Source organism: Sphingobium sp. TomMM15, assembly GCF_055397045.1.
This window is the reverse complement of sequence record NZ_AP027315.1, coordinates 818,134-875,804: the sequence shown is the minus strand read 5'-3', so window position 1 is coordinate 875,804 and position 57,671 is coordinate 818,134. Positions and strand designations below refer to the sequence as shown.

Sequence of the window (57,671 nt, the reverse complement as noted above, 5' to 3'; positions counted from 1 at the left end):
CAAGGGCGGGGGCGGATAGGAGTATGACAATGCTGGCGGCTTCCCTCCTCTTGCTCGCCTCTTCGGCTGCGGTTCCTGCAACCGACGTAGCCGGTCTATGGGTGACGGACGATGGCAAGGGCCTTGTCAGGATCGAGCCGTGCGGCGCGAAACTGTGCGGTCGTATCGTGCGAGTGCTCGATACGGGTGCCGATGTCCCCAAGACAGACGTGCACAACCCGAACCCTCGCCTTCGCGCGCGGCCTCTGGCGGGCCTTCTTACCCTCTGGGATTTCAACCGATCCGGTTCCACATGGACGGGCGGGCGGGCCTATGATCCGAAAAGCGGCAAGAGCTATCGCTCGTCACTGGCGCGCAACCCTGACGGATCGCTGAAGCTCACCGGCTGCGTGCTATTCATCTGTGAATCGCGACGCTGGACCCACGGCGGCTAGACCGCTTCCCACTGGAATATCCCATACCGCATCGCCCCTGTGCGTAGCGCAAGGATGAGGCGCGGAAGGCTCAATACGAAATCGCGGCTCATCGTGGCGCGGCCAATCGCAAGCCGACGGATGTCCCGGTCGCTCAACACGCTCTTCGCCAAACGACCAAGGCATATCGACCAAGTCCGGCGCACCTCCCGGCTGATGTCCCGATAATCCACCAGGCGAAATCCAGCGTCAGAGGCCAATGTCAGATAATCTTCCCGGCTTCCCATGCTGGGCAACCTGCCCTCCTTGCATATCGGCAGGAGCAAATGCCGCACCTCCCAAGCGGACGCCCCCTCCCCCTCCAGCCAGGCGCACACGACCAGACGGCCGCCCGGCCGCAATATGCGTCTTGCCTCGGTGAAGAAGCGCGGCTTATCCGTCATATGCTCGGAACTTTCGATCGCATAAGCGCGGTCGAACGACGCCGTTTCCAGGCCGTTGTCCAACCAATCCCGCACCAGACAGGTAAAGCGTGGCGAACGCTCTTGCGCAATTGCGTGCTGGGCCGCCGATAGCGTCAGGCCGACGATCGACACATCATGGCGTGTCAGGATATCGGCCGCTGCCGCCCCATATCCGCAACCAATGTCGCAAATACGGTGCCCAGCCTCTATGCCAAGCCTTTGCTCCACCGCAGCCACCAACTCGGCAGCGGCCCGCTCAGGCGTTTCGGTCCCGGTGCGCCAATATCCGTGGTGAACATGATCGCCCCAGATGCGACGATAGGCGAGGTCAAGCTCATCATAGTGAAGTGCAACGCTTCGTGAATCCGGCGCTTGATCGGGAACAATCATGCGGCTCAAGGCACCGGCCGATCCGCGTGCGTCGCGGTCAGGAAAGACGGATACATCATCGTGACGGAAGCCGCAGCGATGATGACGAGGGCCGCGATTAACGCGGCTCCGCTACTCAACCTCCCCCGATTACGCGCATAAAGCACCAGGCCGAGCAGGGCCGCAGCGATCAGGATGATGATGGCAGTAAGTCCGGTTAGCGACATCGATCAAACTCCTGAAAATGAGGAAGATCGGTCCCTCGTGCAGGGATCGCAAAGATTGCAATTACCGATGCGGCGATTCGTTCCGGGTGTCGTCCCCAACTGGTGCTGCGGTTGCAGAGGCCGGGACCGCCACATCTGACCTTCGCGATGCCGGATCGGGTGCACGCAGGCTGGTATAAGCTATCAGCGCGGCCAGAGCCAGACCCGCAGCAACGATCGCCCACAGCCATCGCTTGGCATTTCGCCGCTGCCGCCGCTCTTCATCCTTGGGCATCAGCTCACCTTTCTCCGCGCTTTAATTAATCGAACGGCGGTTGAACCAGTTCCGGCAGATAAGGACGACTATTATGAATGATCGCAATGCACATCTCGCAACTGCATGTGCGCTTAGCCGGGCGGTGGCGCGATCCGGTCGAAGCCCCCTTGCGTTCCCCCCGCGATAGGCAGAACATCGCTCCGTCAGAAGAACCGTCTTCGCCACGAAAGACGGGATGAGGAGAGCAAGGATGAGCGGCACGCAATCGCGCTCCATTGCGCTGATCGGCCCCGCCGGAGCGGGTAAAACCAGCCTCGCGGAAGCTATCATGCACATCAGCGGGGCTGTTTCGCGACAGGGATCGGTCGAAGCTGGCACCAGCGTCGGCGATGCAAGTCCGGAAGCGCGAGAGCGGGGAAGCTCCACCGAACTCAACCTCATGCAGTTCGAATGGATGGGAGATCATTTCTCCCTCGTCGATATTCCGGGCTCGCCCAGCTTTGCCGATGACGCGGCCATCGCTCTCAATGCGGTCGACCTCGCCATCGTCGTGATCGATCCCGACCCGGCCCGCGCCCCTCTGGCAGAACCCACGCTGCGCAAGCTCGAACGCGCAGGCGTTCCGCACGCCCTGTTCGTCAACAAGATCGAGCAGGCGCGTGGCAGCATCCAGAATCTGCTTACGGCCCTCGCCCCGATGAGCGCCGCCGCGCTTGTCGCCCGGCAGATTCCGATCCGGTCGGGCGATCGGGTCGACGGCTTCGTCGATCTCGCGCTGGAACGTGCCTATCATTATGAAATGGGCAAGCAATCGCAGCAAATCGCGCTCGCCGAAGAGTTGAAGGCTGATGAGAGCCAGGCGCGCTTCCATATGCTGGAACAACTGGCCGATCATGACGACGTCTTGCTTGAACAGCTCCTGTCGGACGAACAGCCAAGCCTTCAAACCATCTTCGCCGATCTCGCACAGGAAACCGCGAGTGGCCTCATCGTGCCGGTGCTGTTCGGCTCCGCCGCCAATGGCTTTGGTATCCGGCGTCTGCTCAAGATGCTGCGGCACGACACACCTGACCCCGCGAAGACGGCGGAGCGGCTAGGCATCACCGGAGCAGCGGCACAGGTGCTGAAGATTTCTCATGCGGCGACAGTAGGCCGCCTAGCGATCGCGCGGCTGTTCGGCGGCAATTTGCAGGACGGCGCCGACCTTCAGGATAATGGCGGACAATCCCTGCGCGCGGGCGGGATATTTGCGCTTCAGGGTCTTGCCACCACCAAGATTCCCTCCGCCGAACCGGGCGCGATCGTCGGCATCGCCAAGATCGACACGGTAAAGGCAGGTGACCTGATCGGCATCGCGGCCAAACCCGGCGGCACCGGGCTGCTCGCTGACCGACCGGCAACCAATTGCGCGGTAGCGATCGCCGCGAAGGATCATAAAGACGAGGTGCGCCTGTCCACCGCTCTCAATCGACTGGCGGAGGAAGATCACGCGCTCCACTGGAGCCAGGACGAAGCTTCACGAGAGACCTTGCTGCACGGCGTGAGTGACGAGCATCTGAACGTTGCGCTGGCCCGCCTGAAGCGCCGCTATGGCGTGACCGTATCGGTACAGCCGCCGACGATCGCCTACAGGGAATCGATCCGAAAGGCGGTCACGCAACGCGGGCGGCACAAAAAACAATCCGGCGGCCATGGTCAGTTCGGCGATGTCGTGCTGGAAGTGCGCCCTCTGGAACGGGGAGAGGGCCTTCGTTTCGAGGAACGGATCACGGGCGGCGCGATACCCAAGCAGTGGATTCCGGCGGTTGAAAAAGGCGTGCATGACGCCCAGGCAAAAGGTCCGCTCGGCTTTCCCGTCGTCGATGTTGCGGCGACTTTGGTCGACGGCTCCTTTCACAGCGTCGATAGCTCCGAACTCGCTTTCCGCACCGCCGGACGGATTGCGATGAGCGACGCACTGGCCGCCGCGTCCCCCTATCTGTTGGAGCCGGTCGCGCATGTGACGATCATGACGCCCGGCACCGCCTCATCCCGCATCACCTCCGCCATCGCCTCCCGCCGTGGCCAAATGCTGCGGATGACGAGCCGCGAAGGTTGGTCGGCCTGGGATGTGATTGAAGTCCTGCTACCGGAGGCGGGGCTGCAAGGGCTGGAAGCGGAAATCCGTTCGATGAGCCAGGGCATGGCTCATTTCGAAGCGCATTTCGATCATCTCGCAGAGGTTGCGCCGAAACTCGCCAACAGCATCGTCCAGCGTGTCAAGGAGCCCGCCTGATCACGCAGGCAGATGCTGCCGCGCCCAACTGACGATCGCGGCCATCGGCATGGCGCCCGCATTGCGCGCAATTTCCCGTCCCTTGTGGACGATCACCAGCGAAGGAATGCTGCGTATCGCATAGCGGGCGGCGAGATCGGCTTCCGCTTCCGTATCAATCTTCCCCAGCCGGGCATGTGGTTCCAGCTGCGCGGCGGCGGCTTCGAAGGCTGGCGCCATCTGGCGGCAGGGACCGCACCAGCTCGCCCAGAAATCGATGATGAGCGGGACGTCGCTGCTCACCGCATGCTGCGAAAAATTGGCGCTGGTCAGCGTCACCGGCCGACCCTGGAACAATGCCTGCTTGCACCGCCCGCAACGCCCCTCGCCCAACCGTTCCTTCGGCACACGGTTCAGCGTAGCGCAGGCCGGGCAACTGATCACAAGGGGTCCGTCCATGCTGTAATGGCCTTCTGTTTAGGCCGCCAGCCCGCGTGATCGAAGCAAGGCATCGACTTCTGGCGCGCGTCCGGCGAAAGCCCGAAAATTCTCGGCTGCGGAACGGCTGGCGCCCGCCGCCAATATCTCGCGGCGGAAGGCGGTGGCGCCTCCCCCCGGCAGATCGGCATGAGAGAATATCTCGAAAGCGTCGGCCGACAGAAGTTCGGCCCAAAGGTAGGAATAATAGCCCGCCGCATATCCGCCCGCAAAAATATGGCTGAACGCATGGGCAAAGCGGTTCCATTCGGGCGGATGAACAACAGCCACCGCCGCCCGCACCTGTTCCAGCGTCTGCAACACCCGCGCGCCCTGCGCCGGATCATAGTCGCGATGAAGCAGGAGGTCGAAGGTCGCAAACTCGATCTGACGCAACAATGCCAGCCCCGCCTGAAACTGCCGCGCAGCAAGCAGCCGGTCAAATAGAGGCTCAGGCAACGGCTCGCCCGTATCCACATGCCCGGACAGGCCGATCAGCGTGTCCTTTTCCCAGGCGAAATTCTCCATGAACTGGCTGGGCAACTCGACCGCATCCCATTCGACGCCGGAAATGCCGCCGACCGACGGCAGATCGACCTCCGTCAGCAGATGGTGCAGCACATGGCCAAATTCATGGAACAGCGTCACCACATCATTATGCGTCACCAACGAGGGACGATCGCCCGCAGGCGGTGCGAAGTTGGTGGTCAGATAGGCAATCGGCCGGTGAAAGGCATCGGCATCCCGGAACCGCGCCCGGCACACATCCATCCACGCCCCGCCGCGCTTACCAGCCCGCGCGAACAGGTCGAGATAGACCCCCGCCACAATCTCGCCGCTCGCATCCAGCACGTCATAGAACAGGACATCGGGATGCCAGGTGGAAACAGCTTCCCGTTCGATCAGGCGCACATCGAAAAGCCGCTCGATCAGCTTCTGCGTACCCGCCAGCACACGCGGCAAGGGGAAATAGGCTTTCAGCGCTTCCTGATCGACCCCATGCAACGTCCGCCGCATCGCTTCGGCGACGTAGGACAGGTCCCACGGATAAAGTTCGTTCAAACCAAAATGCTCAGCGGCAAAGGCTCGCGCCTCCTCCAGTTCCTTCTCGCCGACCGGCCGAGCGCGCTTGGCGAGGTCAGCCAGAAAGACCAGCGCCTCGTCTGCATCCGCCGCCATCTTGGTTTCAAGCGAGTGCGCGGCGGAATCGTTGAAGCCCAATATCTGCGCTGCTTCATGCCGCAGCGCCATGATCTGGTCGATCCGCTCGCTATTATCATGGCTGCGGTCATCCGACTGATCGGACGCGCGCGTATTGTGGGCGCGATAAACCCGCTCCCGCAGCGCCCGATCGTCGGCGTGAAGCAGGATCGCCAGCACACTTGGCTGGCGCAAGGTGATGAGCCAGCCCGGCAGTCCCTTTTCCTGCGCATAGGCGGCAAGAATGGCCTTGTCGCTTTCCGGCACCCCGGCCAGCGCCGCCTCGTCGGTCACATGCTCGCTCCACGCCTCCGTCGCGTCCAGCACGGCGTTGCCGAAGCGAGTGCTAAGGTCGCTCAGCGCCACGCCAATGTCGAGGAAGCGCTGGCGGGCCTCCCCCTCCAAAGCTACACCCGCCAGACGGAAGGCACGCAGCGCCAATTCGACGGCCCGCTTCTGCGCAGGACGCAAATCGGCAAAATCGGGCCGGTCGGCCACGCGCGCGACCGCATCATGATGCGCCCGGTTCTGCCCCGCCTCCATCAGATAAGCCGTCATCAAGGCCTGTGCCGAAGCGTGTGCTTCCCGCAATTCCGGGGTGTCGGCTACCCCTGCAAGATGACCGATGGGCGACCATGTGCGCGACAGGAGAAAGTCCGCCCGCTCCGCCGCCAATATGACGCTGCCGAAGTCATCGGCTTGCCCAGCCGTAATCTGCTCGATCGCCGCGCGGTGCTGGTCAATCGCTTCCTCTATGGCGGGAACCACATGTGCTGCCTCGATGGCGGCGAAATCGGGCAGATCGGTATCGGCGAGGAGGGGGTTAAGCGAAGTCATGGCTACTCTTGGCTGGGGCAGCCCAAACGGGCTAGGGAAGCCCCTTAATTGGGCCATGACACGCCGCTCTTCAAGCTCCCTGTCGCCACCTCGCCCGCACAATCTTAACGAGCGTCCACCCCGTTGATCGCCAGGACCGACATGACAAGAGCCGTCGTCCCGCTGGGGATAGCCGGACGCACTGGCAGACATGGAAGCCACGCCCTGCTCAAAGGCTGCCTTTAAAACGGGGGCGATCCGCGCGACCAGCGTTGGATCATTAAGGGTGCCCTTCGGCGGTTCCTGATCTGCTCCATGCAGCGTCCGGCACCCCGCCTCCGCGACGTAGGGACCCCATGGAACGGGCGGATAGCTTATGGGCTGACGGCGCGGCCATGTCCCGCGCCGCCTTTTCTTTTACTTGGCCAGCAATTCCACAACCTCGATCAGATGCCCCTCGGGATCGGTCACGAAGGCAACCTTCACACCATGAGCTTCCCTGACTTCAATCGGCTGCACAACGTTGCCGCCAGCCTTTTGAACCCGCCCGACAAATGCCTCAAGGTCGCTCGTCTGGAATCCCAGAATTACCTCATCCTGTGCAGGGGCATCCCGATCGAGAAACTTGAACAAAACGAAGGTAGCGCCGCCTTCGCCCGTAGCATTGAACAGGATTTCATCGATCTGCCGATCGCCGACCGTATCCTGAATCCGCGCCATTTCAACCAGGCCCGCGACATCCTTGTAGAAGGCGGCGGTGCCCTCCAGGTCTTGCACCACAAGCTTTGTAAAACCAAAATGCGAGGTCATTCATCCTACTCCACGAAAGATACAAGAAAAGGGCCAGTGGATAGTCTCCACTGGCCCTCTGTGATCCTAAACGAACGACAGGATCAAGATTAGAACCGGAACATTCCGGTCAGGCCGAATTCGCGCGGATTGGTCACGTTCACGATGCGATAACCGGACTCATAGGGGATACCAGCAGCCGTGTTGATCTGGGCGGTGCCCAGGCTGATGTTGGTGATCCGCTTCTGGTTCAGCAAATTCTTCGCGAAAGCGGTCAGCTCGAACCGATCGTCTTCCGTGCGGAAGCCCGCAAAAACGTTCAGCAGGGTGCGCGAACGGTAGTCATAATCGACCTGGTCGGCATAGAAGCCCGGACGATAGTTGACGAGCGCCCGCACGAACGGGGTGAATTCACCCATCGGGAAACGGATTTCCGTATTCGCGGTGAGGGTGAAGTCCGGCGTTTGGGACAGGCGACCGTTGGTCACGCAATAGCTGACATTGCCCGGGCCAGTGATGACGGGTGAAGGAGCGTCCTGGTTGGGAACGCCCGTACCTGCGTAGTCATTGCAAGGTACGCGAGCATCTTCGAAACGCGCACGAACATAGGATGCGCTAATGCCCAAGTTCCAATTATCGTTGATGCGACCATCGATGGAAGCTTCCACGCCCTTGATCTTGGCATCGCCATTATAATTGAAGTCGAAGCCGCCGTTGGTCGGTTCTCCAGGGGCGATCGCCGTTCCATTGACACTGCAGGCCCCGTTCAATTCAGGGCAGTTATACTGGATGCCCGTGAACCGGCTCAGATAATTTTCAAGCGTCTGGTAAAACGCCGATACTGTGAAATTCACCCGATTGTCGAACAGCTTGCCCTTCAGACCGGCTTCGAAAGAATCGGTCTTTTCGGGTTGTGTACGGATCAGGTCCCGGCTCACCCCCGCGGGAACAGCGACCCCCGTGCTACCGGCCCGATAGGAGTGGCCATAGGCCAGATACACGTTGAGGCGCGGATTGAACTCATAGGAAACCGTCAGGCCGCCTGTCAGAGGCTTGTTCGTAAACCGCTGCAGATCAGCAGGAACGCCTTCCTCAAATCGTTCAAAAGCAGGTATGCCGAAACCGGCATAACCCGGAGAAGTCAGGAAGATGTCCGTCGTTTGCACATTCTTGATAATGGAATAGCGCAAACCGCCTTCGATCGAGAAGCCGTTGGAACGGTAACGCAAATTGCCGTTGAACGACCATGTCTGCGCATTCACCGGAGTGAACACCTCTGTATCGATCGGCAGATACACGCCAAACGCGACAGGAAGCGGAGTAAAGAACTGGTCTGCTAGCTGATTGGTCACAACGGTGCCAGTCTGCTTCGTGTAGAACGCACCTACACCCCAGCCGAAACCTTCCTTGTTGTTGGACGCCAGGCGCAGTTCCGCCGAGTCCACCTTATAGGGCGTGTCAATGGTAGACGTTTGCACATAATCGGGGATCGCGTTGCCCGTGTCGAGATCGCGTTCCGCCTTCAGCCTGCTGTACTGGTGAGCGCCTGCGAAGGACAAGGTGGCCGGACCAAGATCATAATCGAAGGCCAGATTGACGATGTGGCTCTCATTCTGGTTGCGGAACCGGCCGTCCGACACCGCAGCGTAATCCGCCTCAGAAAGAGCCGGCCCCGACGGGTTAAAGCCGTCCGGCACATTGCCAGCACCGACAACCTGCTGAAACTGGCTGTTGTCCGCAAACAGATACTGGTAGCTCAGGTAGGCAGTGAAGTCGCTGCTCGGCCGCCAGCCCAGCGTTACGCGCGCGCTTTCGGTGCGGCTGCGTGAGCGCTCGCCCGTCGTGATGTTGCGGACGTTGTTCAGGCGGTTGCCATCGACCAGGCCAGCGACGCGGATCGCAAGCGTGTCGTTGAAAGGCAGGGAAACGCCAGCCTGCACGTTGTAGCCATCGCGCGAGGTAGCGGTCGCCTGCGCGTAGCCCTCGATTTCGTCGAAGTTCGGGCGGCGGGTCGCGATGGTGATGGAACCAGCCGGCGAAGACAGACCGCGCAGCAAGCCCTGCGGACCACGCAGCACTTCGATCTGCTGAATGTCATAAAGAGCGGTATAGACGGTCTGCGCGTCGGTCGGGATTTCGTTGTAATAGACCTGAACCGCCGGGCTGGTGCCCTGATCGGGATCGAAGGTCACGCCACGCAGGGTGGTTGTGTTGTTGCGGCCCGAGGTGTTGGTCAGTTCAAGACCAGGTGCAAGCTGCTGCACGTCCTTCGCGTCGAAAATGTTGAACTTCTGGAGCTGTTCGCCGGTCGCGACGTTGACGGCCATTGGCACCGACTGGAGCGATCTTGATTCGCGCGTCGCAGTGACGACGATTTCAGCCGTTCCATCCGCTTCGCCGCTGGCGACATCCTGCGCCCAGGCAGCGACGGGGACGATCAGCGCTGCGCCGCACAACAACGCAGAGATTCCATTCACCTTCTTCATGACGTCCTTTCCTTGATTAGCAGGGACTTGGTCCCAACGATGTTGAGGGCCGCTAACGGTCGTGCGGCCACCCCGCAATCCGGTGAGTCATGTTTTGTAAATTTTCGCACGAACCCGTGCTTTATGGGCAACAGTGAGGTTAGGCCATTTCCCTAATTTACGTCTAAAATCTGACCTATGCATACGCATACAGATGAACCGATTTTCATCTTATAGCTTTCTTCGTTGACACGATGGCTGTTAACCTGTCCCCGTCAGGAAGAGCATATCAACTACATCCTTGTTATTGGTACGGCAAAGTGCGATTACAGCGGTCTTGTTCGAGGGAGCCGTATGACTGACAGCCGCAAGACAATTTTCCTGACCGGGGCCACCGGCAATATGGGCCGCGAAACGGTGAAGCGCATTGCGGAAAAGGCGGACACGCTGCGCCTGCGAATATTGGTAAGGCCAGAGGAAAAGTCCCACCCCGTCGTCAAGGACGTTCAGCGCCGTGGCTTGGCTGAGGTGATATGGGGCGACCTCACCGACCCTATGTCGATCCGTAAGGGGGTCGAGGGCGCCGATGTCGTGCTCCATGTCGGCGCTCTGGTGTCGCCACTGGCGGACCGCCTTCCGGCCGAGCTTGTGACCCGTGTCAACGTCGGCGGCGCGCAGAATATCGTCGATGCGATCCACGCAGTGGGCGATCCCAAGCAGACGCGGCTCATCTATATCGGCACCATCGCCGAAACCGGCAGCCGCAATGCACCTGTGCATTGGGGACGGACGGGCGATCCAATCAAGATCAGCGCCTATGATCATTATGCCGTTACAAAGACACAGGCGGAAGCGATCGTCGCACAGAGCGGCATCACCCATTGGGCATCGGTGCGCCAAAGCGGGATGGCGCATTTCGAAATGTGGAAGATTTTCGATCCGATCATGTTCCACAATCCGCTCAATGGCGTGTTCGAATGGTCTACCGCCAATGACAGCGGCCGCTTGATGGCGGCACTATGCGGCGACAATGTGCCGGATGCATTTTGGCGCAATTTCTACAATCTTGGCGGTGGCGCGTCATCGCGCGTGGTGAATCATGAGTTCATGGAGAAATCCATGCCCAATTACCGCAAGGTGCTGAAACCGCACTGGTTTGCCACCCGCAATTTCCACGGCCAATGGTATGCTGACTCCGACCGGCTCGAAGCCTTGGTGCCCTTCCGTGAACAATCGCTCGATGAGTATTTCCGCGAAGCCCCACGGCATATGCCGTGGATCGCCCGCATTGTGCCCAAGCTGATGCCGGGCGTCGTTTCAAAACAGATCGAAAAGCTGGCCAACGGGCCGGACGGCAGCCTCAACTGGTTCGCCACCAATAATGAAGCCAAGATCCGCGCTTATTTCGGATCACGCACGGCATGGGAAGCCATTCCCCGCAATTGGGACGACTTCCGCTTCGCCCAGCCTTCGCGGGAACCGACCTTGCTCGATCATGGCTATGATGAAAGCCGTTCGCCGGAAGATTGGCGGATCGATGATTTGAAGGCAGCGGCGGAATATCGCGGCGGCAAATATCTCGGCAACTCGTTCGATGGCCCGGACGTACCCGTGGAATGGCAGTCCGCTGTAGGTCATCGCTTCACGATGACGCCGCGCCTATACCTCCAGGGCGGTCATTGGTGCCCCGTCACCATGCTCGATACCGCCGCCTATGAAGCGGAAGCGGCGCGCAATCCCTTCTTCGCGCAGGTATGGGGCGACGCCGCCGGTTGAGCGGGACAAGATAGAAGGAGAGGTGGGATGAAAAATCAGCTGAAGTGCTTGGCTATCGCATGGATCTTGGGCGCCACGGCGGCCAATGCGCAGTTGTCGGCCCCATCGGAATTGCAGCAGGCGATACCGCTTGGCACCGGCCTCGTGCCCGGTGGCAACGGCCCTGAAATCTGGTTCGGCAAGTCCGGCAACATGAGCGTCCGCAATACCAGCGAAGCCACCTTGCTGCCTGTCCTCCCCGACCCGGCAAAAGCGACCGGCACCGCCATGGTCATTGCGCCGGGCGGCGGCTTCATGACGCTTTCCTGGGATCATGAGGGGATGGAGGTCGCTCGCCTGCTGGCCGATCAGGGCATCGCCGCTTTCGTGCTCAAATACCGGCTGGACCCGACCCCGCGCGACTGGCCAGCTTTCGGCAAGATGATGCAGGGCAGAATGACCGAATGGGTCGGCAAGCCCGGCGAAGGTCTGCGCATCGTCACACCCCCTTATGCGATCGCCGATGGGATCGCGGCACTGAAGCTCGTCCGCGCGCGCGCAGCCCAATGGCATGTCGATCCCGCCAAGGTGGGCATGATCGGCTTTTCTGCCGGAGCGCGAACGACGATCCGCGTGACCATCGACGCGCCGCTCGCCGACCGTCCCGCCTTCTCCGTCATGCTATATCCGCCGATGGAAAAGGTGGACGTACCGGCCGACGCGCCACCCGCCTTCGTGGCGATGGCGACCGACGACCCGCTGTCAGGACGCGCGGGCTATGCGCTCATCGAAAGCTGGATCGCTGCTCGCCGCCCGATCGAGTTCCACGCCTATCAACGTGGCGGTCATGGTTTCGGCCTGGGTGATAAGGGCACGGCCACGCAAGGTTGGACCGAAGCGTTGTTCCGCTGGATCGACCTCAATGGTTTCGGGGCAAAGGAAGCCCCGAAACGCTGAGTTCGCTGCCCCGTCCCAGGGCCGATCGACATTCAGGAAATGGCGTGCCGAGCCGAAGGCCACCGAAGGTAAAATGGTGGTTTTCCGTGAGCCTTGAAGCGAGTCACGCGCCTCGCTTCAACGCAGCGTACTCAAAGTACGTGAGCACCGGAAGCGCGGAGAACCGCCATTTGCAAGCCGCCAGAACTGAATGTCGATCGGCCCTAGCGCACCGACACCTTCAACTTGGTGGTGGCGCGGGTAAGCGGATAGCGCTTGCCATTCCACCGGAAATCGCCCGGCAACCCCGTCGGCCGGGTGATCTCGGCATTCAAGGTGCTTCCCGAAATCCGGTAGCGGACGCTGACCGGCCCCTGAGGCGTGGCAGCGGTTGCGGACAGGCTCTTGAGCGAACCCAACGCGGGCTCAACCTTCAGCCGCGCATAGCCCGGCGCATCAGGCCCAATCCCGGCCACGATACCCAGCAGATCTGCACTCGGGTGCGCACTCCAGGCATGGCTGTCCGATCGCGTCGATTGGCCCTTGCCCCCCTGCCCCGCGTCATCGCGCTCTTCCGGCCAGGTCGTGTAATGCATCGTCAGCAGATCACGCCACGTCTTGAGCATGTCGAGATAACGGTCGCTCCTGTCCGCGTGGACCAGCGCCTGCGCCAGATACCAGGAGAAATAATAGCTGACGCTCGTGATCCCTTCCGGTGCGTCTATCCCTTTGCCCGGCACCATTATCCGGTCAATGATCGCCCCGGCCTCATCACGGCTCGCAACATCATAGAGGACGGCGAGCGCGTTCATATGCTGGCTGAAACGGTCACCGTCAGGATTGTCGGCATAAAGACCGCGCGCCGGAACCCAGCACCGGTTGCGGATTGCCGCCTTCACCGTCTCGGCTCGCGCGGCATAGCGCTGCGCCTGGCTGGCGTCGCCAAAGGCTGCCTCGATCGCTGCCCCCTGCTGGAGAGCGCCGAGCCAGCTGACGCTCATCAAACAGCTTTCATCCGTCTTGCCATAGGAAGGAAAGATTGTGCGGTCAGTCGCGGGCTGGCCGACCCAATCGATGAAATTCCATTGCGGGTTCTTACCCAATAGGCCACTCGGACGGCGGTAGGTTTCGAACCAGTCCAGAACACGGCGCATGCGCGGGATGTTACGGACGATGGGCGCGGGATCGGGCTGGCGCAATCGCCAGTCATTCAGCATGCCGACCCACATCAGCGCGAAGGGCGCGATCACATTATTGCCGCGCGTCGGCCAGGCGCCTTCCATAAGCCCGCCGTCGACATCGGACGCAGCAAAGGCATCGATCGCCTGCTCGGCCAGACGAGGGTCACCCGACACGGCATAGGAAATCAGCATCTGAAGGCGCGTGTCGCCCGCATATTGCAGTTGTTCCCAATAGGCCGTGTCCATATAGGTTTCATGCGCATCGATCCGCGCCGTGCGCCATCCTATATCGAAAATCCGTGCAAGTTCAGGATCATCGCTTTGGAACTTACCGACTTGTTGGAACGGATAGCCCGTCTCGTACGCGCGCAGCCCCTCCAGCACCAACGGCTGATGCTTGGTCTCGACCGTGATTTCGGCATAACGCCATGTCCGCCACCATAGCGGGGCAAAACTGCGCTTTTCTCCGTCGGCGATGAAGCTGTCCCAAATGCCGATCGGCTTGCGATCCTCGATCAGGTTGCGGTCGCCCTTGCGGCCCTGCGCATCGTACAGCGCCTCGGTCCACAGCAGCTTGATCGCCGCACCCTTGCCGCCGGACACGTCCAACTGAGGATAGGCCGACACCATCGCATCGCGCTGAATAAGCAAGGTCGCCTTGCTGTTGGCCGGGATCGTCACCGCCCGTGCGGGAAAGGCCATGGCGGCAGGCAGATCAGTCCGCACCACCTTGCCCGCCGCCACAGGCGTATAGGATTGCTGCGGCAGCCGTTCGGCCACCAGCGTCCGCTTCGCCGCATCGGGAGCGGGCACCGCGTCCTGCCAGCCCTCGCCCTTTTCCTGCGGCCCAGCGGCATCGAAATCAGCCTTCGCCGCATCGATCTTCTCGGGGTTGCCCGCGACATAATACCATCGCTTCACCTGCCCCCAGCCATTGGCGAAGCCACGGCCCTGGTCACGCTTCACCCGCCACCCCTGCCGGTCAGTGGAAAGCTCCGCTGCCTCGCCTTCGCCGATCAGGCGAAACCCGGTCGCGACGCTCTGTTGGAACAGCGGCGCGGTATTGGTGAATAGCGAACTGCCCTGAGCCGCCGAAACCTGCGCGGGCGTGGCATTGGCGGGCAGCTTCAGTGGCTGGACACCGTTCCACACCGTCGCCGCGATGACGTTGACGCCCGGTTTCATATAGGGTGCAAGGTCGATGCTCTCCTCGCGCCAATGGGCGATGTCGCCCGTCGAAGGCCCCGCCGCTACGCGCACACCATTCACAAACAATATGAAACGGTTATCTGCTGTCACTCGGACCTTATAAGAGCGTGGTTTGCCCGGCAGGTTGAGCGTGCGGCGGAAATGCAGGACGATCGGCCGCACCGCTGGCGCCGCCTCCGCATGACTGATCCAACCCTCAGCGCTACCCGTCTGAGCGATAGCGGCGGGCGCAGCGCCCAACATCAGTGAAGCAGCCAGCAATGTGCGCATCCTCATCATTTCTTCTCCGGCGAAAGGGCGCGGGCCAACGCTGCATCGAGCGCGGCATTGAATTGCTGGGATATGGCCGCGCGCGGCACGATCAGCTGGAACCCATGGAAAGCGCCTGGTATCACCAGCAATTCGGTAGGGACATCTGCATCGATCAGGCGGCGGGCAAACTCTACATCCTCGTCCACGAACAGGTCGATTGACCCTACCCCGATGAACGTCGGCGGAAGCCCTTTGAGGTTCTTCACCCGCGCAGGCACGGCGCCTTCAGGCTGAGTGGCAGCGCCAGGCCGCCGCCCAAGCAGCGCCTGCCAGCCCTTCCGGTTCCACTCCGCCGTCCAGATCAGCTGGCCGATATGCGGCGGCACCGGACGCGAAGAGCCAGTCCGGTCGTCCAGCATAGGGTAGATAAGCGCCTGAAACGCGACCGGCACCTCGCCCCTGTCACGCGCCGCAATCGTCAGCATGGCAGCCAGACCGCCACCCGCGCTTTCACCCAAGACGACAATCCGTCCCGGATCGACGCCCAGCGCGGCGGCATTGCCGTGCAGCCATTTCAAACCCGCATAGGCATCTTCCAGAGGTCCGGGGAAATGCGTCTCCGGCGCCAACCGATATTGCACCGACACGATCACACAGTTCAGCCGCTCGGCCAGGCTCTTGAGCGCGGGCAGATTGTCCCGCGCATCGCCGCCGATGAAACCGCCACCATGAACGAAGAAGATGGCGCCGCGCGGCGCCCCCTGCTCGGCACCAGCGTTCACGACATAGACCGGCACCGGCGGATGTCCGCGCGATCCGGGTGCCTGCCGCTCCTCGACCCCTGCGGGCAGTGGGCCGGGCTTGGCGGGCTTGTACATCGCCCCGCTCCGCTGCGCCTGCATGATGCCGCGCGCGACCGGCCGCAACTCCGGATTGACCGACTTCAATCCCGCTTCTGGAGAAGTTACGACCGGCGCCGCTGCGATCAGCAGGCAGGATGCGAGCGCGGCTGCGAAACGCCGCCCTCTCACCGTTGCGCCTCCAGTTTCGCTGGCCCCAGCCATCCGGCCGGAACCGGCTTCAGCTTCTTGTAAATCGTATCCTTGGGATCGATCATCGCATTCTGGGGTACGTTGGCGACAACAACGCTGATGTCATTCTTGCCTGCCCGCACCAGCTTCGTCACATCGACGCGAAACGGTGCGCTGAACAGGGTGGGCAGGCTTTGTCCGTTGACCGTCACCGTGGCGACGTCATGCACTTCGCCCAGATCCAGCATCACGCTTGTTCCCTTGGTCAGCCAGCCCGCATCTACATTGATCGTGCGCATGTAGGTTCCCGTCCCTGCAAAGCGCGCCAGTTCAGGCACCTGCTGCCAGTCCTTCAGGCTGATAGAGGCGAAATCCTGGCTATAGGGCTTGCGCTGGACATGACCGGTCGCCTGAAGCCGCCATCCATCCATGGGCAGCGTCATGCTGGCCACGGTAGCGGATGCCGGAACGGTGACAGCCTGCGTCGTTGGATCGAGCATCAGGAGCGCGCTTTCCCCCGCCGCCAGGCTAAGAGGCACGTCGGTCGCCTGCCCAGCGACGCGCGCCGACACAGGCGCAACCGTGCCGTTCATCGCATTCCACCGCGTCACGCCCCCAACCTCGGGCAGCGTCAGCGTCACCTGCCGTGCAACCTCTCCTCTGTTGTACACAAAGGTCGCCGTGCGGCCCTCGATCTTCCGCTGGACGAAGTAAAGATCGGCAGCGTCACCGGAAAAGCGCAGATTGGCCGGAATCGCCGCTGCCCGCAGCGCATCGGTCATGCCCGCGGCGGGAACGATCTTAGCTCCGGATTTCAGCGCGGCGGCGACTGCCTTCTTCACCCTCGCATCACGCTGGCGAGCCTGGGCCAGCCCTTCATCCCGGCTCGGCGCCCGATCGGTGAAGAACACCGGCAGTCCCGCCTTGGCAAAACGCGCGATCGCCTCGGCTGTCTCTGCCTGAATGCCGTCGATCGGCGGCAACACCAGCACCGGATAGCGTTGGCCGCCCTGCGAAACGAGCTGCTTCCCTTCGATCCGCGCATGAGCGATCGAATCCGGGTTGATCCGGTCGAAATCATAGCCTCCCGCCAGGAACGCCTTTTCCGCTGCCTGCTTGCCCGCGCCGTCATCCTCGATGCCGACATAATAGCCGTAGCGGCCATAGAAATAGGCGACCGGAACCACCGCCTCACCTGCTTGCATGACGGCCTGCAAGCGGCCGATATAGCCCGCCAAAGGCTTCATTGCGGGCCAGATCGGATTGGTCTCGTTCAACATGTTGGAAAAGCCGCCAGCGAACGGGCTTGGCTGGAAAGCGTGCCAGCCGGGCCAATCGTCGGCATGGAAGCGATAATTATAACCGTGCAGGATCATGGAGTTGACGCCGCCCGCCATGAAGGCATCGACCCGCCGCCGCATTTCGTCGGGCGTCACATCATAGGGGCGATTCCCCCATGCCAGACTTTCCGCCGATACGATTGGACGCCCATAGAGATGCGCACCCGACCGGGCCATCCGCATGAAAAAAGGATCGCCTGAACCGGGCAGATCTTCGGTCTCCGGTATATCGACCAGACCATATCCCCGGATCGTATCGAAAGCGCCGCCATGCGCCTGGAACTTGGCCTTCAGCCCATGCGCATGATTCCATGCCACGAAAGGCTGGATGAACCCCTCGATCATCATGTCTGAAACCGTGCGGCGATAGTCGGCGCGCACCCGTTCCGCTAGATCGCTGTTCGCCGTATCGAAATAGGGAGGCGACCAATGCTCGCTCCACGCCTGCATCCAACCGGGCTGGACAACGAAGGGCAGATAGGGCGTCAGGTCATAGCCGCGCCGCTTCCTGAACTGTTGCAGCAATTCAGGTCCCCACTGAATATCCTGCATCAATTCCAGGCTGTCCACGAATGTCGATCGGATTCCGACCGGGTCATTCCCCAACGGATCACCGACGCGCGCCGCATGCGCCGCAAAGGCTTGCGGGTTCATATGATCCAGTATCAGCTGCGGCCCCTGCCCGGCCGCACCCAATACACCGACGTCGGACGCATATTGGCGGAACACGAAAATCTGCCAATCACCCGGCGGTGGGGTCCAGTCGAGCGTGCCATCATCACGCAACTTGCTGGTCAGGAGCACGCTGCTTGCCGGGTCCAGCGTGCCTGCCGTCACCACATCCCGCCACGGCGTCAATGTCATGCCCATCGCGCCCGGCACGGCAGGGTGAAGCACGGGCGCATTGCCCTTGACCGCAACGACCGCGACGGTGCGCGCGCGGCCCTCCATCCTCTTGCCCCAGTCTGCTACCTTCGGGTCCTTGACGCGCGCATCGAACATACTGAGCGCGCCCAGCCGCTTTGTGCGCTTGGGTATATTGAGCTTGATCGGACCAGCTTCGCCGCCCTTGACCTGGGTGCTGGCCATGGCGAGTTCGGTGAACGCCAGTTCCGGCGGGATGGCAAAGCCGCCGCCGGACGGCCAGGACGAACCCAGCGTATAGTCCAGCGTCAGACCCAACGCCTTCGCCGCCTCCCCCGCAGCACGGACATGGGCGAAGAAGGACGGCTCGGCATATTGGTCAACACGCGCTTTCTCGTCCGGCGTAAGCGTCACGAAATTGGGCGTGAACGACTGAATCTCCGCACCGGCAAATCCGGTGTCCGCCATCAGCTTCAGCTCACGCTGCAATTCCTGATCCGTCACCGCATCGCCCGGCCACCACCAACGCAGCCGGGGCCGAGCATCGACGGGCGGGCTCTGGAAATGATCGTCCAGCGGACCTGCAAAAGCCGGAGCCTGGACAAGTGCAAGCATAGCTGTTGCCGCCAGCAGGCAGGTCTTCATCAACCGCTTCGCTGTCATGGCTCAGGGCCTCCGGATCATACGGTTCAGCCGCGCCGTGCCGGTCAGCACCGGATCAGCGGCGGATGTGCCCACCTCTACCTTGACGTCACCCGCGGGCACCACCCAACGCTGCGCCTTTGCATCGAAGTCCGCGATCACGCGCATGTCTGCCGTAACCGTGACTTCCTTACTTTCGCCGGGCTTGAGATTGGGCTTCGCCCATCCGATCAACCGCTTGGCCTTGCCCGGCCGGGTGACGTAGACCTGCGGCACGTCCGCACCCTCCCGCTGACCCTCATTCACCACGGTGAAGCGGACAGACAGCGCCTTTCCGCCCGTTACCTTCAGCCCTTCATAGCGGAACTGGGTGTAACTGAGACCGTATCCGAAAGGATAAAGCGGCTTCAGCCCCTTCTTGTCGAACCAGCGATAACCGGCGTCCGATCCTTCCGGATAGACGATGTCGAACGGCTTCAAACCCGCCTGAAGACCATAGACGGCCCGCGTTTCCTTATCCGCTGGCGCCGCGTCGGAGCCAGGAAGCACTGGATTGGGCAACTGATCGACGGAGGCGGGGAAGGTCACGGGCAGATGACCGGACGGGTTCACCTTTCCGGTCAGAACCCGCGCAATGGCAGCGCCGCCACGCTGGCCACCATACCATGCCGACAGGATGGCCGGGACCTTGGCCTGCCAGGGCATCAGGACAGGGTTGCCGGTTTCCAGTACGACGACGGTCTTTCCGTTCGCGCTTGCCACCGCGTCGATCAGGTCGTCCTGACCCTCGCCCAGCGACAGGTCCTTATGGTCGATGGCCTCGGTCGCGTACTTCTCCGCGAAAACGACAACGATGTCGGCCGACTTCGCTGCCTGGACAGCGGCTGGCACATCCTTGCCGTCCAGATAGCTGACGGCCGCATTCGGAAACTCGGCGCGCAGCGCATCGAGCGGAGCCGTGCCCCCATAGCCGCGACGGGCAAAGCCAGCGGCAGGGCCGCTTTCCGCGCCCTTGGAAACGCGCTTCAGTCCACCCACGGGATTGACCTGGCTCGAACCGCCGCCGCTCGGCACGCCAACATCGGCATTGCCTCCGACCACCAGGATCGTCTTCGCCGAAGCGGCCAGCGGCAAGATGCCACCCTCATTGCGCAGCAGGACGATCCCCTGTTCCGCCGCACGCTGCGCTACCTCGGCGTTGGCGTCATAATCGATCGACTGGCCCGGCTGTAGCGGCTTGTCGGCCACGCCATGGGCATAGATGGCGTAGAGCACGCGTCCGGCCGCCTTGTCGACCGCCGACTGCGGCACCTTCCCCGCCTTGACCGCTTCCACCATCAGGTCGGAAAAATAGCGCTTGCCGTCGATCTGTTCGCCTGATTGCTGGTCGAGGCCGGCGATGATGGCCTCGGTGGAATGCACCGCGCCCCAGTCCGACATCACATAACCCTTGAAGCCCCAATCACGCCGCAGCACGTCGTTCAGCAGGAAAGGGTGCTCACAAGCGAAAGTACCGCCAATGCGGTTATAGCCGCACATCACGGACCCAGGCTTGCCGCGTTCCATGCCGATCTGGAAAGCCAGCAGATCGCTCTCGCGCATCGCCTGCTCATCCATGTTCACCGATGCGATGTTGCGACCGGTTTCCTGATTGTTGAGCGCGAAATGCTTGATCGTGCCGATGATGTCGTTGGACTGCACGCCACTGATCTGACTTCCGACCAGTTCCCCAGCCAGCATCGGGTCTTCGCCCAGATATTCGAAATTGCGGCCGCCGCGCGGATCGCGCACCAGATTGACGCCGCCCACCAGCATCACGTTGAAACCCTTGGCCCGCGCCTCCGCGCCGATCATCGCACCGCCCGCGCGGGCGATTTCCGGATCCCATGTGGACGCAAGCGAAAGCCCTGAGGGCAATGCCGTCGCCACATCGCCCTTGCGCATTTCCATCAGGTTGGACACGCCAAGGCTTGCGTCGCTTTCCACCAGCATAGGAACGCCAAGGCGCTCCACTCCTTCAATATATCCCGCACCTACCGGTATTCCCTGCGGCCGCTTTGACGGACTCACCATGCCTGTAATGGGGCCGTGGATGAGCCGGACCTTCTCCTCGCCCGTCATTTTCGACAGGGTCTCAGCCGCTCTGCGCTCAGGTGAATTCCGGGTATCGCGGGCATGTCCCCCGACCGGCGTCAGCATCGTCCCCGCGGCAGCAAGCAACAGGATGGATGAGGAATTCTTCATGATGTGCAGCCTCTCCGCTGGGGGGACATTTTCCGATTGTCGGCAGTTTACATTCTTACGTTCCAGGAGCGCACACGTCAATATTCGATCGGTGTCGTTCGATTTATTTCAGAAGGCCATTGCTTCCGCCCATGGCTTGAGTCAGAGATGCGGTCATGCCAGCTACAAAGACCGAGAAAGCATTCACCCCAAAACGGGGCCGACCCGACGCGAAACAGGTCGCCGCGATCGATCGCGCCATCTTGGCCACCGCCACCCGCATGTTCCTGGACCAGGGTTATGACGGCGTGGCGATGGAAAATATCGCTGCGGCCACCGGCGTTTCCAAGGGCACGCTTTACGCCCGCTATCCCTCGAAGGAAGCGTTGTTCACGACCGTCATCCATGATCGCGTCAAGCAATGGTCGCTTATATCGGCAAGCCAGGATCATCTGCTGACCGATGACATTGCCGAACGCCTCCACCATCACGCGCAAGTCATCGCGCGGTCGCTGCTTCAGCGGGAAGTGCACGCGTTCCAGCTCTTGACGCTCGCCAATCGTGAACGCTTCCCCGAACTCGCCCGCGCCATGTATGAAGCAGGCTATCTCTACATCGTGCGCCTCATCAGCGACGACATCAGCCAAGCCGCCGTGCGCGACGGCATTCCTGCCCGCGACCCGTCCGCGATCGCTCGACAGCTTGTAGCCGCCATCACCGGGTGGGAATTGCAGGAAAGCAGCGCCGGTCCGATCGTCGAAGCCGAACTGTTAGGCGCCGCCCGGAAAACCGTCGATCTTTTGATGGCGGCCCGCAAAAGCTGGTGACTTGAATTTAGCACGACATCGTGCGATATAGGAAATATCACAAACGGAGGATCCTGTTCCATGCGATTTTTGATTCTTGCTGCCGCTGCTCTGTCGCTCGCCACTCCGGCGCTGGCGGAAACTGCTGCTACCGCCAAGTACACCTCTGCCGACACCGAACTGGGTGTCCTGCTCGACAACCCCGCTGCCAAGGCGATTGTCGAGAAGTATATTCCCGGCATGACCAGCAATGATCAGGTCGACATGGCCCGCGCCATGACGCTGAAGGCGATTCAGCAATATGCGCCTGACGATGTCACCGACGCCCGTCTGGCGGCGATCGACGCCGATCTGGCCAAGCTGCCCTAACGGCAAAAGCTCAGGCATTATTGAGGGAAAAGGGCGCGCAAGCGCCCTTTTTCTGTTGGGCACCCCTACCGCCACATAAAAGAAAGGGCCGGTTTGTGGCCGGCCCAGGTAGGTGTAGGAGAGTGCCTAAAAGGCGCACCTAATTGAACATGCATGTTCGATAAGTCAAGCGACCGGCGAGCGCCTGTCAACATTTCCATCATATGGGAAAAGGATCGTCATCCCCCGGCTGACGCGGCGTCACCAGACGCGCGGCCCTTGGCGCGATCCATCTTTCGATGCTTTCGACGATCTCATAGATCACCGGCACGAAGATCAGCGACAACGCCGTTGACGTGATGAGGCCGCCGATCACCGCCAGCGCCATCGGCTGGCGAAATTCCGCGCCTTCGCCAATGCCCAACGCCGTCGGCAGCATGCCCGCCGCCATCGCCACCGTCGTCATGACGATCGGCCGCGCACGTTCACGGCATGCATTGCGCAGCGCCTCGGTCATCGGCGTCCCCGCCCGTTCCTCCTCGATCGCAAATTCCACCAGCAGGATCGAATTCTTTGCGCATAGGCCAAGCAGCATGAGCAGGCCGATCATGGCGGGCAAATCCAGCGTCTTGCCGAACAGCGTCAGTGCAGCAAAGGCACCAAGCAGCGACAGCGGAAGCGCGGCCAGGATGACCACCGGCTTGAAGAAGCCCTTGAACAGCAGCACCAGCACCGAAAAGGTCAGCCCGATGCCCCCCACGATCGCCAGCATGAAGCCGCCAAACAGCTCGGACATCGCTTCCGAATCGCCCGTCTTCGCTTCCTGGACCCCGTTGGGCAGGTTACGCATGACTGGCAATGCGTTCACTTCCTGCAAAGCCTGACCCAATGTCCGCCCGGCGACCAGATCCGCCTCCACCGACACGCGCCGCTCCCGGTCATAGCGCACGATCTTGCCGGGTCCCGCCTTGAACCGAATATCCGCAACCGCCGATAAGGGCGTCGTCTGCCCATCGATAGTCGGCACGCGAAGATTTGCGATCGTCTCCAGATCCTGACGCGATCCTTCCGGCAGGCGGACGCGGATCGGCACGCGCTCGTCGCCATCCGAATATTTCGCCACGCTGGCGTCGATGTCGCCGATAGTCGCGATGCGCAGCACCTGGGCCAGCGTCCGGCTATCGACGTTAAGGCGCGACGCCTCTTCCGGCCGGGGCGTCACGATCAACTCCGGGCCTGCGGGCGGCGGCGCCGGGCGTGGGTCGGAAATCGACCGCACGTTGCGCATCTGCCGCAACAGTTCGATTTGCGTGCGCTCCAACGCCTGTCCATCCTCCCCGGCCAGCACGATGTTGACGCCAGCCGAACCGAACGTGCCCTGATTGGACAGGCGCACGTCAGGAATATCGCGCAATTTCGGCCTTATGATCTGCCGGAACTCGTCCGTCGTGACGTCGCGATCATGTTTCAGCACCACCGTCAGCGTGCCCGTGCGCATGTCGTCGCCCGCGCTGAAGCCGCCGGACGTTGACCCCACCTGGGCAAAGACCCGTTCCACTGCGGGCTCTGCCGAAAGCATGCGGGTGGCGTCGTTCACTGCCCGCGCCATGTCGTCGCGCGTCGCGCCGGGCGGACCCTGCACCGCGATGTAGAGATAGCCCGGATTGCCGACCGGCTGAAATCCCACCGGCGTAAGGCTCGCCAGCAGGAGCGACAGAAGGAAAATCCCGCCACCGATCGCCATGGTCATCCATCGGTGTGCCAAGGCCCAATCCAATATGCGGCCGTAAATCGGATTGACCGGCCGCTTTTCCCGATGCACCCGATCCTTGAGCGGCACGAGAAAATAGGCCGCCATCAGCGGGGTCAACAAACGCGCCACGACCAGGGAGAAGAGCACGGCGACAGCCACGGTCAAACCGAACTCGCGGAAAAACTGCCCCGCCTGCCCTGGAATCAACGATACCGGCGCGAACACGGCGATGATCGTCGCAGTCGTCGCGATCACGGCCAGACCGATGGCATCCGCGCCGATCAACGCGGCGCGATAGGGCGTCTCGCCGGTCTCGATCCGCTTCTCGATATTCTCGACCTCCACGATCGCGTCATCGACCAAGATGCCGATGACCAATGTCAGCGCCAGCAGCGTGATGCTGTTGAGGCTGAACCCCATGGCCGACATCAGGACGAAAGTGGGGATCAGGGATAACGGCATGGCCACCGCCGCGATGATCGTCGCGCGCCAGTTGCGCAGGAAGAGGTAGACGACGATCACCGCCAGAAAAATGCCCTCGATCAGCACATGCTGGGTCGATGCAAAGGTCCGCCGTGTCGAATCCACCGTGGACACCAGCTTGGTGAAGGTGACGCCCGGATGTTCGGCCTGAATCTGCGCTATGGCCTTCACCGCCCGGTCCTCGACACTGATGTCGCTCGCTTCGCGCGTCTTGCTGATCTGGATCGCGGTCACGGGCCTGCCGTCCAACCGCGCAAATCCTCGCTGTTCGGCCGCGCCATCGCCAATCTCGGCAATGTCGCCCAGGCGGACATAACGCCCCTGAACCGGGATCGCCAGGTCGCGCAACCTGTCGATGGTTATGGATGAGCCGATAACACGGATCGTCTGTTCAACCGCGCCCACATCGGCACGACCGCCCGGATCGTCGCTATGAAACGCGGCGAGCGCGTTGTTCACCTGCGGCGCCGTCACGCCCCGTGCCGCCATGCGCTGCGCGTCCAGCACGATGTTGATTTCCCGATCCGCGCCGCCGATGCGGTGAACCTGCGCTACGCCTTGTTGGGCCTGCAATGCGCGCGTGACCACCTTGTCGACGAAGCGCGACAATTCCGTGTTGCCCATCGCGGGCGCGCTCACCGCATAGGTCAGAATGGGCGCGGCATCGATGTCCAGTCGCTGCACCAGCGGCGGGTCGATCCCCGGCGGCAGATCGATGCGCGCACGCTCCACGGCGGTACGGACATCGTCCGTCGCCTTCTGCATGTCGCTGTGCAGTTCGAACTCGACCGTCGTCGTGGACGATCCCAGCACGGCCGTGGAGCTTATATGCTTGGCCCCCGCCACGCTGCTCAACGCATTTTCGATCGGCCGGGTGATCTGGTTCTCGACTTCGCTGGGCGCCGCGCCATTTTGCGTCACCGTCACGCTGACGACAGGGAAGTTGACGTTGGGAAACTGCTTTATGGGCAGGCCGATATACGCCACGATTCCCGCGATCGTCAGCAGGATGAAAAGCGAAACGACCGGAATCGGATTGCGGATGGCCCAGGCGGAAATGCGCATGGTTACTTGCCCCTGCCAGCGGCGATCCGCACCCGGTCACCCTCCAGCAGGAAAGCGCCGCCGCCCAGCACTGCCCGAACGCCGGGCTTCGCGCCGCTTACTATCTCGACCATGCCACTCGCGCGCCGCCCTGTCCGCACCGAAGCGCGATGGACCCTGTCGGCCTTGTCGAGCAACAGCATATAGGCGCCGTCGGCATCATAATGCACCGCGGCTTCAGGCGCGGCCAACACGGTGCCGCTGGTTTTGACGAACTCCGCCTTGGCAAATCCGCCGGGCCGCAATTGCGGGTTCACCGGCAAAGCGATGCGCGCGCTCGAAAGCCCTGTCTGATTATCGACGCGCGCGCCCAGCAGCCTGATCTTGCCCGACAGCTTGGTCCCCGACGCCAATGTGACCGTCGCGGGATCACCGATGGACAGCGTTCCCATGGCGGCTTCCGCAACCTCGGCGTCCAATTCGACCAGATCGTCGCGCGCGATGGTGAACAGCACCGTGCCCGATGCGGACGGCTCGCCCGGCCGCGCGGATCGCTGGAGAACACGGCCCGCCACGGGCGATCGTATGATCAACCGGCTCTGGCGGGTCAGCAGGTCGTCAAGCTGCGCCTTCGCAACGCCCACGGCGGCCTGCGCCGATCGCGCGGCAATGCGCCGCTGGTCGATCGCCTCCTGCGACAGCACGCCCTGATTGTCGAGGCCCGCCACGCGGCCAGCGTCCATGCGAGCCCGCTCATACGCCACCTGCTGCTGGCTCAACTGCGCGCGCGCCTGGTCGATCTGCGAACGCAGCAGCGTATCGTCCAGCACCGCCAATACCTGTCCCGCGCCTACCCTGGCATCTTCTTCCACCAGCACGCGCGCGATGCGGTAGCCAGAAAGCTCCGGCGCGACCGCCACTTCCTCACGCGGGATCAGGCGGCCCGAGGCGCTGAGGCCGCCTTCCAATGGCCGCTGATCGACCATGGCCACCGTCACTGTCGGCGGCGGCGGCTCCTTGGCCGCTTCCTTCCCCCCACCGCAGGCGGCAAGCAGCAGGGCGAGGGGAAGCGCCATGGCAAAGGGACGCGGCTTGAAGGTCACGGCATTTCCTTGGATTGAATAGGCAGGGCGACCGGCGGCTGTTCAGGCGCCGTCGCGGGATCATCCGGGCTCCACCCGCCGCCCAGCGCACGGAACGCGCCAACGGCATTGCCCAACGCCTGTGTCCGCGCATTGGTAAGGGCACGGCGCGCGGCCCGCCACGTCTGTTCCGCCTGGATCAACGTAGTAAGGTCAGTCAGCCCGGCGCCATAGCCCTTGCGCCCGGCATCAAACGCAAAGCGCGCCCGTTCCTCGGCAAGGCCAAGGTCGGCGAGCCGCACCCGATCGGCGGCGACAAGAGCCAGCGCGATGTCGGCATCCCGGAAGGCCGCCTGCACCGCCGCCTCATAGCTCACCACGGCGCGCTCGCCCTGCGCCTCCGTCGCGCGCAATTGCGCCATCAGGCGCGTACGGTCCAGAATCGGCAGGCTCAATCCGGCGGCGATGGACCAGAGGCTCGAAATGCCGCCTGCCACCCCGGAGGTGCGGCTGATGCTGCCATTGCCCTGAAGCGTGAAGCGGGGGAACAGCGCCAACCTGTCGACCTTGACGGCGCTCGTCGCTGCCGCAACCCGCGCGTCGGCGGCCAATATATCCGGTCGCCGCGTCAGCAGCGACGCGGGCAGCAACGGCGGGACCGGCGGTGCCATGTCGAGCCGCGCCTCTATCGGCAGGCTATCGGTCGGGGCGTCCGGCGTTCCGATCAGAACCAGTAATGACCGCTTGGCGTTTCGCAGCGCCGTCTCGATCCGCGTCAGCTCTGCCTGCGCCGTTGCCGCGTCACCTTCCAGCCGAGCCGTTTCCGAAGCCGCCACCAGCCCGCGATCCCGGCCGAGCTGCGACGCCCGTTCCAATTCTCTTGCGATGCGCAGCCCCTCCTGCGCGTCGTCGCGTTGCACAGCCAGCCCTCGCGCCTCGAACAGCGCGCTCGCAACATCGGCGGCCAGGCTCAAGCGGGCCGCATGATAATCATAGGCCGCCGCCACATAAGTCGCCCGCGCCCCTTGTCCGATCGCGCCCAGCCTGCCGAACAGGTCGAGTTCCCAGCTGGGGCTGAAGGCCAGCGACTGGCTGTCACTGCGCGCGGTGGACCCGAACAGATCGGTTCCCGACAGCTGGCTGCCATCCTGTATCTTGGCCGATCCGCTGATGGCGCCTGTCGGCAGGCGCTGCGACAGCGATTGATCGCGAATCGCGCGCGCCTCACGCAGCCGGAAATAGGCTGACCGGGCGTCGGTATTCTGCGCCAGCGCCTGTTCCACAAATGCGGAAAGTTGCGCGTCGTTGAAACGGCTCCACCAACGGTCCAGCCTTTCCTCGGCGGCCGGGGCAGGTACCGTTTCGAACCGCTCGGGCAACGCGATCCTGGGTCGCGCGAGTTCGATCGACGGCGCGCAGGCCGACAGCAACGCACAGAGCATAAACGAGGAACGGCGCGGGCCAGAAAGCGGCAAGCGGAATGACTCCAACCTTGATCGACAGCGACACGGATAGCGCGGCGACAAAAAGAAACAAGATTGTTTATTTTCAACCGGAGCTTTTTTTGCCAATGCTTTCCTTCATGGTTTCCACTCCCCCCATCCGCCGCCCCGGCCGCCCCCGCCGCGAAGAAAGCGGCGACGTCGAGCAGCGCCTGGTCGATACCGCGATGCAGCTGCTCGTCGAACATGGGCCGAACCTGACGATGAACTCGATCATCGCCGCATCCGGCCTGTCGCGGAAAACCGTCTACGCCCATTATCCCAACAAATCCGCGCTATTTGCCGCAGTCGTCCGGCAAATGCTGAATTATGGTCTGGAGCCCATGATCGTCCCTCCCTGCTCAGACTGGCAGGAAAGCCTGCTCGCATTCGTGCAGGGATGCCTTGTCGAAGTGTGCGAACCCTATGCCACCGGCATGCGCCGTCTATTGATGCTAAACCCCTCCTTCATGGAAGAAGCCCGCCCTCATATCGAACAGGTCGTCGTGCGCCGCTATCTCGATCCGATGATCGCATTTCTACAGTCGCTGGTCGACCGGGGAACCATCCCCGATCAGGATGTGGCCTTCGCGGCTGAGTCTCTCACCAGCCTCATCCTCTCTGAATCCCATCGCCGCTTTTTCCAGGGCGAGGCCGAAAACCGCATCGATCCGGCCCATCTCAATGCTCATGCACGCCGTTTGACCGGCCTGTTTTGCGGCGGCATCTTGGCGCCAACGCAAAGCTGCTGACAGAAGATTAGGGTTACACTTCCCGTTCGGCCCATCCAACCACCCAAGCAATTTTGCTCATCCGGTTCATTTCGCACGTCGCCGTTCAGAAAAGCGTTGCCAGCGTTGTCCACTCGAATATAGTGCACGAAACGGCCCAAATTAACGAGAGCCGTTTAACAGCAACACCCTCAGGGGAGGATTATCGATGCGAATTAAGCGTGTCTCACGCGCAGCGCTTCTGTGCGCTGGCGTTTCTGCTTTTGCTGTACCCGCGCTGGCTTATGCCCAGGCCGGAGCTGAAAATAGCTCAAGCGACATCATCGTAACCGCCACGCGCCGGGCGGAAAAACTTCAGGACGTGCCGATGTCGGTGAACGTCGCAACTGGCGAACAGCTTGAAAAATTCAAGATCTTCGACATCAAGGACGTCTCCCAACTCGCACCGGGCCTTGAGTTGAGCAATTCGACCGGGCGGAATAATACGACCACGCTGCGCGGCATCACCTTCGATCCGGATCAGGGCACCGCTCCAGCGGTGCAGGTCTATCTTAACGAAATTCCGGCCGATGCGCAGACCGTTTACACCGCCATGTACGACATCGGGCAAATCGAAGTGCTGCGCGGTCCGCAAGGCCTGCTGCGAGGCCTCTCAGCACCTGCGGGCTCCATCACGATCACGACACGGCGTCCGAACTTTGACGCGCCAGAGGGTTATGCCCAGGCAACTGCGACCGACCGCGCTGGCTATAACGTGCAGTTTGGCGCTTCTCTGCCTTTCAACGACAAGCTGGCTATTCGCCTCGCCGGCGTGGTTGACGGCAACCGCCTCAATCAAGTGCGCAACGTCAATCGGAATGGCGAACGGTCAAGGAGCCGCACCGAGAGCGTGCGTGGCACCCTGGGTTGGAAACCGACCGAAGATTTCACCGCCTATCTGACCTATCAATATCTGTACGCCGACAACCGGCAGTTCCAGCAGGTCATAGGCAGTGGCAACACACCCTTCTATCTTGATGGCTTCGATTTTGCGCAGCCTTCCTATGGTTTCGGCTTCATTGTGGCTCCGGACCCCTCGGTTTCGTCTGGCCCGCCGTTGAACGCTTCCGACTACAAGGCGGTGCAAGAAGGGGTGTTCCGTAACCGCAACGAAACTCATATCGTCAATCTGGTGACCGATTGGGATTTGGGTCCGGCTACGCTTTCGGTCTTGGGTGCTCACCAGTTCACCAAGTTGAACATCAGCCGCGACACCGACACGGGTAACGCCGTCCCCGGTTACGCGCCGGCTTCGAATGTGGTCACGCCATATAAGGTGGATACGGCCGAAATACGGTTGTCGTCGAACAACGACGAAGGGCTTGGCTGGGGCGTTGGCGCTTTTTATCAGAAGCAGACCGGCACCACCGTTGTGAATCAGGCGCAGGATACAATCATCGCCCCAACGCTGCCGCTTACCCTCTCCCCTCTGGATTTGAGGATCGTGGTACCGGTTGACACATCGACTTGGTCGTTCAACGGCAATCTACGTTACAAAACGGGTCCGCTGACGGTCACCGGTGGCCTGCGTTACTCCATCATGAAAAATACGCAGGTCACCAGCATCTTTTTCGATCCGTTGCCTGCGTCGATCCCGTCAAATCCCATTGTGGACGGACCATTCCGTGGTAGCGAAAAGCCGATCACGGGTGGCGCGACCGTCAACTACGCTTTCTCGCCTGCTCTGAATGCCTATTTCTCCTATGGCCATTCTTTCCGCGCGGGCAGCCATGCGGTCGCAGCGCCCACCTTCATTTCCAACGATCTGGTTCAGACCTCACCTGAAAAGACCGATTCCTTTGAAGTCGGCCTCAAAGGTTCCGCCCTCGATCGCAAGATCGATTTCACGGTCGCAGCATTCTATCAAAAGCTCGACAATTTCTTGAATCGTTTTACTGGCATTCATTATAATGTGGTCCGCTTCGGCGGTGCCTATCAGGCTACTGGCAGCTTCGACTTCAACTACAACACTAAGGCCACAGTCAAAGGCGTGGAGGCCGAGATTAATGCTCGTCCGACTCCGGATTGGGATCTGAATATCAGCGGATCATATGCCAAGGCCCGTTTCGACAATGCCACTGTTCCATGCAACACATTCGACGCGAACGGCAACCCAACCGTTGTCGGCACGGGAGACGTGAGCTATTGCACGACCAGCGGACGCATGGCGGAAGTTCCGGATTTCACTCTGAGGGCCAACACGGAAATCCGTTTCCCCATGGGATCGGTTACACCTTATGTCCGTGCCCTGCTGGATTATCGCCCCGGCTTCCATTCAGAACGCGCGAACTATAATTACCGGGATCGCGAACTACTCAATCTGTTCTTGGGTGTGCGCTCGGATGACGCGGGCTGGGGCATCGAACTGTTCGCACGCAATGTGCTGAATCAGAAACGTGTCACGAACATCTCAGCGGGCAACAGCACCATGTCGACCTACTGTGCGCCTGGATATTATCTAAATCCGGCACTGTGCAACGGTAGTGGGTTAACACTCAATTCGGGCTATCGTGGGGTAAACGTGATGAACCCACGCGAGCTCGGCGCAACGCTCAGCTTCAAGTGGTAATATAACCTCTGTGGTCTCCCTTCCCTTTCGGGGATAAAGGGCGCGTAGATTTATCCAATGTCTGAACCCTGTTCCTGCATTGCGGGGGCAGGGTTCTCTTTTGGCGGACAGCGGCCCTGCTGGAGGAGCGGTCGCGGAGATCGACAGATTTCTCCGCTATCGTTGATACTTCCCCTGAACGTTCGGGAACCGCGAGCGTCGGTCATGACAGCCCACTTCACTACCGAGATTACCCCATTTGGTTCTCCATATATCGTTCGGGGAGTTCTCTATGGCTCGCGCTTGCGCCTCTTGCGTGACGATAGGATGTCGGAGAATGGCCGGTCCATGCACGAAAGGCTTGGCGGAAGGCGTCTGAATCACAATAATCCAGTCGCCCAGCGATTTCCTCGATGGATAAGCCGGTCCTTCGTAACAAATGAAGTGCCAGCTCGCGGCGGCAGCTTTCGCGTACCTGACGGTAGCTTGTGCCCTCCCGCGCCAATTGACGGCGCAGCGTTGCCTCGCTTCCCCCAAGAGTAATCACTATCTCCCCAAAGGCGGGCAAGCGCCGGTCGCTCTTCAGAGCCGCCATAACAATGCCGCGAACGCGTATCTCGGTTGGCATGCGCTCGGTGTCCCGCGCACTCGAAACAAACAGGAGATTGCTGAGCGGCCGACGATGATGGTCTTCCCAGCTGCGCATCACGGGATAATCCAGCAGAGACGCACTGAAATCAAAGCCGCTCCAGCCTTCGTTCAGGCGCACCGGAAAAGGCAAGGCTGGCAGGCTCAACGCCTCGACTGTTTCCGGAGCATGGTTCAACCAGGCATTGCGTGTTGGGATCGCATGATCGATCAGCCAACCAAATAGGCCATGTATTTCCATCACACCGAAAAGGTCGATCAAGCAGCCCGCTGACGTCGATCCGCCGGTTCGCATCGCTTCCAATTGAAGTTCAGCCCTGTCCCCATAGGTCCGCAGCGCCATCTTGCCACATCGCCAGTCGATGGCTTCAAAACAATCGCAGCAACGCATTATCGCTTCACGCAAGGTTCGTGCGCTCGTCAGGCTGTACATTATGACGCGCCAATCACATGGGCCTAGCCCCCGGCGTCCTATCATCACCGCGTCCCGGCGCGCCAGTTCGTTAATCGCCTGGCTGGTCATCCGCGCAAGATCGGCAACCGGCAAGGTTCTCAACGAACTTCCTCCATCGACCGACCGGCCTACATGGGCAAAAAGTGGTTCAGTGGACCCGAACGCTTCGGCATAAATGGCGAGCACGCGCTCAGCCACGCTCTCGGCAAGATGCCATTCGCCGGATTCCGTCTGTAATGGCCGCATTGATACTTCCCTTGATTTTCGATCAACCTAGTCGATCCGGCACCCAGGATAAATCTTTCTGTTTCCAGTGTTGGCGCAGAATGGATGCGCGAAATTGCCGCGCCACATGATCGATTTTGGGGTGGTGGCAAAATGCAGGAAGAGTCATGAAATCTGAAGCACCCGCCTAAAGCGGCATCAGAGAGGAATATATGAAGGGCAGATTGGGATCGACCGGCGGTCGGCCGACCAGAACATATGTGGCCCTGCCCCTGATCGCGGCGTCCCTCATCGGCGCCGACGCGCCCACCGGCGGTGAAACCGGCGTCCACGCCTTCGTGCTCAGCAATGTCTATCTTGCCCAGGGTGGGGAGAAAGACAGCTGTCCCGTGCCCGATAGCGGGGACCTCGATCGATTCTATGCCATGCTGCCGCCTGCCGAGCAGGCCAAATATGCCGGTAAGGAGAAACGGCAGGAACTTGAGCAGCGGATGAACGAATATTTCAAATTCCGCAGAATATTTCTTCGCGGCGACCGCTCATCTTCCGTCCATTTCCCGCCTGGCTACGATCCAAAGGCAGAGCCGACGCAGGAGCTGGCGGCGGCGATCGGCGCCCTGAATGGTTTACCCAAAGGCGCCGGGCGGCTCGCCTTCCAGAAGCGGGAAGTGGTTTACAGCGCCTGCTCCAACCCCGCCGATTTCCCGGCATTGGCGAAGAACTTCAAAACCTATGAGGGCAAGGTTGCCGCCGGTATCAACCTGGACGGCAAGGCAGGAAAGTTGGATTTCGAAGGTCCAGATGGCACGAACGGCGTCGATAACCGGCTTTGGCGCGCCGTCGGCTGCGTTTCCACCTTCCGCGAAAACGGCAAGGAAGTAGTTGCGGGTAAGACCATGATCTCGGCCCGGGCGCCCACTGTAATCGAGCTTCGCGGGGTCGACAGCCTTCAGGATGACCCTGAAGTGAGCGTCACCATTCTTGCTGTCAGTGAACCGCTGACCCGCGACGGCCGTGGCGGCCCGCTCGCACGCGCCACCTTTACGCCCGACCCTGATCCTCGGCTTCGCGCCACGGTATCAGGCCGCATTACGGGCGGCATCCTGACGACGGACCCCGTCGATCTGACCATGAACTACAAAGAACAGATAGTGGATGCACCCCGCCACATCCGGGGCGCCCGGCTGCGCGCCAAGTTCAATCCTGATGGCTCGATAGAAGGCAGCATCTTTGGCTATTACACATTGGAGAGCTTCTATGACTCGATCGAACAGATGACGCAAAATGGCGCCAATCTGACGCGAGTATCCTGCCCCGGCATTCGCAAGGCGATCGATCGTTTCGCCGACGGCTATCGTGATCCGCGCACTGGCCGCTTCACTGCCATATCGTCGGCCTATGATTTCGTGGGCGTAAAAGCCTTCCTTGCTGCGCCCAACCAAGTCGCACAAAGTGAGGTGCGTCCATGAAGGTCCGCGCCCTTCCCTCGCTCGCCCTAGCTGGCGCCTGCCTCACCCTTGGGCTCAGCATCGCCCTCAATGGAGCGCGCGCCGACGAAACGCATGCAAACACACCTCCCAGCCAGATCCGGCGATTGACGGAAAGCCAGTATCGCAGCGTCATCGCCGATATTTTCGGCCCCGACATCAAGATTGTCGGCCGGTTCGAACCAGACCTGCGCATCGACGGACTTCAGGCGGTCGGCACGAGCGCAGTCTCCGTCACGGCAGCGGGCCTAGAACAATATGAGACGTTAGCCCGCAGCATCGCGACGCAGGTGACGGACGAGCAGCATCGCCAAAAACTGATCGGTTGCGCACCCACTCCCGTGGACAAGGACGGCGCTGCTTGCGCCCGCCAGTTTATTCAACGTGTCGGCTCACAGCTTTACCGACGCCCCTTGAGCGAGGGCGAAGTTGCGGCTCTTACAAGGTCAGCGACAGAGGCGACCGCTACGCTCGGGAATTTTCACGCAGGTCTGGCGGCAACGCTAGGCGGAATGCTGACCAGCCCCGAATTTCTGTTCCGCATAGATCGCCCCGCTCCCTCCCGCCGGAGCGTCGATGCATGGTCGAAGGCAAGCCGCCTGTCCTTCCTGTTGTGGAACAGTGCACCCGACCAGACATTGCTCGACGAAGCACGCAGCGGCGCGCTCGACACCCAGGCAGGGCTTGCCAAGGCCGTCGATCGCCTGATCGCCTCGCCACGGTTCCATGAAGGTGTTCGCGCCTTCTTCACCGACTATCTCCGCTTGGACGGAATGGACGATCTGGCGAAGGACACCCTTATCTATCCCGCCTATTCGCAGGCCGTCGGCACTTCGCTGCGAGATCAGACGCTGCGCACCATCAACTGGTTGCTGGTGGATCGAAAGGGCGACTATCGTGACCTTTTCACGACGCGGTCCATCGCAATGAACCGCACGCTCGGCCCGATCTACGACGTGCCGGTGACAAAGCCTGACTGGTATATTTATGAATTTCCGCAAGGTGATCCGCGAACCGGATTGCTCACGCATGCCAGCATGTTGTCACAGCATTCGCATCCGGGCCGCACCTCACCGACACTTCGCGGGGTAGCGCTGCGCGAGATATTCCTCTGCGAGAAAATCCCCGCCCCGCCCGCCAACGTGAATTTCGCGGTGGTGCAGAATGTCGACAACCCGACGCTCAAGACGACCCGCGCCCGGCTTCAGGCGCACCTTGATGACGAGGAATGCGCCAGCTGCCACCGCCGCACCGATCCTATAGGCTTGGGGCTGGAACAGTTCGACGGCGTCGGCCAGTTCCGAAAGGTCGAACATGACGAGGTGATCGACGTCACCGGCGATTTCGAAAAGCAGGCCTACAACGGCGCCGCTGCTCTTGGGCAACTGTTCCACGACAGCCCGCGCGTCAGCAGTTGCCTCGTCCAGTCGGCATGGCGTTACGCCAATGGACGCAATCCGGCGGAAGCAGACGGAGCCGGGATAGCGCGGCTCAGTCAGGGCTTCTCGGCGAGCGGCTATCGCTTCCCATCCCTGATGCGCGCCATCGCGCTGGACCCCGCATTTTACGCCATGCCGCGCCTGGCTCCTGAAAGTCGCGTGGCAACGGTTCGCAGATCGAAGGAGACTGGCTGATGTTGATGAATGGAACGACACGGCGCGGTTTCCTGCTGCGCGGGATATTGGGCGGCGGTGCAGTTACGTTGGGGCTGCCCCTGCTGGACGCGTTTCTGGACAATAACGGCACCGCCTTTGCCGCGACGCTGGGGGGCGGGCGCCTGCCTGTGCGCTTCGGCACATGGTTCTGGGGATGCGGGATGATCCCTGATCGCTGGCAGCCAAAGTCCATAGGGGCCGATTACGACCTGCCGCCACAACTCGCGCCCATTGCCGCCGTGAAGCAGCATGTAAGTGTCCTGACCGGGTTCGACGTGATGCTGGATGGCAAAGGCAATCTGCCTCATCTGTCGGGCAACACCGCCGTCCGCACGGGCGCGCCCGCAGACGATTGGCTCGCCATTCGGGCACCTACGCTTGACGTCCTGATCGGCGACGCGATCGGCGGCGGCTCCTTCTTCCGTTCGCTCGATCTCTCGGCGGACGGCAATGCCCGCACCAGCTATTCATTCCGCGACGGACGCAGCATGAATGCCGCCACGCCCAGCCCGGTCGAATTCTACCGCAAGATTTTCGGCCCGGATTTCAACGATCCCAACAAGGCCGATTTCAAGCCCGATCCGCGCATCATGGTGCGCCGGAGCGTATTGTCCGGGGTTACCGAACAACGCCGCGCGCTGGAAACCAGCCTGGGTGCAACCGACAAGGCCCGTCTGGACCAATATTTCACCTCTGTTCGCGAGATGGAAGGAAAGCTCGCGCTACAGTTGCAGAAACCCCCGCCGGCCGAAGCCTGCGTCGTACCCGCCGAAGCACCGGCCATGTCAGGCGACATCACGGATGTCCAGCAGCGGAAGATCAATCACAAGCTGATGGCGCAGATGCTGGCCATGGCACTGGCCTGCAACCAGACCCGCGTGTTCAACATGAATTTCTCGACAGCGGCATCCGATCTGCGTCAGGCGGGTCAGACGACGGGGTATCACCAGAACACGCACGAAGAAATGATCGACCGGGCCATCGGGTATCAACCGACCGTGGATTTCTTCGCCACCCGCAGCATGGAAGCCTGGGCGGATTTCGTGTCGGCCCTCGCCGCGATCAAGGAAGGTGACGGCACCCTGCTCGACAACACATTGGTATTTGCGCATTCGGACGTATCCTATGCCAAGAACCATGATGTTCTGGGAATTCCGGTGATGCTGGCCGGGCGCGCAGGCGGAAAGGTCAAATCCGGCATCCACGTCCATGGCAATGGAGAGTCGATCAGCCGTGTCGGCTTGACACTCCAACAGGTTATGGGAATTTCGGTCGACTCATGGGGCATGGATGCCATGAATACGAAGCGGCCCATCGGCGAAATATTGGCGTGATGATAACAGAAAGAATGAGGCAGAAGATGAAGCTTCCCTACTCCCTGGCTTTGGCAACCCTCGGTTTGGCCGCGAGCTACGCGGCCTATGCCGCCACACCTGCGGTCACCAACGCGATCAAGGCGCGCCAAGCCAGCTACAAGGAAATTGGCGGAGCTTTTAAAAGCATCAATGATGAGCTGAAGTCCGGATCGCCCGATATGAACAGCGTCCGCCCGCTGGCGCGTGATATCGCCACTCGCGCCGCCTTGTTACCCAAATATTTCCCGAAGGGCAGCGGTTCGGAATCGGGCATCAAGACGCGCGCGAAGCCTGAAATCTGGAAGGATAACGCGGCGTTTGTGAAGCTTCAGGGCGACATGATCACCGCTTCGAAAGCCCTCGATGCAGCAGCAGCCAGCGGCAATGTGGCCGCGCTTGGCGCGGCGCGCACCAGCCTTGGCGGCACCTGCAAAAGCTGCCACGATCGTTTCCGCGCGGAACTTTGATGGTGGATGCAGAAGTGAGCGGCGCGCCGGTGCGTCTGCGTATCTGGGATTTGCCGATCCGTCTGTTTCACTGGACACTGATGCCGCTGCTGGGTTTCGCCTGGTGGACGGCTGAAGAACGCATGCTGGATTGGCATCGGCTAGCCGGTTACAGCATTTTCGCACTGCTGCTCTTCCGCCTGATCTGGGGTTTCGTGGGGAGCAGCACGGCCCGTTTCTCCAACTTCGTTGGCGGCCCATCGACCCTGCTTAACTATGTCCGCGGCCACATGTTCAATCGGGCCGCGACGCCAGCCGCTGGCCATAATCCGGTTGGCGGCTGGAGTGTGATCGCGATGATCACCATCCTCGCGGTGCAGGTGGGGCTCGGCTTCTTTTCCGTGGATATCGACGGCATGGAGTCCGGTCCCTTTTCCTATCTGGTCGATTTCGAAACTGGCCGGGTCGCGGCGGAATGGCACGCCTTCATCTTCAACGCGATCCTTGCCCTCACCGCCCTTCATGTCGTGGCTGTTCTTTTCTACCTGATCCATCGGCGCGACAATCTTGTCGGACCAATGATCAGCGGAACGCGGAAATGGTCCGGCGATCGGCCAACGCTCCGGTTCGCATCGGCCTGGTCCGCGCTTATTCTCTTCTTGCTGATTGCGGGCGGAACGTGGTTGCTGATCGCCCAGTTCGGCCGGGCGTGACACGCAACCTACGCTAATGCGCTATAAGAAAGGCCCTCTTCGCAGTCAGCGCAGAGGGCCTTCCACGCATTTCACACAGTTCGTCTGAATATCCATCTCAAGCCTTGAGATGCTTCGCCAAATGCTTGTTCATTTCGAACATGCTGGCTTTCTTGCCTCCGAATATCTTTTCCAGCTTGTCATCGGCCAGTATCTCTCGCTTGTCCTTTGGATTTTGGAGGTCATTCGCCTTTATGTAGGCCCAGATCTTCTTGACCACTTCGCTTCGCGGAATCTTGCTATCGCCAATAATGTCGGCCAGCTCAGGAGAGGGCGTAACCGGCGCGGTGATCCCTCCTCGCGCGCCATCGGTGACCTTGCCTGTCTTTTTCACCTTGGCGACAGCCGCTTTGGTTTCCTTTTCGCCACGCTGCTCACGAGTCTGCGCCATGAACTTCTCCCTTGCTGATCGCTCGCGGGTTGATGATCATGCCAAGTCATGAGGGACGAAAAAGTTGCCTGTCATATGACAATCAAGGCTTCTTTCTCGCGGCATCGGCCACATAAGCATCCCGCTCGCCAGGCGGTTTTGGTCGACCGCCCGTGCTGCCCTGCGCCCTTTGCTTCAGTCCAAAAGCAGGTGCATGCGACCCGTCGCGATGGGCTTGTCCCGATCCACCTGCCAGCAAACGGCATCGGCGTTCACCACCCTTCGCCCCACACGGATGAGCCGGGCCTGCGCATAGCTGTCCACCATCAGCCCACCACGCAGGAAGTCGAACGACATGTTGATCGGCTTGGGCCAAGGCTCCCTCCGATCCTGCGCGACGGCCTCAAGACATGCGAGTTCCAGCAGACTGGCGATGACGCCGCCATATAGAAACCCCGACCGCCCTTCGAGCGACGGAGCAGCGGGCATCATGAGGACGGCCGTTTCGCCATCCAGCGCAACGCTCCGGATGCCCAGCATCTGCGCATAGGGGGTGCGAACGATCATGACTCGTCCGTGAAGAAGAAGCTGGCGGTTGCCGTGGCGATCGGCGCCTTTGGGTCACCATCATGAACGTCACAACGGGTGAAAGCGACCTTGCGCGTTAAATGATGGCAATGGGCGCGCGCATAAAGGCTGTGCCCTGCCCTTGCTGGCCGCAGATAATCGATATGCAGGTCGAGCGTAGCCATCCCCCGCCACTGGCGCGTGCGCGCGATGATGGCGGAACCTGCTGCCGCATCGACCAGCGAAATGATGGGGCCGGACGATACCAGACCCGCATCGGCATCCATCAGAAACCCGGGAGCGAAGGGACACGCCAGTTCCGCCCAGTCCGGTCCATGATCGACATTATAGATGCCCAGCAACGCATGATGCCCCCGCGGCGGCAGGTTCTTCAATCGCTCAAAGGCATCTTCCTCCTCCACCGTTCAGGCGTTCCCGCGCGGTTCGCGAGGTAGACCGAGCCCCCGCTCCGCGATCAGGTTGCGCTGAATCTGGTTGGTGCCACCGTAAATGGTGTCGGCCCGAGAGAAGAGGAACAGGTTAGGCAGCGTATCCCATTCATATTCTCCATGATCGCTGATTTCGCCGACTTGGCCCAGCACGTCCATGGCGAGTTCCCCAAGGTCGCGGCGCCAGCTGGCCCACTGAATCTTGTAGGTCAGCGCAGCGCCATCGATCTTGGAATGATCAGTTTGCGACAACATGCGCAACGCTCCGTACCGCATCAGGCGCAGGCCCACTTCCGCTTTGGCCAGGCGCTGGCGGATCCACGGATCATTCGCCGCTCCATTGGCCTTGGCCGCCGCGATGATCTCGTCAAGTTCATTGCGGAACCCCATTTGCTGACCCAGCGTCGACACGCCCCGCTCAAAGGCCAGCAGGCCCATCGCGATCCGCCACCCGTCGCCCACCGCGCCGATCAGGCTGTCAGCCGGACACCGCGCGTCAGTGAAGAAGGTTTCGTTGAACTCCGCATCACCATTGATCTGGCGGATACCGCGAATTTCAATACCCGGCTGATCGATCGGCATCATCAGGAAGGTGAGACCCTTTGGCCCCTGCGACCCCTCTTCCGTACGCGTCACGACGAAGATCCAGTCGGAAATATGGGCAAGGCTCGTCCAGATCTTCTGGCCGTTCACCACCCATTGGCCGTCTTCAAGCCGGGCCTTCGTCCGCACGCTCGCGAGGTCCGAACCGGCATTGGGCTCGGAAAAGCCCTGGCAGAAAATAGTCTTGCCGCCTGCGATGCCCGGCAAGAAACGCTGCTTCTGCTCCTCGGTGCCGAATGTCAGGATGGTGGGACCGGCAAGCTCGATGCCAATATGATTGACGCGGCCCGGAACGCCCGCTCGGGCATATTCCTCGGCAAAGATCACCTGCTGCGCCAATGTCGCGTCACGCCCGCCCCATTGCGAGGGCCAACCGATGCAGGACCAGCGGTGCGCCGCAAGCTGCTGCTCCCACTCCTTGCGCCGTTCCGGGCTGCCGGTCAGCTTGGTGATGCCCTTGATGTCGCGAAATTCGCCGGCCATCTGGCCATTCAGCCAGTCCGCGCACTCTTGCCGGAACAGTTCTTCTTCTGGGGAAAACCCGAGTTTCATGCCGCTTCTCCCAGGATCATCATGGCGATCTTCTCACGATGCCAGACATTATTACCAAGCATCGTCTGCAGCGCACGGGCGCGCTTGAAAAACAGATGCGCGTCATGCTCCCAGGTAAAGCCGATGCCGCCGTGCAACTGGATCATATCACCGGCGCAGCGGAAATAGGTGTCGGTGGCAAAGGATTTGGCGGCATGAATGGCCATCTCCGCCTCTTCGGCGCCCTCATCCACGGCACAGGCAGCCCAATAGACTGCCGACCGCGCCTGCTCGATCTCCACCATCATGTCCGCCAGCCTGTGCTTGTATGCCTGGAAAGACCCGATCGGCCGACCGAACTGGATACGCTCCTTGGAATAGTCAACAGTCCGGTCGAGGCACGCCTGCGCGCCGCCCAGCGCCTCCGCAGCCGCCGCGATGAACCCAGCGCGATGGACAGCGGCCAGCGCAGCTTCCGGATCGGCAAGCCGCTCGCCCGCCACATTGTCCAGCTGCACATGAGCCAAGGGACGGGTCTGGTCCATGCTCGTTTGACTCGCCACGCTGACGCCCGGGGCGTCCGCGCGGACAATCCAGACCTGCCGCATGTCCGTCACCACGATCATGTCGGCAGCGGCGCCATGGGCAACGAAACGCGATCCGCCCGTCAGCCGGTCGCCATCCGACCGGATGTCCGCACCATAGATATAACCGCCGATCACCTCGCCAGAGATCAGGCGCGGCAACCACTCATTCTGCTGCTCCGCATTGCCTCCAGCTGCGATGGCCTGAGCCGCTTGCACGAGACTGCTCAGCATAGGCAATGACGCCACCTGAGCGCCTGCCGCTTCAGCGATGATCGCCAGCTCCACCATGCCCAGGCCCGCGCCGCCAGCACTTTCCGGAAGTCCGATGCCGGAGAGACCGAGTTCCTGACAGAAAGCCTGCCAAAGCGCCCGGTCGATGCCGTCGCCCGCCATCGCCTTGCGCGTGCGCTCGCTGGTGGCATTCTCCGCGAAGAAGCTGCGCGCCGTCTCCGCGATCATTTGTTGTTCGTCGGTAAATGCGAATTCCATCTCGGCCGCCTTTAAATATGCTGGCGGAGATCCTTGCCCCGACACCCAACGGTGCGAGACATCAGCCATCCAATGACGCGGCGGCTCTCTCCTGCCATTGACGATCGGCAGCCATATACTGCCAAACGCCGCTCACATCCTGCTATATGAGGTTATTTTCCTTTTCAAGCGCTCATATGCGGAATTTGAAAATATTTAAATTCCGAATTTAACTGTTCACTTGAACCTTACAAGCTGCTGACCGTCTGTGCGTCCGTGATCCGAACTACGCGGTTGCTGAACTTCACAGTCCTGACCGCCAGGGAGGTTTCGATGTGATTTACCCCCTCCATCGATAGAATCTGCCCCGACGCCATCTTGTGAAGGTTGTCGAGGTCATCATACAGGCATGTCGCCATGATGTTGCACGGCCCCAATGTGATCATCACCGCCTTCACCAGCGGTATATGCGCAATGTCACGCGCGATCTGGCGGACATGGCTGACATCCGCCTGCACCGCGACGAAAGCCACATTGGTCGCCTTCTCCAGCTTCAACCCTGTCAGGGCGGTGAAAGCGATCAGCTTTTCCTGCTGCAACCGCTTGATGCGGCCCCTGACCGTGCCCTCATTCACGCCCAGATCGGCCGCGATCTTGCGGTTGGACACGCGCGCGTCCTGCGCCAATATGTCGATCAGCTGGTGATCCAGCTCGTCGAGGTCCGGCCTCCTCATGCAAGCCTCCTGCGATCGATGGGAGCGGTATCCAGGCCATAGCGGACAATGTCGAGCCCAATCGCGGGTGTCATCGATCTTATTCCCCGCACCTTCGACAAACGATCCGTGATCAGTGAGGGAAGCTCATCAATGTCACGGAGCGTCAGGAGCAGGCTAATCTCATAATTGCCGGTCACCAGATGCGCGGCGAAGACTTCAGGAAATACAGCCAGTTCTTCCGCAACGTCCAATGCCGACCGCCCACTCACCTGCACCGCCAGGTGGATCAGGACATGATAGCCATGCACCGCAAAGTCGGACACGGCTACAACGCGCAGCATGCCCGCATCCTCCATCCGCCGGATGCGCGTCGAAACGGTGGAAGCGATCAGGTTGAGGGATTCCGCGATCTGCTGATTGGTGGCCCGGCCATTTTGCCGCAGCTGTTCGACAATCTTCCGGTCCGTCTCGTCGAACGCAAACGTCTCGCTCATATACCCACTCAACCTCTTTCAACCGCTGCTCTTGCCAGCAAAGGGCCAGAAGGTCGAATCGAAAGCGCATCCTCCGGCCAGCAACATCGCGAGCGCCACCCTAGGGTTGGAAGCAGGGCGCATGCCTTCAGTCTCGCAAAAGCGATCCGCCATTCACATGCCAGAGCTGCCCGTTAACCCATTCCCCATCGTCGGACGCGAGGAACGCGACCGCACCCGCGATGTCGTCGGGCTTGCCAAGGCGACGGTGGGGCAAATTCTCCAGCATATTGTCCACATAATCCTGCGTCAGATGCTGGGCCACCGCTTCGGTCAGGACGACCCCAGGGCAAATGCCATTGGCGCGGATGCCCTGCTTCCCGAACTTACGGGCGACGTGCCGGACGAGCGCATGTAAAGCATTCTTCGTCATCGGATAGGCGACCTGCATTGGGTTGCCCGAAATCGCTGCGCCGGAGGAGGTGTAGATCATCGCGCCACCCCCACGCTCCAACAGCACTGGAAGCGCAGCCTGCGTCGCAAGGAAATGGCTCTTGGCATTGATCGCGAAGGACCGATCCAGCACCTCTTCCGAACAGTTCAGCACATCGATGTCGCCTTCGGTGCCGCCCGCCAGATTGCTGTGGTAGAAGTCGAGCCGCCCGAACTCGGACAAGGCGGCCTCAACGATCGCCGCCTGAGACGCCGCCTTCGTGCCGTCAAGCACCACGCCGATCGCCCGTCCGCCCTGCTCGCGAATGGAGCGCGCGGTCTCTTGCGCCCACTCGCCGACAATGTCGCCGATCACGACTGATGCGCCCTCAGCCACTAACCGCCGCGCCGTGGCCGCGCCGATACCGCGCCCGCCGCCTGCGACGATCCCCGCCTTGCCTTCCAATCCGCGCATCATATTCTCCAATATATTAAATCGCCGGACGCCTGTTCTTCCAGGGCGCAGCACTTTCCAGCTGCCCCGCAAGCCTGAACAGCAGCGCCTCGTCGCCATAGCGTCCCATGAACATCACCCCGATCGGCAGACCCGCCGATGACATGGCAAGTGGCACCGACATGGCAGGCTGGCCGGTCATGTTCGCAACCTGGGTAAAGGGCGAGAAGACCGCCGCGCGTTGTCCCCATGCGGCAAAATCCACATCAGGCGTCAGGTTGATCTGCCCCAGCTTCAGCGGGGGAGCGGCCAATGTCGGCGAAAGGATCACATCATAATTCGCCATGAACTGCGCCATGGTTATAGCCGCCGCCTGAAGCGTGTTGTTCGCGCGGGCAAAGTCCATGCCGGTCGCCTTCTGTCCATAGCCGACAAAGCCCAGCGTAATCGGCTCCAGCACATCCGGCCCGGTCGCGATGCCGGTCGCCTTCGCGCGATCCATCATGTCCGCAGCCACGGATGAGCCGATCAACACGAAACTCGCCGCCCCCATCGCCGCGATGTCCAGCTTGGGCGCCGCTTCCTCGACATGATGGCCCAAGCTCTCGCACAGCCGCGCCGCCTTGCGCGCCGCCTCCACGCATTCCGGGTCGACCGGCGATCCAGCAGGCGCATTCAGCATCAACGCTATCCGCAATCGGCCCGGAGCCTTCCCGACTTGCGACAGGAAAGTCTCGCCCGGCGTCGGCGCTGCATAGCGGCCGCCCGGCTCTGGACCCTGCGTCGCATCCAAAATAGCGGCGGAATCCCGAACGCTGCGGGTGACGGCATGATGCACTGATAGTCCACCCCAGCCTTCGGTGCGTGGCGGCCCCATCGGCACGCGCCCCCGGCTAGGCTTCAATCCGAACAGCCCACAGCAGGACGCCGGGATACGGATCGACCCGCCCCCGTCAGTCGCGTGAGCGGCGGGCAGAACCCCCGCAGCCACCGCCGCCGCCGCACCGCCCGACGATCCACCCGTAATCCGGCTCACGTCCCAGGGGTTGCGCGTGTCGCCGGTCAGCTTGTTCTCGGTCGTGCCGGTCAGGCCCAGTTCCGGCACCGTCGTCTTGCCGAAGATGACAAAGCCCGCCTTCTCAATGCGTCGCACCAGCTCGGACGTTACCTCAGGCTTGTATCCCTTGTAGAAGCGGCTCCCATTCTCAGTCGGCAGGCCCGCAATATAGGTGTTCAGGTCCTTCAACAGCCAGGGAACGCCGCTAAACGGCCCTTGCGGCAGACCCTTTGCGATTGCGGTACGGCCATAGTCATAATGTTTCTGCGCCATGAAGTTGAACCGCGGGTTCAGCACCTCCGCCTTGCCAATCGCCGCCTCCAGCAACTCGCCGGGCGATACCTGCTTCTTGGCGACAAGTTCAGCCAGACCCATGGCGTCGTGCGTGTCGAGCGGAGTGGAACGCGGCGTCGCAGCCTTGCCAATGCCCGCCAACCCCACAAGCGCCGCACCGCCTGCCACTGTTTCCCGGCGTGTCATGTCCATTTCTATCTCTCCAAGAGGTTCTTTTGGCGTGACAGTCTAGGGGATCATCTACCCCCGCCCCGTTCGCCCTGAGCCTGTCGAAGGGCCTCACTCTCTTTTTTTGAAGAAGGAAGAGGGCTTCGACAGGCTCAGCCCGAACGGGGCTGGTGGGTGTAGCCGGTCGTATCCGCGCTATGCCTCTACTGTCGCGCTCTGATCCGCATAATAGCGCGCATAATATTTGCGGAACTGCGGGATCGGGCCGTCACCATCGCAGATGATCGGGTTCGGCTCGAACTTCTGCCGGTCCCACACCACCTTGTCCTGATCAAATTGCTTGCAGATGTCGCGGATGATCGCCTTGGCAACGCCCGCCCGCTCGCCTTCAGCCTGCGCCTTGGGCTGGGTGAAGCAGAAGCGGACATGCACATGATCCAGCTCGACCGGTGCTAGGCAGGCAACCAGCAGCGTCTCTGAAATGCCGGTAAAGCGCGTCCAGCTTTGCCCCGGCCCCATCGTGTCATAGCTGATGCAGCCATCCACCTCGCCCCACGGCGTGCCCATCTTGGCCTTCACGTCCGCGCCACGGCCCCAATCGCCCCAGCGCAGTTCGCCCAACGGCACGTTGGCAGTCCCGTGAATGAACCGGAAATGCGCAACGTCGACGCCATTTTCCGCCATATTCTGGAGCGAACCCCAGACATTCCATTCATGGACCTCATAATCGGTCCATTCAGGGTCGCTCGCCTCCGGCAGTACCGCCACGTCGAACAGCGGCGCTTCATCCTGGGGATGATACCAGGCCCAGATAAAGCGGTTCGCTTCGGTGATGTGCCAGTTGCGCGTGCACTTGCGCTTCACCTGCGGCGGGATATTGCGAGCATAGGGCACGTCCTTCACCACCGCCTCGTCGCCGTCATAGCGCCAAGCGTGAAAGGGGCACTCCAGCAGATTGCCATGCACCTTGCCGCCATGGCCCATATGCGCGCCCAGATGCTTGCAATAGGCGTCCAGCATGCGGACCTTGCCATCCTCGCCGCGCCAGATCGCCAGATCCTTGGAGAAATAGCGCAGCGGCTTCACTTCGCCGACCTGCAATTCCGAGGACAAGAGGATCGGATACCAGCCAAAAGGAATGCCGATATCCAGGTTGCGCTCTTCGATTGATGCGCGGTCCTTTACTTCGGCCAGCCGCCAATCAAGCAGGTCCTGCCCCTTCAGCTTCTCAAGTATCTGCCATACGGCAACCGGCGGGGTGCGCGCGTCGGATGCGGCGGCGGTTTCAGGGTTCGACATGGAAAGGCTCCGTCAGATTATTTGAGGTCAAAGACCTTGAGGGCGTTTTCGCGCAGGAACTTCGGCCAGACTTCGTCCTTGAAGGGGACGTTCTGCATGTCGCTGAAGATCCGTTCCAGACTGAGACCCATGGGGAAGTACCCCGCATAGATGATCTTGTCCGCGCCACGCGTGTTGGCGTAGTCGATGATCGCCTTGGGATAATGTTTGGGCGCAAAGGCACTCGTCGAATAATATAGGTTCGGCCATTTGAGCATCAGCTTGACCGCCAAAGCTTCCCACGGCTCCGCGCCATGGCGCATGACGACTTTCAGGTCAGGGAAGAACCAGCACACTTCATCCAGATGCTCAACCTTCTGCGTTTCCATCGGAATACGCGGCCCCGGAATACCGGCATTGAGCAGCACGGGCAGACCCAGCTCGGCGGCAACCGTATAGAGCGGGAACATATATTTGTGGTTGATCGCCACTTGCGGCAGCGTGCCCGCCGGGAACACGCTGATCGCCGACAGGCCGACTTCGGCATGGATGCGCTTGATCCGGCGAACTTCCTCCATACCCTTGTTGGGGTCACAGGGCAGGTCGAAGAAGAAACGATCCCCGAACATTTCCTTGGCGCGATAGGATGTGGGATTGTCGTTCCACCCGACAAGCGCCTTGTCGATGCCATATTGGTCCATCTGCTCGACAGTCCAGGACACGAAATCATCGACCTTGCCTGTCTGCGGAATGTCCTTGAACATATATTGCGCCGGCATCGCGAATTGCTGGAGCGTCTGCTGATCCTTGATCAGCGGCCGGAAGGGATCGAACCAGGCGGAGCGGTCTTCCGCGTCCGGAATACCCAGCATGCAATCGATTATCTTTATGTCCTTGGGAATGCCCATGGGAACTCTCCTGTTCAGTTGTTTTCGGCCAACTCGGGCCAGAGCGCACGAAGCGCGATCTTGTTGATTTTCTGCGACTGGTTGCGCGGCAGGGGCTTGGCCGAAAAGGCGACGCGCACCGGCGCCTTATAGGGTGCAAGCCTGCCCGCCACCCAATCGATGATGCTGCGTTCATCCAGACCATCCGCCTGAACCACCGCGACCAGCGCCTCGCCCAGTCGATCGTCCGCGATCCCAAAGGTCGCGCATTCGGTGATCTGCGGCATTTCGCTGAGGACGCGCTCGACTTCGGCGCAATAGATATTCTCGCCGCCTGAAATCACCATGTCCTTGGCGCGGTCGACGATGAAGATATAGCCTTCCTCATCCTGATAGCCGATGTCGCCAGTGCGCAGCCAGCCATCGGGCGTAAGGCTCTTTGCCGTATCCTCCGGCCTGTTCCAGTAGCCATTCATGATCATGGCACTGCGCACGATGATCTCGCCGGTTTCATTCGGACCACAGACCGCGCCGTCCTCGCGCTCGATCCGCAAATCTACCAGCGGCAACACCCGTCCCGCCGAAGCACGAGCAGCCAGAAAGTCCGCTCCCACGGCCTGCGCGATCGCGCCCGATGTTTCCGTCATGCCATAGCCAACGCCAATCATCGCATGCGGGCAGAGCGCCCGCACCTCTTCCAGCAGGTTGAGCGGCAGCGCCTGCCCACCCGATCCAATGTTCCGCACGGAACTAAGGTCGGCATCTTTGCTGCGCGCGCGATGCACCATGTCCCACAACATGGTGGGGACGGTGGAAAGCTGCGTCACCCGCTCCCGCTCGATCAGGCGCACAGCCTCCTCTGCGTCCCAGCGGCGCATCACGACGATCTTGCCGCCCGACAGGAATGGCGCAAGGAAGCCAGCGCCCAACCCCGAAATGTGGAAGAGTGGATAAACCAGCAAAATCGCCTGAGGCGGCACCTGCGCTGCGATGGCCTCCACCGGAACCCCATATTCGCGCGCCATATTGTGCAGCACCATCATTCCGGTCAGTTGCGTGCCCAGCAATCCGGTAATCAGGCTGCGGTGGGAAAGCACCGCGCCCTTTACCCGCCCGGTCGTTCCCGACGTGAACAATATGGCACACGGATCGCCCGGTTCCGCAGCCGCATTGTTCGCGATCGGTGACGTCTCATCACCCAACGGCTGCGTCACGTCGATCAGACGCCCCGCATAGCCTCCGTCGCGCAGCAACGCCGCTCTTTCAGTGTCCGCCAGAACGAGGTCAGGCGTAACCTCCTCGACCATGGCATGAAGTTCGGCGGGCGACCCACGGCTGTTGAGCAATGCTGCAACGCCGCCCTGCTTCACAACCGCCAGAAACGCCACCATCCACTCCGCGCGGTTGCGCATGCAGATCGCGACCCGCTGCCCCCGCTCTATGCCCAATCGGGCTGCCAACTCATCCCGCCAAGCGAACATGTCCGCAAAGCTCAGCCGCCGCTCACCCTCTGGCCCGTCGAAATCAACGATACAGACCTGCTCTCCAAAGCGGCGCGCGCCTTCTATCAATTGATTGAGGTCCGACGGCGCGTTCACGAAAAAGCGCAGCCCATCCTGCTCGCCAATCTCAAAAGGCGTTCCTGGCGCGGTGACTGTCGCGAAAATTGGGTCGATCTTGCTCATGCTATCCTTGGGGATCACTCTACCGCCGTGGAATTTTCTCGACGGGAGTTTTCGCCGGAGCCGCAGCCCCGCTCATTCCCGACATCCTCTATCCTCGACTCGTCGCCTGCTTTTGTTGAGGCCAACTTTATTCCGTCATTCGCGTAATTCAACAATATTATTTTTCCGCACGTTTCAGGCTGCCATTCATGCTGCTTCCGCCACGCAAGGAAGTGACTGAAATGCCCTGAAACCAATATGATTTTCGCGCAACCTCGGCTTGAGCACTAGCGGATCGCGATATCATTCCGATGCTCTCATATATCCGTTGCGAACCCCTGAAACATCCATATTCGTAATTTATAGATTTACAAATTACGAATTCTGAATGATCCTGAGTCGCATCGCACCGGTCTCGGCAAGAGTGTGATTCTGTTTAGGTGAGGTTCTGGACGTCGAATGAGCGAGGATTTTCAAGGCCGCGTCGCCATCATCACGGGCGGCAGCGATGGCATCGGCCTCGCGACCGCCACACTGTTGGCACAGCGCGGCGCTCAGGTCGTCATTTGCGGCCGCAGGCAGGCGCTACTCGACAGCGCGCGCGACAGCATCTCTGCACAAGGCGGCCGGATCGAAGCAATCCAGCTCGACGTCACTGACACCGATGCCCTTGCGGCGATGGTCGAAGGCACCGCGCAAAAATACGGGCGCCTCGACATGCTGGTGAACAATGCCATGTCGACCCATTATGCGCCGATCAGCAAACTGACGCTGGAACATTGGCGCAAGGATTTCGCCGTCAACAGCGACGCCGCCTTCGTCAGCACCAAAGCGGCGCTGAAAGTGATGGCTTTGACGGGCAAGGGATCGATCGTCAATATCGCCTCAACCTGCGGCATCCGCGCGACCGTGAACATGGCAAGCTATTCCGCCTCAAAGGCTGCGCTCGTCCACTTCACGGCCGCCGCCGCGATGGAGGCTGCGCCACTGGGCATCAGGATAAACGCGATCATTCCCGGCCAGGTGCAAACCGCACCGACTGAACTTTTTTCGGCACGCGCAGCGGACACTGCCGCCCGTACAACAGCCGCCATACCCATGCAACGTGGGGGCCAGCCCGAAGAACTGGCTCATGCCATCGTCTTCATGCTGTCCGACGCTGCAAGTTACATCACGGGAACGGCTCTACCCGTCGATGGCGGGAAGGCGGCCCAACTTTACATGCCGAGCTAAGGCCCAAACCAGCGACATCCAGAACTGAATAGTCCGGCACACGCAAATAGACTTCAGCGCGGTCGCATTCGTCACAACTAAAAACCTTATTATATCTATGGGAGAGATATTGATGGCCAAGACATATACATGTGCAGCGCTACAACTGATCATCGGGGTCAGCGGCCTGGCTCTTGCCAGCCAATCAGTGGCGCAGACCACCGCGACACCTTCGGAGCCGGGCCTCGATGAAATCGTCGTCACTGCCCAGAAGCGCGCCCAGAATCTTCAGGATGTCCCCATCGCCATCAGCGCGATTAGCTCTGAAAAGGTGGAACAGCTCGGCATTCGCGATAGCCGGGACCTGAGCGGCCTTGCGCCCAACGTCGTCGTGACGCAGGGCACCACCAGCAACAGCGCGGCCGTCTTTTCCATGCGCGGCATCTCGAACGGCGGCAGCGAGAGCTTCGGCATCGATGCAGCCAACGGCCTTTACGTGGATGGCGTGTATATCGCGCGCGGCGGCGCCATGGGCCTCAGCGTCATGGACATTGAGCGGGTGGAGGTGCTGCGCGGGCCGCAGGGCACCCTGTTCGGCCGCAACACGACGGGCGGTGCGATCCACTTCATTTCCCGCGCGCCTTCATCCACCTTCCGGCTGAAGGCGGAGGCTGGCTATGGCAATTTCAACGCGTGGAACGGCAAGATCTCCGTCGATCCGGGTGAGATCGCAGGCATCTCGACCACCTTCTCCTACAGCCACAGTGAACGTGACGGGGTTATCGACAACATCCTGCAACCCCGCGACTCCCGCGATCCAGGTGCGCGTAAGTCAGATGCGTTTCGCGCTGGCGCCAAAATCGACCTGGGCGGGACCGGCAGCATCCAATATGTTTTCGACTGGAACCGTATCAAGGGCACGCCGCTCCCCTTCATCCTGACCCATGTCGCGGATGGTACGCCTAACGCCCCCATCACTGTCGATGGTCGGCTGGCGGTGGTGACGCAGCAGGCGCCGGTAGCCCAATATCTGGCGGGCGCGACCTTCGCGGACCCCGAATGCGCGGCACTGGCGGTCCCCTCGCGCACCTATCGTCATAAGGTCTGCAACAACATCCTCAGCAGCGCTACCGACAAGACCTGGGGTCATAATCTGCAAGTCCAGAATGATTTTGGCGGCTTCAAGGTCAAGACGACGACCGGCTATCGCTTCTGGAACAGCGACAGCATCACCGATCTGGACGGGATCGGCGCCTTCAGCGGCCCGGCTTTCTCCAACGCGACACTGTTCAACGGCATGCCCGCATCGCTGTTGCAGTTCATCCCTACCATACCGGCAGCAGCCATTCCGTTCATCTCCGCAGCGCCGGTGCCGACGATCAGCCAGGATCTGTTCTCCGTCGACAATAAGCGGCGCCACAAGCAGTTCAGCCAGGAAGTCGAAATTTCCGGCGACAGCAGTTCGCTGGACTGGGTCGTCGGCGGCTTCTACTTCTGGGAGAAGGGCTCCGAGAATGGTCGTCAAAATAGCGGCTTCATCCTGGACACCAATTCGGTCTTCCTCGCCAATTTCGGTCCTCTTGGACCGGGCTTCGCCGCTGCCAACCCAGCCCGTTACCGGCTCGTCCAGACGCTTGCCCGGCTTAACTACACCACATCGAGCGAGAGCACCGCACTCTACGGCCAGTTCACCTTCTATCCGGGTGGTCGTGACAGCGGCATCCGCCTGACGGCTGGCGGCCGATACACCTGGGACGAAAAGAAGATGATCCGTCTCCAGAACGGTGCGGCGCCGCCTCCCGTCCCCGAATATGGTGCTGCGAAGTTCAGCAAGTTCACCTGGAACCTGATGGCCGGCTACGATGTCGCCGATGGCATCAACCTCTATGCCCGCGCCGCCACAGGCTATCGCTCGGGTGGCTTCAATTCTCAGGACCCCGCGCTCACCGGCACCAACCAGCTGGGCAGCTTCGAACCGGAGAAGGTGACCTCCTACGAAATCGGGGCAAAGACGGAATTGTTCAACCGCCGCCTGCGCCTGAACGTCGCGGCCTATCACAACATCTACGACAACCTCGCTGTCATCGGCCCCGTTACCGACGCTCCAGCGGGCACGTTCGCCACCCGCATCATCAACGCGGGCAAGGTCGTTTATAACGGCGTGGAAGCGGAAGCGCAGGCAGTCCTTTCCGACAACTTCTCGATCGATGGCAGCATCGGCTATATCGACATAAAATATAAGGAGTTCCTGGCCGGACAGTCGCCTGTAGCCGGGGAGCCTCCGGTCAATATCGCGTCGATCGCAACGCCCGGCTATACGTCACCGCTGACCGCCAATGTCGCACTGAACGCGCAGTTCCCGCTGAACTGGGGCAATGCCACCCTGCGCGGCCGGATCGGCTATACACATGAAGACGGCAAATATAATTTCAGCAGCAGCCTCGGTTCGCCGTTCAACGAACAGATCAAGGGCGATAATATCGACCTGATCGATGCACAGATCAGCGTTGACGGCATTCCGCTGGGGACGGGCGAAGGCGAAGTCCGCCTGTGGGTGAAGAACCTCACCAACGCGAAGGATTTTGCTCGCGGCATCGACTTCGGCCAGCTCGGCTATGCGGGGGGATATTATGCCGAACCGCGGACCTACGGCATCACCGTCGGCGCGAAATTCTAACGCTTTCCGGCGCCATCCCGCCCTCCCATGCCCCGCCTCCTCCCGGAGGCGGGGCCTTTTTTCTGCCTGACCTCGGCGATCATTTCACTTCGCATTCAGCCTCATTGCGCTAAAACAAGAAGCTGACCTATTGCGAAGGGATACGCCGAACTTGCTGAAATCATTGGCCGCCGCATCCTTTCTTGCCCTGTCTTCAGGCTTCGTTGCGACAGCCAATGCCGAAACCTATTATGTCAGTTCCACGCAGGGCGACGACAGCTTCAACGGCACCGCACCAACGCAGCCGTGGCGCTCTCTCTCCCGCCTATCGACTTTCCCACTGCAACCGGGCGATCAGGTCAAGCTGATGGCGGGATCGGTATGGCGGGAGCCTCTTACCCTCACCCGTTCCGGAAGTGAAAAGGCACCCATCACCGTCACCTCTGACGGAACAGGCCCCCGCGCGCGCATTGACGCAGGCGGAGTGTCTCCCCATGCCGTCGGCATCATCAATGCCGATTATGTGACGGTCAGCGGCCTCGAAATCACGAACGACAGCCCGCTTCCCGCCCACCGCACCGGCCTTCTCATATCGGCGGAGGATCGCGGCATCACGCGCGGTATCCGTATTCGCGACATGTACATTCACGATGTGCGCGGGACCAACGACCGAAAGGATAATGGCGGCATAGTCTTCCGCGCCACCGGCCAAAAGCTGCCGACCCGTTTCGACGACCTTATCATCGAACGCAACATAGTCTGGCGCGTCGATCGATCCGGCATAGCCGGGATCAGCGATCAGGTGACATCCTCCAACTGGTTTCCCAGCCAAAAGGTCGTCATCCGCGACAATTATGTGGAGGATGTGGGCGGCGACGGCATCGTGCCACGGGGCACCAATGGCGCGCTTATCGAACATAATATCGTGCGCCATGCGGGCAGCCGCGCGCCCGGCTATAATGCAGGCATTTGGCAATGGAGCACGGACAACAGCCTGATACAGCTGAATGAGGCCGCCTATACCCGAACCCGCTATGATGGTCAGGGCTTTGATTCCGATTTCAACTCCCGCCGCACCACGTTCCTCTACAATTACAGCCATGACAATGCAGGCGGCTTTCTGCTCATCTGTTCGCCTGGCCAGGATGACATCGCCAATATCGGCAACCACGGGACAGTCGCCCGCTTCAATGTCAGCCGCAATGACGGCACGCGAATATTCCAGATCGCGGGCAATGTGTCGGACGCGCTGATCGAGAAAAATGTCGTCCATGTCGGAAAGGCGATGGACGTGCAGATGGTCGTCGCGACCCAATGGGACGGATGGGCGCGCGGCGTCCGCTTCCGCAGCAATGTGTTCAAGGTCGCGGGGACTGCCCGCTATGGCAGCGAGATTGGGCGCAACGGCCCTGACTATCTGATCAAGGCGGGCTTTGACCCCGCAGAGTCTTTCCGGTTCAAGGGCAACAGCTATTTGGGCAGTCACGTCGATGCCCCCGACGACGGCGCCGCCCAGATCGAAACCAGCTATGAAGAACAGCCTGCCGACTGGCAGGTCCCCGTCTTCGACCCCGCCAAACCGGACGGCTTTCCCGAATATATCGCAAGCCATCGGCTCTGGATGCTGGGAATGCTGCGCCGCGAACTCGGAACTTTCGTGAAACTGAAGCAACCCCGCCGCCTTCATGTTTCAGAAGCGCGGAGGTAGAGGATCTTGGCCACGCCACCTCTTTATGACATGCTGATCGTCGGCGGGGGAATAAACGGCGTCGGCATCGCGCGCGACGCGGCTGGGCGGGGCTACCGGCTCCTTCTGGTGGAACAGGACGATCTTGCCAGCCAAACTTCGTCCGCCTCGACCAAGTTGATCCACGGCGGCTTGCGTTACCTCGAATATGGCGAGTTTCGGCTGGTCCGTGAATCCCTGATCGAACGGGAACGGCTTTGGCGCATGGCGCCTCACATCATCTGGCCGCTTGCCTTCCTGATGCCGCAAAACCTCTCGACGCGCCCGGCATGGTTGGTGCGCCTCGGCCTCTTTATCTACGATCATCTCGGCGGCCGACGGAACCTACCCGGCACGCGCACGATCGCGCTCGATCGATCGCCTTTGGGAAACAGCCTTGCGAACCGCAAGGGACGGGGCTTCCTCTATTCGGACTGCTGGGTCGAAGACAGCCGGTTGGTGGTGCTGAACGCGATGGACGCCGCCAAACGCGGCGCGCATATCGAAACCCGCACCCGCTTGCTCCATGCTCGCCGGGACGGGTCAGTCTGGTCGGCCGCCATCGAAGATGCGCATGGCGTGAAGGAAGTGCGCGCACGCATATTGGTCAATGCCGCAGGTCCATGGGTCGCCGACATCATCGCCCGCTCCGGCCTAGAGAGTCAGCGGAAAGTCCGCCTCGTAAAGGGCAGTCATATCGTCGTGCCGCGCCTCCACGAAGGGGACCATGCCCTCACGCTCCAGCATATTGACGGCCGCATCATCTTCGCCATTCCCTATGAGCATCGCTTCACGCTGATCGGCACCACCGAGCAAGAGTGGCACGATCCACCGGGCAAGCCACAAATCAGTGAGACCGAGATCGACTATCTGCTCGACGTGGCAAACAGCTACTTCGCCCGGAAAATCGCGCGCGAAGACATAATCTGGTCCTATTCAGGCATCCGCCCGCTTTATGACGATCAGGCGGGCAATGCGTCCGCCGTCACCCGCGACTATGTCCTCGACCTCGACAGCGAAGGCGCTCCCCTTCTCAGCATCTTCGGCGGCAAGATCACCACCTGCCGGAAACTGGCCGAGCAGGCGCTCGACCTCCTCGCGTCCCAAGGGGTCGAGATGCGAGGCGCCTGGACCGCGAACGCACCGCTCCCAGGCGGGGACATGCCCGACGGGGACTTCAGCACCTTCGTGCAAGAATTGGAGCGCCAATATCCCGCCCTACCCCATTCGCTCCTCCACCGCCTCGCCCGCGCCTACGGCACATGCGCGCTGAAGCTGCTGGGCGCAGCTGAAACGCTGGACGATCTGGGGGAGATGTTCGGCGGCGACCTCAGCCGTGCCGAAGTCGACTATCTTGTCAGGGAAGAATGGGCACAGACCGCCGAAGACATTCTCTACCGCCGCAGCAAGCTCGGCCTACACTTGACGCCGGAAGCCAGCGAGGCGCTTGCCCGCTATCTCGACGGTCCTATTTCGTGCCGATCCGACGTCCGGAATGAGTGAAGCACAGCGCCCCAGGTGGGGAGATGGGTCTTTGGGACGCTGTGCTTCTCTCCCACAGTGCGACCCGAGGGAGTTGAGGCAGTGCGACATGGCGGGACTATCCCGCACATGATCGCGGTATGTCTGTAACCGGGACCGGCAGGCTCGATCGATATCCTGCACCAGCCCGAACGGATGACTAATTTAGTCCCGACGGCAAATCGCGTGGCCAAGCGGCCCAAATTTCAGGAATGGAGAAAAAGGGATAAGCGGTTTCATCGCGTCATGTCCTGTTTCGGTAACCCCGCTGTCTCAATCAAGAGACCGGAAGCTTTGCGTCCTGCCGTCACCAGCAGTTTGCCTTTTCGTCAGATCACTCGCCGCAGCGCGCTTCTCTGCCTTGGGAATTATTTAACCGAATTATCGCGTCAGGTCAAACATTTGTGGCCAAAAAAAGATGTGGCCTGATAACTTCGCCGACGATCCATCTGTAGTTGTTCATCTCTTCCCACCACCCCCCAGGCCCTTCCCCGGAACGATCTGAACCGATAACAGCATCATGCGGCGCCAGCGAAATAGGTGGGATAAGGAATGACGGATCAGTTGATCATCTTCGTGCAAAATGGCGTCGGCCGCATCCGCCTGAACCGGCCAAGGGCGATCCATGCGCTGACGACCGAAATGTGCGCCGCCATGATCGACGCCCTGCTCGCCTGGCGTCACGACGATGCCGTGTCCGCCGTCATGCTGGACCATGCCGTTTCCCCCGATGGCGACCCCAAATTGTCGCGCGGCTTCTGCGCAGGCGGCGACATCGCCATGGTCGCCAACAGCGCCAAGGGCGACTGTTCGGAGGCGGAGCGCTTCTTCCACACCGAATATCGGCTGAACCATCTGCTGTTCACATATGAAAAGCCCATCATCGCCTTCATCGACGGCATAGTCATGGGCGGAGGCGTCGGCATATCCGATCCGGCGCGCTTCCGCATCGCGACCGAGCGAACCGTCTACGCCATGCCCGAAACAGGCATCGGCCTTTTCCCTGACGTCGGCGGTGGCTGGTTCCTGCCGCGCATGCCTGGCCGCACCGGCACATG

General features: G+C 61.2%; 44 protein-coding genes and 1 riboswitch (1 of these 45 running past the window's edge). Of the genes, 18 read left to right on the top strand and 26 right to left on the bottom strand.

Annotated features, from left to right (window positions below):
• Positions 1–29 precede the first annotated feature (29 nt).
• Positions 30–434, top strand: coding sequence for a DUF2147 domain-containing protein (locus ACZ51H_RS16705; protein WP_460988991.1), 405 nt, complete (start codon positions 30–32; stop codon positions 432–434).
• On the opposite strand, the gene ACZ51H_RS16700 is transcribed toward ACZ51H_RS16705, so the two are convergent.
• Together ACZ51H_RS16700 and ACZ51H_RS16695 are read right to left on the bottom strand one after the other, a co-directional pair.
• Positions 431–1,267, bottom strand: coding sequence for an SAM-dependent methyltransferase (locus ACZ51H_RS16700; RefSeq protein ID WP_460989125.1), 837 nt, complete (start codon positions 1,265–1,267; stop codon positions 431–433). The genes ACZ51H_RS16705 and ACZ51H_RS16700 overlap by 4 nt on opposite strands.
• A gap of 5 nt (positions 1,268–1,272) precedes the next feature.
• A complete protein-coding gene (locus ACZ51H_RS16695; protein WP_460988990.1) occupies positions 1,273–1,473 on the bottom strand; it encodes a hypothetical protein in 201 nt (66 codons plus the stop codon).
• A 506-nt stretch (positions 1,474–1,979) separates the two neighbouring features.
• On the opposite strand from ACZ51H_RS16695, the gene ACZ51H_RS16690 reads away from it, so the two are divergent.
• Positions 1,980–4,004 carry an elongation factor G gene (locus ACZ51H_RS16690; RefSeq protein WP_464803148.1) on the top strand — a complete coding sequence of 675 codons (2,025 nt, stop codon included), beginning with the start codon at positions 1,980–1,982 and terminating at the stop codon, positions 4,002–4,004.
• Here the strand turns inward: ACZ51H_RS16690 and trxC are convergent, their stop codons facing one another.
• From trxC to ACZ51H_RS16670, 4 genes are all read right to left on the bottom strand, one after another.
• The gene (gene trxC / locus ACZ51H_RS16685) at positions 4,005–4,442 is read right to left on the bottom strand and encodes a thioredoxin TrxC (RefSeq protein WP_464803147.1); all 438 of its coding nucleotides are present in this window, start codon (positions 4,440–4,442) and stop codon (positions 4,005–4,007) included.
• Between the two features lie 18 nt (positions 4,443–4,460).
• Positions 4,461–6,497 (bottom strand): M3 family metallopeptidase, encoded by a 2,037-nt coding sequence (locus ACZ51H_RS16680; protein WP_464803146.1) that lies wholly within the window; start codon positions 6,495–6,497, stop codon positions 4,461–4,463.
• Between the two features lie 396 nt (positions 6,498–6,893).
• Positions 6,894–7,286: a VOC family protein gene (locus tag ACZ51H_RS16675; protein WP_464803145.1), complete on the bottom strand. Its 393-nt coding sequence runs from the start codon at positions 7,284–7,286 to the stop codon at positions 6,894–6,896.
• 89 nt (positions 7,287–7,375) lie between these two features.
• A complete protein-coding gene (locus ACZ51H_RS16670) occupies positions 7,376–9,751 on the bottom strand; it encodes a TonB-dependent receptor (protein ID WP_464803144.1) in 2,376 nt (791 codons plus the stop codon).
• A 333-nt stretch (positions 9,752–10,084) separates the two neighbouring features.
• On the opposite strand from ACZ51H_RS16670, the gene ACZ51H_RS16665 reads away from it, so the two are divergent.
• Together ACZ51H_RS16665 and ACZ51H_RS16660 are read left to right on the top strand one after the other, a co-directional pair.
• Positions 10,085–11,506, top strand: coding sequence for an NAD-dependent epimerase/dehydratase family protein (locus ACZ51H_RS16665; RefSeq protein WP_464803143.1), 1,422 nt, complete (start codon positions 10,085–10,087; stop codon positions 11,504–11,506).
• Between the two features lie 27 nt (positions 11,507–11,533).
• Complete coding sequence (locus ACZ51H_RS16660) at positions 11,534–12,442, top strand: alpha/beta hydrolase (RefSeq protein ID WP_464803142.1); 909 nt, start codon at positions 11,534–11,536, stop codon at positions 12,440–12,442.
• Between the two features lie 203 nt (positions 12,443–12,645).
• Here ACZ51H_RS16660 and ACZ51H_RS16655 read toward each other — a convergent pair whose 3' ends face one another.
• The 4 genes from ACZ51H_RS16655 to ACZ51H_RS16640 are packed head-to-tail and all read right to left on the bottom strand — an operon-like array spanning position 12,646 to position 21,184.
• Positions 12,646–15,090 carry an alpha-L-rhamnosidase-related protein gene (locus tag ACZ51H_RS16655; RefSeq protein WP_464803141.1) on the bottom strand — a complete coding sequence of 815 codons (2,445 nt, stop codon included), beginning with the start codon at positions 15,088–15,090 and terminating at the stop codon, positions 12,646–12,648.
• Positions 15,087–16,094, bottom strand: coding sequence for an alpha/beta hydrolase (locus tag ACZ51H_RS16650; protein ID WP_464803140.1), 1,008 nt, complete (start codon positions 16,092–16,094; stop codon positions 15,087–15,089). The genes ACZ51H_RS16655 and ACZ51H_RS16650 overlap by 4 nt, the downstream gene beginning before the upstream one ends.
• Positions 16,091–18,961 carry a glycosyl hydrolase gene (locus ACZ51H_RS16645; RefSeq protein WP_464803139.1) on the bottom strand — a complete coding sequence of 957 codons (2,871 nt, stop codon included), beginning with the start codon at positions 18,959–18,961 and terminating at the stop codon, positions 16,091–16,093. The genes ACZ51H_RS16650 and ACZ51H_RS16645 overlap by 4 nt, the downstream gene beginning before the upstream one ends.
• Positions 18,962–18,964: 3 nt before the next feature.
• A complete protein-coding gene (locus ACZ51H_RS16640; protein ID WP_464803138.1) occupies positions 18,965–21,184 on the bottom strand; it encodes a glycoside hydrolase family 3 C-terminal domain-containing protein in 2,220 nt (739 codons plus the stop codon).
• 155 nt (positions 21,185–21,339) lie between these two features.
• Here ACZ51H_RS16640 and ACZ51H_RS16635 point away from each other — a divergent pair, with 155 nt between their 5' ends.
• Together ACZ51H_RS16635 and ACZ51H_RS16630 are read left to right on the top strand one after the other, a co-directional pair.
• A complete protein-coding gene (locus ACZ51H_RS16635) occupies positions 21,340–21,990 on the top strand; it encodes a TetR/AcrR family transcriptional regulator (protein ID WP_460988978.1) in 651 nt (216 codons plus the stop codon).
• A gap of 60 nt (positions 21,991–22,050) precedes the next feature.
• Positions 22,051–22,338 carry a hypothetical protein gene (locus tag ACZ51H_RS16630; protein WP_449469050.1) on the top strand — a complete coding sequence of 96 codons (288 nt, stop codon included), beginning with the start codon at positions 22,051–22,053 and terminating at the stop codon, positions 22,336–22,338.
• A 199-nt stretch (positions 22,339–22,537) separates the two neighbouring features.
• Here ACZ51H_RS16630 and ACZ51H_RS16625 read toward each other — a convergent pair whose 3' ends face one another.
• From ACZ51H_RS16625 to ACZ51H_RS16615, 3 genes are read right to left on the bottom strand one after another with little or no spacing between them, the layout of a single operon-like run.
• Positions 22,538–25,618, bottom strand: a complete 3,081-nt coding sequence (locus ACZ51H_RS16625) for an efflux RND transporter permease subunit (protein ID WP_464803137.1) — start codon at positions 25,616–25,618, stop codon at positions 22,538–22,540.
• A 2-nt stretch (positions 25,619–25,620) separates the two neighbouring features.
• Positions 25,621–26,700, bottom strand: coding sequence for an efflux RND transporter periplasmic adaptor subunit (locus tag ACZ51H_RS16620; RefSeq protein WP_464803136.1), 1,080 nt, complete (start codon positions 26,698–26,700; stop codon positions 25,621–25,623).
• The gene (locus ACZ51H_RS16615; protein ID WP_464803135.1) at positions 26,697–28,154 is read right to left on the bottom strand and encodes an efflux transporter outer membrane subunit; all 1,458 of its coding nucleotides are present in this window, start codon (positions 28,152–28,154) and stop codon (positions 26,697–26,699) included. Before ACZ51H_RS16615 ends, ACZ51H_RS16620 begins: the two co-directional genes overlap by 4 nt.
• A 107-nt stretch (positions 28,155–28,261) precedes the next feature.
• Here ACZ51H_RS16615 and ACZ51H_RS16610 point away from each other — a divergent pair, with 107 nt between their 5' ends.
• Together ACZ51H_RS16610 and ACZ51H_RS16605 are read left to right on the top strand one after the other, a co-directional pair.
• The gene (locus tag ACZ51H_RS16610; RefSeq protein ID WP_449469044.1) at positions 28,262–28,912 is read left to right on the top strand and encodes a TetR/AcrR family transcriptional regulator; all 651 of its coding nucleotides are present in this window, start codon (positions 28,262–28,264) and stop codon (positions 28,910–28,912) included.
• Positions 28,913–29,099: 187 nt separating this feature from the next.
• The gene (locus ACZ51H_RS16605) at positions 29,100–31,499 is read left to right on the top strand and encodes a TonB-dependent receptor (protein WP_464803134.1); all 2,400 of its coding nucleotides are present in this window, start codon (positions 29,100–29,102) and stop codon (positions 31,497–31,499) included.
• A gap of 229 nt (positions 31,500–31,728) precedes the next feature.
• Here the strand turns inward: ACZ51H_RS16605 and ACZ51H_RS16600 are convergent, their stop codons facing one another.
• Complete coding sequence (locus tag ACZ51H_RS16600; RefSeq protein WP_464803133.1) at positions 31,729–32,826, bottom strand: helix-turn-helix domain-containing protein; 1,098 nt, start codon at positions 32,824–32,826, stop codon at positions 31,729–31,731.
• 191 nt (positions 32,827–33,017) lie between these two features.
• Between ACZ51H_RS16600 and ACZ51H_RS16595 the strand changes: the two genes are divergently transcribed.
• The 5 genes from ACZ51H_RS16595 to ACZ51H_RS16575 are packed head-to-tail and all read left to right on the top strand — an operon-like array spanning position 33,018 to position 38,461.
• On the top strand, positions 33,018–34,274 hold the full coding sequence (locus ACZ51H_RS16595) for a hypothetical protein (protein ID WP_464803132.1): 1,257 nt from the start codon (positions 33,018–33,020) through the stop codon (positions 34,272–34,274).
• The gene (locus ACZ51H_RS16590) at positions 34,271–35,926 is read left to right on the top strand and encodes a DUF1592 domain-containing protein (protein WP_464803131.1); all 1,656 of its coding nucleotides are present in this window, start codon (positions 34,271–34,273) and stop codon (positions 35,924–35,926) included. The genes ACZ51H_RS16595 and ACZ51H_RS16590 overlap by 4 nt, the downstream gene beginning before the upstream one ends.
• Positions 35,926–37,281 carry a DUF1552 domain-containing protein gene (locus ACZ51H_RS16585; protein ID WP_464803130.1) on the top strand — a complete coding sequence of 452 codons (1,356 nt, stop codon included), beginning with the start codon at positions 35,926–35,928 and terminating at the stop codon, positions 37,279–37,281. Before ACZ51H_RS16590 ends, ACZ51H_RS16585 begins: the two co-directional genes overlap by 1 nt.
• A 26-nt stretch (positions 37,282–37,307) precedes the next feature.
• Positions 37,308–37,769, top strand: a complete 462-nt coding sequence (locus ACZ51H_RS16580; RefSeq protein WP_464803129.1) for a c-type cytochrome — start codon at positions 37,308–37,310, stop codon at positions 37,767–37,769.
• Positions 37,769–38,461: a cytochrome b/b6 domain-containing protein gene (locus tag ACZ51H_RS16575; protein ID WP_464803128.1), complete on the top strand. Its 693-nt coding sequence runs from the start codon at positions 37,769–37,771 to the stop codon at positions 38,459–38,461. The genes ACZ51H_RS16580 and ACZ51H_RS16575 overlap by 1 nt, the downstream gene beginning before the upstream one ends.
• Before the next feature lie 97 nt (positions 38,462–38,558).
• Here ACZ51H_RS16575 and ACZ51H_RS16570 read toward each other — a convergent pair whose 3' ends face one another.
• The 12 genes from ACZ51H_RS16570 to ACZ51H_RS16515 all read right to left on the bottom strand — a co-directional run bounded on the left by ACZ51H_RS16570 (position 38,559) and on the right by ACZ51H_RS16515 (position 49,519).
• A complete protein-coding gene (locus tag ACZ51H_RS16570) occupies positions 38,559–38,891 on the bottom strand; it encodes an SWIB/MDM2 domain-containing protein (protein WP_449469031.1) in 333 nt (110 codons plus the stop codon).
• A 174-nt stretch (positions 38,892–39,065) separates the two neighbouring features.
• Positions 39,066–39,437 (bottom strand): PaaI family thioesterase, encoded by a 372-nt coding sequence (locus tag ACZ51H_RS16565; RefSeq protein ID WP_464803127.1) that lies wholly within the window; start codon positions 39,435–39,437, stop codon positions 39,066–39,068.
• Positions 39,434–39,859, bottom strand: coding sequence for a PaaI family thioesterase (locus ACZ51H_RS16560; protein ID WP_460988966.1), 426 nt, complete (start codon positions 39,857–39,859; stop codon positions 39,434–39,436). The genes ACZ51H_RS16565 and ACZ51H_RS16560 overlap by 4 nt, the downstream gene beginning before the upstream one ends.
• A gap of 3 nt (positions 39,860–39,862) precedes the next feature.
• Positions 39,863–41,041 (bottom strand): acyl-CoA dehydrogenase family protein, encoded by a 1,179-nt coding sequence (locus ACZ51H_RS16555; RefSeq protein ID WP_464803126.1) that lies wholly within the window; start codon positions 41,039–41,041, stop codon positions 39,863–39,865.
• On the bottom strand, positions 41,038–42,096 hold the full coding sequence (locus ACZ51H_RS16550) for an acyl-CoA dehydrogenase family protein (RefSeq protein WP_464803125.1): 1,059 nt from the start codon (positions 42,094–42,096) through the stop codon (positions 41,038–41,040). Before ACZ51H_RS16550 ends, ACZ51H_RS16555 begins: the two co-directional genes overlap by 4 nt.
• Positions 42,097–42,323: 227 nt before the next feature.
• Positions 42,324–42,809 carry an Lrp/AsnC family transcriptional regulator gene (locus tag ACZ51H_RS16545; RefSeq protein WP_464803124.1) on the bottom strand — a complete coding sequence of 162 codons (486 nt, stop codon included), beginning with the start codon at positions 42,807–42,809 and terminating at the stop codon, positions 42,324–42,326.
• On the bottom strand, positions 42,806–43,285 hold the full coding sequence (locus ACZ51H_RS16540; RefSeq protein WP_196227172.1) for an Lrp/AsnC family transcriptional regulator: 480 nt from the start codon (positions 43,283–43,285) through the stop codon (positions 42,806–42,808). The genes ACZ51H_RS16545 and ACZ51H_RS16540 overlap by 4 nt, the downstream gene beginning before the upstream one ends.
• A gap of 127 nt (positions 43,286–43,412) precedes the next feature.
• Positions 43,413–44,171 carry an SDR family NAD(P)-dependent oxidoreductase gene (locus tag ACZ51H_RS16535; protein WP_464803123.1) on the bottom strand — a complete coding sequence of 253 codons (759 nt, stop codon included), beginning with the start codon at positions 44,169–44,171 and terminating at the stop codon, positions 43,413–43,415.
• Positions 44,172–44,187: 16 nt separating this feature from the next.
• Positions 44,188–45,693 (bottom strand): amidase, encoded by a 1,506-nt coding sequence (locus tag ACZ51H_RS16530; protein WP_464803122.1) that lies wholly within the window; start codon positions 45,691–45,693, stop codon positions 44,188–44,190.
• Between the two features lie 171 nt (positions 45,694–45,864).
• Positions 45,865–46,968: a Rieske 2Fe-2S domain-containing protein gene (locus ACZ51H_RS16525; RefSeq protein WP_464772831.1), complete on the bottom strand. Its 1,104-nt coding sequence runs from the start codon at positions 46,966–46,968 to the stop codon at positions 45,865–45,867.
• A gap of 17 nt (positions 46,969–46,985) precedes the next feature.
• Entirely contained in the window at positions 46,986–47,855 is an 870-nt protein-coding gene (locus ACZ51H_RS16520) for an amidohydrolase family protein (RefSeq protein WP_464772830.1), read from the bottom strand.
• Between the two features lie 14 nt (positions 47,856–47,869).
• A complete protein-coding gene (locus tag ACZ51H_RS16515; protein WP_464772829.1) occupies positions 47,870–49,519 on the bottom strand; it encodes a class I adenylate-forming enzyme family protein in 1,650 nt (549 codons plus the stop codon).
• Between the two features lie 438 nt (positions 49,520–49,957).
• Here ACZ51H_RS16515 and ACZ51H_RS16510 point away from each other — a divergent pair, with 438 nt between their 5' ends.
• The 5 genes from ACZ51H_RS16510 to ACZ51H_RS16490 form a co-directional block, all read left to right on the top strand.
• Positions 49,958–50,731, top strand: a complete 774-nt coding sequence (locus ACZ51H_RS16510) for an SDR family NAD(P)-dependent oxidoreductase (protein WP_464803121.1) — start codon at positions 49,958–49,960, stop codon at positions 50,729–50,731.
• 112 nt (positions 50,732–50,843) lie between these two features.
• Positions 50,844–53,387, top strand: a complete 2,544-nt coding sequence (locus ACZ51H_RS16505; RefSeq protein WP_464803120.1) for a TonB-dependent receptor — start codon at positions 50,844–50,846, stop codon at positions 53,385–53,387.
• Positions 53,388–53,538: 151 nt separating this feature from the next.
• The gene (locus ACZ51H_RS16500; protein ID WP_464803119.1) at positions 53,539–55,074 is read left to right on the top strand and encodes a right-handed parallel beta-helix repeat-containing protein; all 1,536 of its coding nucleotides are present in this window, start codon (positions 53,539–53,541) and stop codon (positions 55,072–55,074) included.
• A 30-nt stretch (positions 55,075–55,104) separates the two neighbouring features.
• Entirely contained in the window at positions 55,105–56,595 is a 1,491-nt protein-coding gene (locus ACZ51H_RS16495; RefSeq protein WP_464803472.1) for a glycerol-3-phosphate dehydrogenase, read from the top strand.
• A 273-nt stretch (positions 56,596–56,868) separates the two neighbouring features.
• A riboswitch (cyclic di-GMP riboswitch) is annotated at positions 56,869–56,946 on the bottom strand.
• A 219-nt stretch (positions 56,947–57,165) separates the two neighbouring features.
• Positions 57,166–57,671: the beginning of an enoyl-CoA hydratase/isomerase family protein gene (locus ACZ51H_RS16490; protein WP_464803118.1), read on the top strand. 577 nt of this gene lie beyond the right edge of the window; the window shows 506 of its 1,083 coding nt (coding positions 1–506); its start codon is at positions 57,166–57,168; the stop codon falls past the right edge of the window.

Excerpts from the sequence above, each read along its gene's own strand:
- ACZ51H_RS16705 (WP_460988991.1), top strand. The coding sequence starts at position 30 with ATGCTGGCGGCTTCCCTCCTCTTGCTCGCCTCTTCGGCTGCGGTTCCT.
- ACZ51H_RS16700 (WP_460989125.1), bottom strand. The coding sequence starts at position 1,267 with ATGATTGTTCCCGATCAAGCGCCGGATTCACGAAGCGTTGCACTTCAC.
- ACZ51H_RS16695 (WP_460988990.1), bottom strand. The coding sequence starts at position 1,473 with ATGTCGCTAACCGGACTTACTGCCATCATCATCCTGATCGCTGCGGCC.
- ACZ51H_RS16690 (WP_464803148.1), top strand. The coding sequence starts at position 1,980 with ATGAGCGGCACGCAATCGCGCTCCATTGCGCTGATCGGCCCCGCCGGA.
- trxC (WP_464803147.1), bottom strand. The coding sequence starts at position 4,442 with ATGGACGGACCCCTTGTGATCAGTTGCCCGGCCTGCGCTACGCTGAAC.
- ACZ51H_RS16680 (WP_464803146.1), bottom strand. The coding sequence starts at position 6,497 with ATGACTTCGCTTAACCCCCTCCTCGCCGATACCGATCTGCCCGATTTC.
- ACZ51H_RS16675 (WP_464803145.1), bottom strand. The coding sequence starts at position 7,286 with ATGACCTCGCATTTTGGTTTTACAAAGCTTGTGGTGCAAGACCTGGAG.
- ACZ51H_RS16670 (WP_464803144.1), bottom strand. The coding sequence starts at position 9,751 with ATGAAGAAGGTGAATGGAATCTCTGCGTTGTTGTGCGGCGCAGCGCTG.
- ACZ51H_RS16665 (WP_464803143.1), top strand. The coding sequence starts at position 10,085 with ATGACTGACAGCCGCAAGACAATTTTCCTGACCGGGGCCACCGGCAAT.
- ACZ51H_RS16660 (WP_464803142.1), top strand. The coding sequence starts at position 11,534 with ATGAAAAATCAGCTGAAGTGCTTGGCTATCGCATGGATCTTGGGCGCC.
- ACZ51H_RS16655 (WP_464803141.1), bottom strand. The coding sequence starts at position 15,090 with ATGATGAGGATGCGCACATTGCTGGCTGCTTCACTGATGTTGGGCGCT.
- ACZ51H_RS16645 (WP_464803139.1), bottom strand. The coding sequence starts at position 18,961 with ATGACAGCGAAGCGGTTGATGAAGACCTGCCTGCTGGCGGCAACAGCT.
- ACZ51H_RS16640 (WP_464803138.1), bottom strand. The coding sequence starts at position 21,184 with ATGAAGAATTCCTCATCCATCCTGTTGCTTGCTGCCGCGGGGACGATG.
- ACZ51H_RS16635 (WP_460988978.1), top strand. The coding sequence starts at position 21,340 with ATGCCAGCTACAAAGACCGAGAAAGCATTCACCCCAAAACGGGGCCGA.
- ACZ51H_RS16630 (WP_449469050.1), top strand. The coding sequence starts at position 22,051 with ATGCGATTTTTGATTCTTGCTGCCGCTGCTCTGTCGCTCGCCACTCCG.
- ACZ51H_RS16625 (WP_464803137.1), bottom strand. The coding sequence starts at position 25,618 with ATGCGCATTTCCGCCTGGGCCATCCGCAATCCGATTCCGGTCGTTTCG.
- ACZ51H_RS16610 (WP_449469044.1), top strand. The coding sequence starts at position 28,262 with ATGGTTTCCACTCCCCCCATCCGCCGCCCCGGCCGCCCCCGCCGCGAA.
- ACZ51H_RS16605 (WP_464803134.1), top strand. The coding sequence starts at position 29,100 with ATGCGAATTAAGCGTGTCTCACGCGCAGCGCTTCTGTGCGCTGGCGTT.
- ACZ51H_RS16600 (WP_464803133.1), bottom strand. The coding sequence starts at position 32,826 with ATGCGGCCATTACAGACGGAATCCGGCGAATGGCATCTTGCCGAGAGC.
- ACZ51H_RS16595 (WP_464803132.1), top strand. The coding sequence starts at position 33,018 with ATGAAGGGCAGATTGGGATCGACCGGCGGTCGGCCGACCAGAACATAT.
- ACZ51H_RS16590 (WP_464803131.1), top strand. The coding sequence starts at position 34,271 with ATGAAGGTCCGCGCCCTTCCCTCGCTCGCCCTAGCTGGCGCCTGCCTC.
- ACZ51H_RS16585 (WP_464803130.1), top strand. The coding sequence starts at position 35,926 with ATGTTGATGAATGGAACGACACGGCGCGGTTTCCTGCTGCGCGGGATA.
- ACZ51H_RS16580 (WP_464803129.1), top strand. The coding sequence starts at position 37,308 with ATGAAGCTTCCCTACTCCCTGGCTTTGGCAACCCTCGGTTTGGCCGCG.
- ACZ51H_RS16575 (WP_464803128.1), top strand. The coding sequence starts at position 37,769 with ATGGTGGATGCAGAAGTGAGCGGCGCGCCGGTGCGTCTGCGTATCTGG.
- ACZ51H_RS16570 (WP_449469031.1), bottom strand. The coding sequence starts at position 38,891 with ATGGCGCAGACTCGTGAGCAGCGTGGCGAAAAGGAAACCAAAGCGGCT.
- ACZ51H_RS16565 (WP_464803127.1), bottom strand. The coding sequence starts at position 39,437 with ATGATCGTTCGCACCCCCTATGCGCAGATGCTGGGCATCCGGAGCGTT.
- ACZ51H_RS16555 (WP_464803126.1), bottom strand. The coding sequence starts at position 41,041 with ATGAAACTCGGGTTTTCCCCAGAAGAAGAACTGTTCCGGCAAGAGTGC.
- ACZ51H_RS16550 (WP_464803125.1), bottom strand. The coding sequence starts at position 42,096 with ATGGAATTCGCATTTACCGACGAACAACAAATGATCGCGGAGACGGCG.
- ACZ51H_RS16545 (WP_464803124.1), bottom strand. The coding sequence starts at position 42,809 with ATGAGGAGGCCGGACCTCGACGAGCTGGATCACCAGCTGATCGACATA.
- ACZ51H_RS16540 (WP_196227172.1), bottom strand. The coding sequence starts at position 43,285 with ATGAGCGAGACGTTTGCGTTCGACGAGACGGACCGGAAGATTGTCGAA.
- ACZ51H_RS16535 (WP_464803123.1), bottom strand. The coding sequence starts at position 44,171 with ATGCGCGGATTGGAAGGCAAGGCGGGGATCGTCGCAGGCGGCGGGCGC.
- ACZ51H_RS16530 (WP_464803122.1), bottom strand. The coding sequence starts at position 45,693 with ATGGACATGACACGCCGGGAAACAGTGGCAGGCGGTGCGGCGCTTGTG.
- ACZ51H_RS16525 (WP_464772831.1), bottom strand. The coding sequence starts at position 46,968 with ATGTCGAACCCTGAAACCGCCGCCGCATCCGACGCGCGCACCCCGCCG.
- ACZ51H_RS16520 (WP_464772830.1), bottom strand. The coding sequence starts at position 47,855 with ATGGGCATTCCCAAGGACATAAAGATAATCGATTGCATGCTGGGTATT.
- ACZ51H_RS16515 (WP_464772829.1), bottom strand. The coding sequence starts at position 49,519 with ATGAGCAAGATCGACCCAATTTTCGCGACAGTCACCGCGCCAGGAACG.
- ACZ51H_RS16510 (WP_464803121.1), top strand. The coding sequence starts at position 49,958 with ATGAGCGAGGATTTTCAAGGCCGCGTCGCCATCATCACGGGCGGCAGC.
- ACZ51H_RS16505 (WP_464803120.1), top strand. The coding sequence starts at position 50,844 with ATGGCCAAGACATATACATGTGCAGCGCTACAACTGATCATCGGGGTC.
- ACZ51H_RS16495 (WP_464803472.1), top strand. The coding sequence starts at position 55,105 with ATGCTGATCGTCGGCGGGGGAATAAACGGCGTCGGCATCGCGCGCGAC.